This is a genomic window from Tardiphaga robiniae (assembly GCF_001618955.1).
Classification (GTDB): domain Bacteria; phylum Pseudomonadota; class Alphaproteobacteria; order Rhizobiales; family Xanthobacteraceae; genus Tardiphaga; species Tardiphaga robiniae_A.
In genome coordinates, this window is record NZ_LVYV01000001.1 from 1,116,665 (window position 1) to 1,171,499 (window position 54,835).

Sequence of the window (54,835 nt, forward strand, 5' to 3'; positions counted from 1 at the left end):
GCGATATAGATCGCCAGCAGGTCGAGGCCGAAAAAGCCGAGCACCGGCCAGGCGCCCATCAGCAGGAAGGCCATCCCCGCGCCGAACGAGACCGCGCTGATGAAACCCATGAGCACGAGGAAGCCCTTGCGACCCAGCGCGCGATGCGGACGCAGCAGCGCGCTGAACAGCATCGGTTCCTGCAGGACGTCAAAGTCGTTGCCTGATGTCATGGTCCCTCAGTATATCCCTTTGATGCCGAAAATCACCCGCAAGCTCCCCGCCAGCACGAAATCCAGTCCTGCAAAGAAGGTTGTAGCGAAAGCGGTCAAGGCGCCTGCGAAGAAGATAGCCAAGTCGAAGCCCATTAAGTTGAAGCCTTGGACCAAAGCCCAGGTCCATGAAGCCTTCTCACGCTTCCGCAAGGCCAATCCGGAGCCCAAGGGCGAGCTCGAACATCTCAACTCCTACACATTGCTGGTTGCAGTGGTGTTGTCCGCGCAGGCGACTGACGCCGGCGTCAACAAGGCAACGCGTGCGCTGTTTCCCATCGCCGATACGCCGCAAAAGATGATCGATCTCGGCGAAGAGACGGTGCGGGAATATATCAAGACCATCGGCCTCTATCGCACCAAGGCGAAGAACGTTATCGCGCTGTCGGAAAAGCTGATCCGCGAATTCGGCGGCGTCGTGCCGCGCACCCGCGCCGAAATCGAGTCACTGCCGGGCGCCGGGCGCAAGACCGCCAATGTCGTGCTCAACATGGCGTTTGGCGAGCACACGATGGCTGTGGACACCCATGTCTTCCGCGTCGGCAATCGCACCAACATGGCGCCGGGCAAGAACGTGCTGGACGTCGAACTCGAATTGGAGCGCGTGATCCCGCATGAGTTCATGCTGCATGCCCATCATTGGTTGATCCTGCACGGCCGCTATACGTGCCTGGCGCGCAAGCCGCGCTGCGAGGTATGTCTGATCAACGATCTATGCCAGTGGCCGGAGAAGACGGTGGTCTAAGCGACCGGCATCTTCGTCACGCGACCCGGCTCGATCAGCTCCGGTCGTGGTCCGCTCAATCGCTTGTGCATATGGACCATGAAGGCCATGCCAAACAGCGGCGTGGCCAGGTTGACGATCGGGATAGAGACGAAGGCCGCGATGAACAGCCCGGCGGTGAACACCGTCGCCGCATGCTGCTTGCGCATCGCCTTGGCGTCCGCCGGCGAGCGGAACCGCATGGCGGCCAGCTCGAAATATTCGCGGCCGAGCAACCATGCTGTGGCGATGAAGAAGACAACGAAACCAATGCCGGCGAAGAATACGAAGGGTAGCGCGATCAGATAGACCGCAATGGTCAGCAGCGCGGTCTTGCCGCCTTCGGTGATGGCGAGCCCGAATGGCAATGCGACGCCGATCCGCTCCGCGGGATAGTGCTCGCGCTCGACGATATCGGCAACATCATCGACGAACACGCTGGCGACCAGTGACGTAATCGCTGGCATTAGAAAGATTGCGCCGACGACGACGCCGAGACCAGCGGCAATCGACAAGATCCAGGACAGCACATTGATCATCATGTGGTAGTCCGACCCGATAGCACGTTCGGCCCAGACGCCGCCCGAAGTGGCGGCCCAATTCAATAGCCGCTGCATGCCGACCGCCAGGACGGTGATTAAAACCAGGGCAAGTCCGATCGACTTCCACAGGATGCTGCGCATCTGCGGTGAAAGAATTTGCGATAGCGCCTTGGCGACAGCGACGAGCATCCGATTTTCTCCTTGCAATCACGAAGACGTAACCCTTGCGAAGTTGTCAGACAAGTGCAGCGCAGCATCGACTTCTTCACTGGACGGATAAATAGAAAGGGGTAGTCTCAAGAAAAACAATCATCAGGGAGGACGACGTCTTGATCACCAAGGGTACCCGTGCGCTTGTTTTCGCCACTGCCGCTTCCGGCTTGTTTCTGACCGCAGCGCCCGCCTTCGCGCAGCAAAGCATCACCGTCTGGTTCAGCAAGGGGTTTTATAAATCCGAAGATGAATCGCTGCTGGCGGCGATCAAGAAGTTCGAAGACAAAACCAAGATCAAGGTCGAACTCTCGCAATATGCCATTCAGGACATGATCCCGAAGACCGTGGCCGCGCTGGATTCCGGCACGCCGCCAGATGTCGCCTATGCCGACACTTACGATGTGCAGGCATCCGGCAAATGGGCCTTCGAAGGCAAGCTGGAAGATATCACCGACATCCTAAAGCCGATGATGGATAAATTCGCGCCGAATACGGTCGAGACGGCCTATCTGATGAACGGCCAGACCAAGAAGAAAGCCTATTACGGCTTTCCGCTGAAGCAGCAGTCGATGCATGTGGAGATCTGGAGCGATCTGCTCGAGCAGGCCGGCTTCAAGGTCAGCGATATTCCCAAGGACTGGAAGGGTTATTGGTCGTTCTGGTGCGACAAGGTCCAGCCGGCCTATCGCAAGGCGTCAGGCAGCCGTGCCTATGGTGTCGGTCAGCCAATGGGCGTGGAGTCCACGGATTCGCTGCAGTCATTCTACACCTTCATGGATGCCTATAACGTCAAGCTGGTGGACGATGACGGCAAGCTTCTGGTCGATGACCCCAAGGTCAAGGAGGGCCTGATCGGCGCACTCAGGGACTATACCGACACCTATATCAAGGGCTGTACGCCGCCGTCCTCGACGACGTGGAAGGACCCCGACAACAATGTCGCCTTCCACAACAAGAGCATCATCATGACCCACAACTTCACGATTTCGATCGCGGCGAAGTGGTTTGAGGATTCGCAAAACCAGACGTTGACGCCGGAGCAGCGCGCGGCCGGAAAGAAGGCCTATGAGGACACGATTGTCACGGCATCGTTCCCGCTGAAGCCGGACGGCACGCCGATCAAGTATCGCTCCGACGTGAAGACGGGCATGATCTTCTCGCAGTCGAAGAACAAGGCGGGCGCCAAGGAGTTCGTCAAGTTCCTGATGGAAGAAGAAAACCTCGGTCCGTATGTCGAGGGCGCGCTGGGGCGCTGGTTCCCGGTGACCAAGGCCGGACAGGCAAGTCCGTTCTGGCAGGCCGACAAGCATCGCAAGGCAGTCTACACCCAGTTCACGGGTGGCACCTCGTCGTTCGATTTCGTGAAGAACTACAAGTTCACGATCCTCAATAACGAGAACGTCTGGGCCAAGGCGATGAACCGCGTGGTCAGCGAGAAGGTGCCGGTCGAGAAGGCCGTCGATGAGTTGATCGCCCGCATCAAGGAAATCGCGGGTTAATCCGAGACAAAGCCGGCCGCCCTTCGCGGCCGGCTTTTGCAATGGTGTACAGCATGGCCACGATCACCTATCCCGCTCCCGCCGATACGTTGCCACGCCGGCCGTGGTCGGCCCGCCTGACGACGCCGCAGGTCTGGGGCATCGTCATGCTGGCGCCCTATCTGCTCGTCTTCGCCGCTTTCGTGGTCTATCCGATCGGTTATGGCTTGTGGCTGGCGCGGCACCCGGCGAGTTACGTCGCGCTCTATAACGATCCGGTGTTTGCGCGAGCGGTCGTCAACACGCTGATCTTTCTGATCGTCGGCATCAATCTCAAGATGCTGGTGGCGCTGTTCCTGTCCGGATTCTTCGTGCAGTCGCGCACCTGGATTCGTTGGCTGTCGGTGCTGTTCATCCTGCCCTGGGCGGTGCCGTCGATCCCGACCATCCTCTCGGTCCGCTTCATGTTCAATCCCGAATGGGGTGTGATCAATAACCTGATCTTCAAGTTCACCGGCGAGGACGGGCCCAACTGGCTGAATGACCCTGCCATGGGCCTGACGCTGGCGATTCTGGTGCACATCTGGAAGTCGCTGCCGTTCTGGACGCTGATCCTGATGACAGGGCGTCTGGCGATCTCGACCGACATGTTCGAGGCCGCCGATGTCGACGGCGCCAGCTGGTGGCAGAAATTCCGCTTCATCACCTGGCCGTCGATGCAGACGCTGTATCTCACCTGCACGCTGCTTTCGATGATCTGGACGCTTGGCGACTTCAACAGCGTCTATCTGTTGACGGGAGGCGGGCCAGCGGATCTCACTCATGTTCTGTCCACATTGGGGATTCGCTATCTCCGTCTCGATCAGCTCGACATGTCGATGGCATCCATCGTTTGTGCGATGCCGCTTGTGCTGCCGCTGGTCTATTTCATGATGAAACGGCTCTCTCGATGAAGAGGTTCACCCCATGAGAGTGCCAACGCTACGAGAGGTCGGCACCGAAGCGCGGTTGCTGCTGATCGGCATTCCCGTGCTGATCTGGACGCTGATTCCGATCTATCACATGTTCTTGTTCGCGATCTCGCCGAAGCAGGATGCGTTCGCCGGCAAGTTGTGGCCCGACCATCCGACGCTGAACAATTTCAGAATCGTGTTCAATCAGCAGCACTATTTCCTGCGCGATTTCTGGGCGCAGTTCCTGAACTCGGTCGTCATTGCCGTGGCGGTTGGCGCGCTGACGCTGGTGATTGCGACATCGGCCGCCTTTGCGATCAGTCGCCTGCGCGTCCGCGGCGGCCGAACGGTGATGAACATGGCGCTGTTCACCTATTTCATTCCCGCCGCATTCCTCGCTGTGCCGATGTATCGCACCATGGGTAATTACGGCCTGCTCAACAATCACTGGTCGCTGATCCTCGCGATGGTGACCATTGCTTCGCCCTATGCGATCTGGGTGCTCAAGCAGGCGTCGGACAAGCTACCGCTCGAGCTTGACGAAGCCGCCATCATGGACGGCGCGACGCCGCTGCAACTGTTTCGCATGGTCTATGTGCCGCTGATGTTGCCGTCGCTGGTCGCGATCGGCACTTATGCGCTGCTGCTCGCCTGGAACGAATATCTCTACGCCTTCCTGCTGCTGTCCAAGGATACCGAGATCACGCTACCCGTCGCGCTCGGCAATTTCCTGGCCGCTGATGACTCGCCTTGGGAATTGCTGATGACCACGGGCTTCATCTACGCACTTCCGCCGGCTGCGGTGTATTACGCATTCCGGCGCTACATGGTCGGCGGACTCACAGCGGGCGCGGTCAAGTCCTGAAGTGGCGGATCAGGCGATCAGCCTGATCCGAGGCCCGCTCACGTCTTCGTTAGCCACTTCCGCTTCCGTGTCAGTCGTTTCAGGAATGAGCGGCGACGTGCCGAAGGCGTCCGGAAATGGATCGAAAGTGCCCGCCACCTCCAGGAGCGGCTTCTGCTTGTCGGCCCAATGCAGCGCCGTGTAGTCGAATCCGAGTTCGATGTTAGGCTTCACCACTTCGAAATAGGGCGAGATATCGAAATCCCTGGGCATATACAGCGATGAATCGCGGATATGTAGGATCTCGCGGCGGGCCAGGCGGCTGCCGGCGCGCGTAATTTTCGGCAAAATAGGATAGCGCACGGCATCGAAAGCCTGCGCGATCAGCGCCGAACAGATGATCTTGGTCGGATCGCCGGAGCCGAAAGCGATCATGCGCCGCCGCCAGCGCTGCGGCACCGGCAGCGGGATCAGGAAGCGCATCAGGTCGAGAATGTTCTTGGTGTCGTAACCAAAGCCAATCCGGTTGATGGCGTAACGACACACAGTGACGCGGTCCTCGTAGGACAGACCGACCGGGCGGCACAGCCGGGTGTGGAACGGATAATATTTCGACAGCGGTGCCGAGGTGACACCTTCGCCGATATTGGCCTCGATCAGCACATGGGGCTCGCCATTCGGCTCTGCAGCGCCGTCGATCGGCCCGACATAGAGCGCGGCATGCGACCAGGTCGATTGCGTGAGATATTTGATGATGCCGGAGACGCGATTGTTGCCTTCGACCAGCAACACATCACCTTCCTGGATGATACCGCGCAGGCGTTCGGGGTCGCTCGGCGTGAAGGGCTCGTAGCCGGGCAGCTCCTTCTGCAGATATTTGGCGATCAGTTTCCCGACCGTATCGAGCATGAGGCCCATGATCGTGACTCCCCCAGCGCGGTTCATGTCGACCGCTTTCCCTGGCTCCATCATGGTCGAGAGCCATTGCAATTTGGTTCATGCCCACGCGGCGCTGGTGACGATTGATTCACCACGACGGTTGCCGCACACCCTCGAATACGACAAGGTTCGCTGGACGTTCTCATGCATCATAAAATTTCGGAAACCATGTCATGACAATTTCACGCCGGGATTTCCTGTCGGCGTCCGCAGCATTGACGCTTGCGCCGCTGTTCGGCGCAAGGGTATTGGCCGCGCCGCTGCCACGGGATGCTGACATTGTCGTGATCGGCGCGGGCGCCGCGGGCATTGCTGCGGCGCGTCGCATCCAGGCGGCCAATCGCAAGGTGATCGTGGTCGAGGCCTCCAGCCGGATTGGCGGACGCTGCATGACGGACGCGACAAGTTTTGACGTTCCGTTCGATCGTGGCGCGCGCTGGCTGCACACGCCTGAAACCAACGCAGTGGTGAAGCTTGCCCGGCCGGTGGGAATTGATGTCGCGCCATCGCCGCCGAGCCAGAAGCTGCGCATCGGCCGTCGCAATGCCCGTGCCGGCGAGACCGAGGAATTGCTCGCTGCGGTGGTGCGCGCCAATCGCGCGATCGACGAGGCAGCGCGCCGTGCGGACATCTCCTGCGCCGCGGTGCTGCCGAAGGACCTCGGGGACTGGGCGGGCACGATCGATTTCGTGCTCGGGGCCTATGCGACTGGCAAGGACCTCAAGGATCTCTCGACGCTGGATCTCTCGCGCGCGCAGGATCGTGCCATCGATGTTGCCACGCGACAGGGGCTCGGCGTGTTGATGGGCAAACTTGGCGAGGCCGTCCCGGTGGCGCTGTCGACGCCTGCGACGCGCGTGACCTGGAGCGGACGTGATATTGGCGTTGAGACAGCGTCGGGGCGCATTGCGGCGCGGGCGTTGATCATCACTGCGTCGAGCAATGTGCTGTCGTCGGGGGCGATCAAGTTCACGCCGGAACTGCCAAAGCGGCAGCTCGACGCGGCGGCAAAACTCAGCCTCGGTAGCTATGACCGTATCGCGCTACAGTTTACTGGCAATCCGCTCGGGCTGGGTCGCGATGAGCTGATGGTCGAGCAAAGCACGAGCACACGTACCGGTGCGCTGTTTGCGAATATTGGCGGGTCATCGCTGTGTACCGTCGATGTCGCCGGCGCATTCGGCCGCGACCTTGCAACTCAGGGCGAGGCCGCGATGGTGGCTTTCGCTGTTGAATGGCTGACGAAGCTGTTCGGCTCCGATATCAAGGCCGCGATCAAGCGCTCCGCAACGACGCGCTGGGACGCATCACCATTCGTGCTGGGGGCGATGTCGGGTGCGGCTCCGGGAGGACAGGCGTCACGCCGCATTCTATCCGAGCCGATGGGCAATCTTTTTCTCGCCGGCGAAGCCACGCATGAAACATTGTGGGGCACCGTGGATGGTGCGTGGGAAAGCGGCGAGCGCGCTGCGGAGGCGGCGCTCAAGAGGATCGGCGCAATGAAAGAGCCGGAACCGGAGAAGCCCGTGCGCACGAAGCGTCGGCAGCGGTCGAGCGGAGCTGAGTAGGAACGCTAGCGGAATAGTCCGTCGAACAGCGGCAGACTAATCAGCGCCGAGACGGCGATCAGTGCGTAGCAGATCTTGCGGAAGAGCTCGTCGCTCGCCTTGCCGAACAGTTTCGAGCCAATCCACAGGCCGAGGCCAAACAGCGGACCAGTGATCACTGCAAGGCCGAGAATGGCCGTGCTCCACAGTCCACCGACCGTGTAGCTGATGATGATCAGCACGTCGGCGACGGCGAAATACAGAATGATGTTTGCGCGCGTGACAGCAGCCACGGCTGCGTCTCGCAGCCAATACATCACTATGGGCGGGCCGCCGAGTTGCGCCAAGCCACCGAAAAAGCCGGCGACGCCGCCGACGCCGACCGTCACCGGTACGGTCGGCTTACCGGGATAGCGCCAGCCGGAGATCAGTAGCGTCAGCATCGTGACGATCAGTGCGACGATGCCCCAGCGAACAGTCAGCGGATCGGCCCAAGCCAAGGCCATCGTGCCAAGCGGCACGCCAACAAGTGCGCCCAGCGAAATGATGCTGACGTCGCGCCTGTCGGCTCGTCTTGCGGCGTTCGGGATCAGCGTCAGCGTGGTCGAGAAGTCGATCAGCAGCAGCAGGGGCGACGCGACCTGCGCGCCGGCGACGCTTGAGGCGAGCGGCATGAAGATCAGCGCCGAACCGAAGCCCGAAAACCCGCGGGCCAGTCCGGCGATGAAGGCGGTAACGGTGATAAAAACGAGCGACGTGGTCGAATACTGGACCAGGCCGAGTGATTCCATCATGCGCGCAACGTGCCGCCCGTCTTCTTCGCTACTTCCGCCACGATCTTCGTTGCCACCGCATCGATTTCCTGATCGGTCAGGGTCTTCTCGCGCGGCTGGATCGTGACCGCAATTGCCACCGACTTCTTGTCGTCGTCGATGCCCTTGCCTTCATAGACGTCGAACACCGTCACATCGGTGACCAGCTTCTTGTCCACGCCGGCTGCGGCACGCACGATGTCGCCGGACATGACCTTGCGATCGACGATGAAGGCGAAATCGCGCGAGACCGGCTGGAATGCCGAAAGCTCCAGCGTCGGCTTGGCACGCGTCGCCTTCTGCTTGGCGTCGGGAATGCGATCGAGGATCACTTCGAAGGCCATCAACGGGCCGTCGGCACCGAGTGCTTCGAGCGTGCGTGGGTGCAGCTCGCCGAAATAACCGAGGACGTTCTGCGGACCGATCTGGATCGTACCCGAACGGCCGGGATGCAGCCAGTTCGCGCCACCAGCCACGATCTGCAGCGCCTGCATCGGCGCGCCGGCAGCTGCGAGAACTGCAAATGCATCGGCCTTGGCGTCGAGCGCGTTCGCAGCGCTGGCGCCTGACCAGTGACGGCCGTTGCCCGCCGACGAAGCGAGACCACGCCGCACGCCGGATGCAGCCATGAACTGATCCTGTGGGCGGTCGCCACGGAATATCTGGCCGACTTCGAACAGTGCGAGATCGGACGAGCCACGATGCGCATTGGCTTGAGTGGCCGCGATCAGTCCGGGCAACAGGCTTGGGCGCATGTCGGAGAGATCGGCGGCGATCGGATTGGCCAGCGCCAGCTCAGGCGCGCCGCCGCCGAACACTTCGGCATGCGGTTTCGAGATGAACGACCATGTCACGGCCTCGACGAGGCCGCGCGCCGCCAGTCCACGCTTGGCGCGGCGGGTGCGCTGCTGGATTTGCGTCAGCACCGGCTTGCGCGGGGCGTCGCCACGCGGGAATGGTGTCATCGGCACCTTGTCGACGCCGAAAATGCGCATGACCTCTTCGACGATGTCGGCCTTGCCGGTCACGTCGCTGCGCCATGACGGCACTGCGACCTTCACCACGGGGCCGCTGCCGGCCACCATGAAGCCGAGATGTGTCAGGATGCGTCGCATCTCCGGAAATGGGACGTCGATGGCGGCGAGGCGCTTCACTTCAGCGATCGGGAAGTCGATGATGCGGTCGTCACCGTAAGGTTTGCCGACCACGATGCTCTCCGACGGCGTGCCGCCGCACAGCTCCATCACCAGCTTGGTCGCCAGTTCGAGGCCGGGCACCATGAACACCGGATCGACGCCGCGCTCGAAACGATAGCGTGCGTCGGAATTGATCCCAAGCCTGCGGCCGGTCTGTGCGATGTTGATCTCGTTCCACAGCGCGGATTCGATCAGCACGTCGGTGGTCTCTTCCGAGCAGCCGGATGCTTCGCCGCCCATGATGCCGGCCAGCGATTCCACGCCGTTGTCATCAGCAATGACGCAAGCCTTGCTGTCGAGCGTATAGGTCTTGCCGTCGAGCGCGAGCAGCGTCTCGCCGTCGCGGGCGCGGCGCACAACGATATCGCCCTTCACCTTGGATGCATCGAACACATGCAGCGGACGCGCGCGGTCGAATGTCAGGAAGTTGGTGATGTCGACCAGCGCATTGATCGGACGCAGACCTATCGAGGTCAGCTTCTTCTGCAGCCACTCCGGCGACGGGCCGTTCTTGACGCCGCGCACGAGACGCAGCGCGAAGCCGGGGCACAGCTTGGCGTCTTCGACGGTGACTTTCATCGGGCAGGGGAATTCGCCCTTGATCGGCTTGATGCCGGGATTCTTGAACACGCCCATGTCGGCCGCGGCGAGATCGCGCGCAATGCCCGACACGCCGGTGCAGTCCTGACGGTTCGGCGTCAGGTTGATCTCGATGACGGGGTCGCCGAGCTTGGCCCAATCAGGATAGATCGCGCCGACCGGCGCATCGGACGGCAGTTCGATGATGCCATCGATATTGTCGGGGAGTCCGAGTTCACCAGCCGAGCACATCATGCCCTGGCTTTCGACGCCGCGGATATTGCCGAGGCCGATGGTGAAATCCTTGCCTGGAATATAAGTTCCGGGCCTTGCGAGGACGGTCTTCAGTCCCGCGCGCGCATTCGGCGCCCCGCAGACGATCTGCAGCGGCTTGTCATCGCCGGCATTGACGGTGCAGACGCGCAACCGATCTGCATTGGGATGTTGCACAGCTGTGACGATCTCGGCGATCGTGAACGGCTTCAGCAGCTTCGCCTTATCGTCGATATGTTCGACCTCGAGCCCGATCATGGTGAGCTTGTCGGTCAGCGTCTTGAGCGACTCGTCAGTGTCGAGATGATCCTTCAGCCAGGAGAGGGAGAATTTCACGTGCTCAGTCCTCCGGCCAGCGTCGGTACTTCAAGCGGCTTGAAGCCGTAGTGATTCAGCCAGCGCACATCGCTTTCGAACAGCTGGCGCAGGTCGGCCATGCCGTATTTCAGCATTGCGATACGGTCGATGCCCATGCCCCAGGCAAAGCCCTGATAGACGTCCGGATCGATGCCGCAGGCGCGCAGCACATTTGGATGCACCATGCCGCAGCCCAGAATCTCCAGCCAGTCTTCGCCTTCGCCGAAGCGGATCTCGTTCTTGTCGCGGCGGCACTGGATATCGACTTCCAGCGACGGCTCCGTGAACGGGAAGAACGACGGGCGGAAACGCATATTGACGTTGTCGACCTCGAAGAAAGCCTTGCAGAATTCGTGCAGGATCCATTTGAGGTGGCCGAGATGCGAACCCTTGTCGATGACCAGGCCTTCGACCTGATGGAACATCGGCGTGTGGGTCTGATCGCTATCGCTGCGATAGGTGCGGCCTGGGCAGATCACACGGATCGGCGGCTGCTGGCTCAGCATGGTGCGCACCTGAACCGGTGACGTATGCGTGCGCAGCAACAGGCGCGAGCCGTCTTCCTTCGGATTGAAGTAGAATGTGTCGTGCATCTCGCGGGCCGGATGGCCCTCGGGGAAGTTCAGCTTGGTGAAATTGTAGTCGTCGGTCTCGATATCCGGACCTTCGGCGACGGCGAAGCCCATATCGGCGAAGATCGTCGTCAACTCGTCCCAGGTCTGGCTGAGCGGATGAATGCGGCCGAGTTCGGCCGGGCCGTCGCGCAGCGGCAGCGTCACGTCGATGGTCTCGGAAGCGAGGCGTGCATCGAGTGCGGCGGACTTCAGCACGTCGCGGCGCGCGGTCAGTGCCTGCGTCACCGCATCCTTGGCCAGGTTGATGGCCGCGCCTTCGGTCTTGCGCTCTTCCGGCGACATCTTGCCGAGCGTGGCGAGCAGCGCGGAGATCGAACCTTTCTTGCCGAGCGCGCCGACGCGCACCGCTTCGAGCGCGGTTTCGTCGGAGGCATTGGCAATATCAGCCAGGATATTCTGTTGGAGCGTCGTCAGATCGGACATCAGCAACCTCGATGAGAGAGGCGGGCGCCTCTTGCTGTCTTCGCGTCCGACGGAAGGCCGGGCACCAGTTTCTACAGTACGGGTATCACAGGGATTAAGACGTCAATGGCCGGGACAGGAGCGCGTGAACGCTTCTGCCCGGCCATGACAATGTCGATGAATACGCGGAGTGGAGAGCTTACGCTGCGAGAGCAGCTTTGGCCTTCTCAGCAATCGCGTTGAACGCCGCCGGCTCGTTGATCGCGAGATCCGAGAGCACCTTGCGGTCGACAGTCACGCCGGACTTGGCGAGACCGTTGATAAACACGCTGTAGGTCATGCCGAGCGGACGGACGGCAGCGTTGAGACGCTGGATCCAGAGTGCGCGGAACGTACGCTTCTTGCGCTTGCGATCGCGGAACGCATATTGGCCGGCCTTGTCGACGGCGGCCTTTGCGGCGCGGATGGTGTTTTTGCGGCGACCGCGGAAACCCTTGGCGGCCTTGTAGACTTTCTTATGCTTGGCGTGAGCCGTCACACCGCGTTTTACGCGAGCCATGACTGATCTCCTTCATCTGAAATAACAAAAGGGGTGATATCCGCCGCAATGAAGCGGCGTAAGGGCGATCAGGCGTTTGGCAGAAAGTACTGCTTGATGTTGTCGCCGTCGGTCTTGAACAGCACGCGGGTGCCGCGGAGCTGACGAATCTGCTTCTTCGTCCGCTTGATCATACCGTGGCGCTTACCGGCATGGGCGGCCATGACCTTACCCGTTCCGGTGACTTTAAAGCGCTTTTTAGCGCCCGACTTGGTCTTCAGCTTGGGCATTTGGCTCTCCTATGGCCACGCAGAAAGCGCCCCGAAAGGCGTTGCGTCGGCTAAAATGCTCGTTAGAGCGTTGAAAATGCTCAACTAACTGCCGTTTGCGGGAAGTCAGCACAGTCGTCGACACGGCAGCCCTTAATCAGCCGGGCGACGAAGGTTGCGCTTATGGCAGAGGAATGCTCCGATGGCAACGATTAACGCGGCTCAACACTCTGTTTAGCGCATGGCTTCAGACTGGTCCGACGCGCCCCGGATGCCTATGTGATCCGGACCAGAGAAACAGAGGGACGACGACAATGGCCCGGAATGCACGTGCCGCCGCAAGGGCGGTTGCCATCCAGCAAGATGCTGCTGCTCAGACCGCTATCCGCTGGATGTTCGCAGCCGCTGGCCTCGCCGCGGCTCTCGCGCTGGCCGGTGCACTCGCCCTCATTTCGGGCTGAGCCGTCCAGCTCCGAACGATTTCTGAATACTCTCCCAAAGAAAAAGGCCCGCCAGAAATCTGACGGGCCGAAATTCCTGATTGCCAACCTCGTTAAGGTCAGTCGGCGCTGTGATCAGCGTGGTGCGAGCACCATCACCACCTGACGACCTTCGAAGCGCGCGTCCTGCTCCACCTTGGCGTATTCGGCGACGTCTGCTTTGACCTTGTCGAGCAGCTTGGTACCGATTTCCTGGTGCGCCATTTCGCGGCCACGATAGCGCAAGGTGATTTTGACCTTGTCGCCTTCTTCGAAGAAGCGCTGCATTGCGCGCATTTTGACGTCGTAGTCATGATCATCGATCATCGGGCGGAGCTTGATCTCCTTGATTTCGACGATCTTCTGCTTCTTGCGGGCCTCGGCGGCCTTCTTCTGCGCCGAATACTTGAACTTCCCGTAGTCCATGATCTTGCAGACGGGGGGGCTCACATTCGGCGAAATCTCGACCAGATCCATACCGGCTTCCATCGCCATCTTGATCGCAGCAATGGTTTCCACGGTGCCGTGGTTGAGGCCGGTCTGATCAATCAGCTGGATCTGCAGATTGCGAATTTCATCGTTGGTGCGCGGCCCGTCTTTTGTTGCGGCGGGCGGGGCTCTGTTGGGACGGCGAATGGGTAACTCTCCAATGTTGTTTAGGAAGGCCGCAGTGTGAAGGAATAAGGTGTTTCGAGCAAGCAAACTCACGCAACGCAGCGGCAAATCACTCAAATACGAGGCAATTTCGTCACGCGAAAGGTCATAGGCGTCGTACACCGCTGACCTTGCTCAAATAGAGTTCCCCGGCCCGTTCTGCAAGCCGTGGTTGACAGGAGCGTAACGCGGTATCGAGGCGGACGTTCCCGGGATGATATGGACGTTGAGGGATCGACGTTGACGATCCCGACCTGCTCAATCAAACAGCAAGCGGCATTTCAGGGTCGAGCAAGGATGGTTTGATGAGCACAACGGTATCGACCGACCCCACTTTCATCCCGGTAGGTACAGGCAGTAGCCGCCGCCAGATCGCCATCCGGGTCCGCGATGGCGCCGCTCCGGGCCTGTTCTGGATGAGCGGCTTCAAATCCGACATGCAGGGTAGCAAGGCGGTGGCGCTCGATGCCTGGGCCGCTGACCATGGCCGTGCCTGCGTGCGTTTCGATTATTCCGGCCATGGCGAATCCGGCGGCGATTTCGTCGATGGCACCATCGGCCAATGGCTGGAGGATAGCCTCGCGGCGTTCGATGCGGCCTGCCAGGGTCCGCAGGTGGTGATCGGCTCGTCGATGGGCGGCTGGATGGCGTTGCTGCTGGCGCGCGCGCTGGCCCGACGCGGCAAAGTGGGGCGCGCGACGCTGAAGGGCCTGGTGCTGATCGCGCCGGCGCCGGATTTCACCGAAGAGCTGATGTGGAAAGGCTTCTCGCCGGAAATCCGCGCGGAGATCGAGACCACCGGCCAATGGCTGCGCCCGTCGGAATATGGCGAACCCTATCCGATCACACGGCAGTTGATCGAAGAGGGGCGCAATCATTTGCTGCTTGGCAGCGCGATCGATGTCGGTTGCCCCGTGCGGATTTTGCAAGGCAGGCAGGACCCCGACGTGCCCTGGCAGCACGCTTTCCGCCTTGCCGAACGGCTGCCGAGCGAGGATGTGGTGCTGACCATGATCCAGGACGGCGACCATCGGCTGTCGCGCCCGCAGGACATTGCGCGACTATTGTCGGCTGTGGCGGAGTTTTGATTGCATCACCCGCGCCGTTGAATAGGCTCGCCTGAAAAGAGCGATCAATCAGCGGGAGGAACTGGGGATGGATGCCACGGCGATGCTGCGCGCATTTTGCGATGCCGTTGAACAGCGTGACGGCCAGAGCTTCGCTGCGCTGTTCACCGAGGACGGCGTCTACCACGACGTCTTCTATGGCGCCTTCGAAGGCCGCGCCAAAATCGCCGACATGGTCGACGACTGGTTCTACCGGACCGCGGAAGACTTTCGCTGGGACATGCATGCGCCGGTGAGCGACGGTGCCACGCTCTATGCGCGCTACACGTTCAGTTATCGCTCGAAACTCCCGGAAGCCAATGGCGGCCGCGCGATGTTCGAGGGCGTTGCGATCATGACGCTGCGCGACGGCAAGATCGTGAGCTATCACGAAGTGGCCAATACGGCACCGGCCTTCGTCGATCTGCACTTCGCGCCTGAACGCATCGCCAAGATCGTCGGCAAGCAGAGCGCTGCACTCAAAGCGCGGCCGGAGATGGTGCGACATCTGACGAACTGAGCGCAAGCTGCCATTCGTCGTTCACGCTCTCATCCTTTTCAGCGTCGCCGAGTTGCGTGGCCAGCGCAGCAAATTCGTCTGCGGGCATTAGTTGCGACAGCGCCCATATCGCTGCCCCGCGCACCACAGGACTTTTATCGCCCAGCAGCTGCTGCGCATCGCTTACCAGTGATAGGTCGTTCGAATTGCCGATGGCGATCAGCACATTGCGAATGAAGCGGTTGCGGCCAATGCGCTTCACGGGTGACTTCGTAAAGAACGCGCGGAAAGCCGCATCGTCGAGCTTCGCAAGTTCGGCCAGCGACGGCGCGCGCAACTCGTCGCGTGCGGCGAGTTTGATCTCGCGGCCTTCCTGGGCGAATTTGTTCCACGGGCAGGCAGCGAGGCAATCATCGCAGCCATAGATGCGATTGCCCATGGGTTTGCGAAATTCGTGCGGGATCGGGCCTTTGTTCTCGATCGTGAGATAGGAAATGCAGCGCCGCGCATCGAGTTTGTAGGGCGCGGGAAAGGCCGCGGTCGGGCAACTGTCGAGGCAGGCCTGGCACGAGCCGCAGTGATCGATGGTGCGCGCATCGCGCGGCAGTTCGAGCGTGGTGAAGATCGCGCCGAGAAACAGCCACGAGCCGAATTCGCGCGAGACGAGATTGGTATGCTTGCCCTGCCAGCCCAATCCTGCAGCGCCGGCGAGCGGCTTTTCCATCACGGCAGCCGTATCGACAAACACTTTCACATCGCCGCCGGCTTGCGCGATCAGCCAGCGCGCCAGCAGCTTCAGGCGCTTCTTGATGAGGTCATGATAGTCGTCGCCGCGGGCATAGACCGAGATCGCGGCATGCGAGCGCTGCTTCAGAATCTCAAGCGGGTTCTCGTCGGGTCCGTAATTGACGCCGAGCATGATGACGGAGCGAACGTCCTGCCACATCACTTTGGGATCTGCGCGGCGGTTGGGATTGTCGGCAAGCCACTCCATGTCACCATGGGCGCCGGCATTGAGAAATTCCTGCAGCCGTTCGCGTACGCCGGCGATGGAATCGGGGTCCGTGATCCCGATTGAATCAAAGCCGAGCGCCCGCGCCTCGCGCGCCAGCCTGTCCCTGAGATCGATGGGAAGCGCGACGCGTTCGTCGTCAGCGGATGTGCTCAGAAATCGAGATCCACATAGGTCCGCGATGCCGGCACGCCCGCCAGCCACTCGCTCAGCAGCGGTCGGAACGACGGACGGGATTTCACCCGCGCGTACCACGCTTTCGCTGCGTCGTCCTCGCTCCATGGAACATCGCCCAGATAGTCGATCGCCGACAGATGAGCTGCCGCGACCAGATCCGCATAAGTCAGTCGGTCACCGGCCAGAAAATTGCGTGTCCGCGCCAGCCAGCCGATATAGGCCAGATGATAGCGCACATTTGCGGTGGCTGCGCGAATCACATCCATCGCCGGGGCGCCGCCGCCGACCTCTTCGCTCATGAAGCGCTTGTAGATGCGCTCGGTGACCAGTGGACCGGAGGCTTCCTCGAAGAATTTCTCGTTGAACCAAGCCATCAGCCGGCGCACTTCGATGCGTTCCGCCATCGCGACAGGCAGCAGGCGGCGATCGCCCATCTCCGGTCCATGGGTCTCGTCGATATATTCCGCAATGATCCCGGCGCCAGGAATGGGCGGGAAACCATCGGTGAGCAGTACAGGCGTAGTTCCCGCAGGATTGAGCGCCAGAAATGCCTCGCGCCGATCCCACGGCCGCTCGTCCACCAGTGTGAGGTCGAGTCCGTATTCGCCGAGTACGAGACGAATGAAGCGGGAATGCGGACAGAACGAGTGATGGTAAAGCGTGTACATGCGGGCCTTGATAGTTATGCGGTCGTTAAGAAAGCGTCTCGGTTGCGTCGGTGGTAAAAGTGTCACGCGGCGCGCGCCAAACTAGCGAAGCTTGGCTCTGAGGCAACCCGCGAATGTGATGGTATTTGCGATTGCAGCAATGAAGGGAATAGGCGAGAAGAACCCGGCTTTTTCAGGCCCACACTGACGAAGGACAGATAAGCAGATGATGTCTGATGCGATAAGGGCGGTGATTCTCGGCATTGTCGAGGGCGTCACCGAATTCCTGCCGGTTTCCTCGACGGGGCATCTGCTGCTCGCGGAACGATTCTTCGATCTGGGTGAGGACAATTTCTGGAAGAGCTTCGCCGTGCTGATCCAGCTCGGCGCCATTCTGGCGATCCTTGCACTTTACTTCGGCAAGTTGTGGCATATCGCGCTGAACCTGTTCAAAGGCGACGCTGCGGCGCGCCGTTTCGTGATTGGCGTGCTGGTCGCGTTCCTGCCTGCCGCGATCATTGGGGCTGTCGCCGGCGGCTACGTCAAAAGCTATTTGTTCAATCCGTGGGTCGTGTGCTTTTCGTTGATTGTCGGCGGAGCGATCCTGCTCTGGGTCGATCAGCTCGATCTTGAACCCGTACATCACGATGCCACGACGTTCCCGTTGCCGATGTATCTTAAGATCGGCTTGGCGCAATGCGTGGCGATGATTCCCGGCGTGTCGCGCTCCGGCGCCACCATCGTCGGTGCCATGCTGCTCGGCGCCGAGAAGCGTGCAGCGGCGGAGTTCTCGTTCTTCCTGGCGATACCGACCATGGTCGGCGCTTTCGTCTACGATCTCTACAAGAGCCGCGCCGATCTCTCGGTCGATCACGGCATGATCATCGCCATCGGTTTTGTGGTGTCGTTCATCACCGCGATCATCGTGGTGAAGAGCTTTCTCGGCTACGTGACCCGCCATGGCTTCGCGTTGTTCGCATGGTGGCGCGTGATCGTCGGTACGCTCGGGCTGATCGCGCTGGCGCTGGGCTACTGAGGCGAGGCAGTTCGTGGAATGGGCAAAGGCGCTCTTGCGCCGTGCCCACAAATTTTCAGCACACCTGAAGGGTGGGTGGGCTTCGCTTGGCCCACCTTATGATGTCGCGCTTTAATTCATGCCGTTATGCGCGAACTGGCCGGTGGCGCGGAAGCGCCAGAGATATTGTGGCGCAATCGCTTCCAGCGAATCAGCGGCAATACCCAGGCCGTCCAGCGTCAGACCGGCGACCTTGGCGGCTTCCGACACCACATTGTCGACACCAAGCATGGCGACCTGATCCGGCGTCAGCTTGAAGTCGCCCGGGGCGAATTGCAGGAAATAGGACTGCAGCTTGGCGATGGCCGTCGGCACCGGCAGCGTCATGCGCTTGCGCTCGATGGTCGCGAGGATGATGTCGATGATTTCACTCATCGTCAGCACTTCCGGGCCGCCGAGTTCATAAGTGGCGCCCGGCCTGGTCTTGCCGTCGACGGCATCAGCCGCAGCCTGGGCGACATCACCCACATAGACCGGCTGCATCTTGGTCGTGGCGCCGAACACCGGCATCACCGGGGCCATCCGGGCGAGATTGGCAAATCGATTGGTGAACTGATCCTCGGGGCCGAACACGATCGACGGGCGCAGGATGGTCGCGGAAGGCACAGCCGCCAGCACGGCCTGCTCGCCGGCCGCCTTGGCACGGGCATAGGCCGATTCGGAATCAGCATTGGCGCCGATGGCCGAAAACTGCACCATCCGCGCGCCGATCTCGGCGGCAGCCTGCGCCACCGCGCCGGCGCCCCGCGCCTGCACGGCATCAAAGGTCTGCGCGCCGCTTTCGGTCAGGATACCCACCAGATTTACGACGATGCTGGCGTCGCGCATTGCGGCCTTGACCGAGGCCGGGTGGCGCAGATTGGCCTGAACGATGTTGATCTGTCCGACACGGCCAAGCGGCTGCAGATGGCCGGCCAGCTCGGGACGGCGCACGGCGACCCTGATCCGGTATTCGCGTTTGGCCAGCGCGCGGACCACATGGCGTCCCACGAAGCCTGATCCGCCGAAAACCGTAACGAGGGTGTCGATGGGGGCAGCCATGAATCAGTTCCTTGAGTCAGTCATGCAAGGGCAAAACGGGGGAATTTAGACCAATTCGCGATACGCCAACGCGTGGGGCCTGTACAGCGGATTTGGAATTGAACGAAGCAATTTGACAAGCGCGTAACGGCCCCCTACTAACCGCGCCACGTGCCTCGCACGTGCCCAGGTGGCGGAATTGGTAGACGCGCTGGCTTCAGGTGCCAGTGGCTTAACGGCCGTGAAGGTTCGAGTCCTTTCCTGGGCACCACGGTGCTCCTAAGTCTCTGATATTCAGAGCAATTCAATGAATTTGACAGTTTGGGGCTGCGCGGTCGATGCATGCGGGCGCAGAGGTGTTCCTGCCTTGCCGCCGCGAAGCGCGCCAACCGCGAACAGACATTGCGCTCTGCTTCTAGCGGGCCATCGCCTGATCATAAGCCACGACAGATGCCTGCGCAGTCGCCTTCACCTCGATAGCGCTCATTCCAGGCCGGTACAGGCTGCTGCCAAGGCCGAAGACCTGTATGCCGGCGGTGATATAGTCCGCGAAATTCCGGTCGGAAACACCACCAACAGCCCCGATCACGGCATCCCTGGGCAGAACCGCGCGAATGGCGGCGATGCCGGACGGCCCGAGGATCGACGCTGGAAAGAATTTCAGGGCGGACGCACCGGCGCGGAGCGCGAGGAAAGCTTCGGTCGGCGAAAACACGCCGGGCATCGTGACCATGCCGCGGCTCGCCGCCACCGCCAGCACATCGACATCGACATTCGGGCTCACCATCAGACGCCCGCCGACATCGGCGACGCGGGCGCAGTCATTCGCGGTGAGGATGGTGCCGGCGCCGATCAGGGTGTCGTTGCCAAATCGTTTGCAAATCCGCGCGATGGAATCGAACGGATCGGGCGAGTTCAGCGGTACTTCAATCATCTCGAAGCCGGTGTCGATCAACGTCTCGACGATGCCCTCCACTTTGTCGGGCTGCACGCCGCGCAGGATGGCGACGAGCGGACGCTTCACGGTGGGCCAACGGATTGGCTGGTTCATGTGAACTGAGCTCCCCACAGATGGATTGCGGCCTTGGTCAGGCCGTGTTGCGACGCGCGTTCGGCATCAACGATGGTGACATCGAAGCCGGCAGCCGCAAGTGCCGACGCATAGAGATCCTTGAGCGCGCCGGCGCCGATCAGGCGCACCGGATGCCGCGTGCCATAGCGCGATCCGGCATCGGCGATTTCGGTGCCGATCAGGAGGCCCGACAGGCGTGCCGTGCCATCCGCCTGCTGCTGGAAGCCGAGCAGTTGCGCCGCGCGCAAGCTGAAGAGTGAAGCAGTCAAGCCTGCCGGCGCATCGAGCGCGCGTTGCAGGCCATCGCGGAACGCGTCATTCGCGGCGGGCGACGGCGCGTCGTGATCCACAGCGTGTTTCAGGATGCTGTGTTGAGTGATGACCGAAAAGAGCTCGCCGGTCATATAGGTCGTGAATGACACCACGCTGCCGGACTCGATCCAGACCCATTTGCTGTGCGTGCCGGGAATGCAGACCAGACCGGTGAAGCCGGGCTCGGTCACGCCGAGCAGTTGCGTCTCTTCGCCGCGCATGACGTCGGGCGCCGCGGCGTCGGCTTGGGCGATGCCTGGCAGGATACGCACGTCGCCTTGCGTGTCGACACGCTGCGCACCGTCGTGCAAGGCGTCGAGCCGTGTCGGTGTGTGCAGATAGGGCGCCTCGATCCAGCCCTGCCGTGCGCCGGCCATGCCACAGATCAGCACGGGCAGGTTCTGCATTCCGCCAAGTCTGGCAAGGTGATCAGCAAGAACCGGAGCGAAGCCGGCAGTCGCGCAATGCAGCATGCCTTCAGGCCCGCGGGTTTCCGCAAGCGCATTGCCGTCGGCAGTCATTAACCAGCCGCGAAAGCTGCTGGTGCCCCAATCGACTGCAACGAAAGCCGGTTTGCCTGCTGTCACGTTTTGCTCCGGCTTCTCATGGCACGAATTCGTACCGAGCATAGCCGAAAGCGTCGCTGTTGGAAGGCTGTTCGCGGCGGTCGAGCTACAGCATTTCGCACCGACCCTCTTCGCTTAACAGTAATTCTCACACAGCATCGGCTCGAAATCGGTGGGTTGGATTGCGCGCACCGGCGCTTGCGTCAGATGCGGCGTGCCTCCGCGGCTAACAACGGCGCGAAATGCATTCAGGATCGCCGTCGCCATGTCTGGGTGATGCGTCTCGACGGCGCTGTCCAGCCAGTCTGGAAGGTCACGCTGGTTCGAGAGAGCGCAATGCCATTCACCTTCGTCATAAGCGAGACGGCGCAGCTGCCAACGCGGCAGTTCGATGGCGATCAGGGCAAGCGCTGCATCGGTCCAGGCGCCGGCGGCGACCAGACCATCGAGGCGCTGGGCTTCCGCGGTGCGACGCATGGCGGGCAGGCGCTTGCAGGTGGTGAGGCAGATCGCGGTGAAGGTCGTAGCATCGAGCGGAGCCGTTTCGGATGGCGCTTCGGAAGGGGGCGTTCGCTGAATCGAGATGAACGACATGACGGGTCTCCATGAACAGCGCGATCTCGGGAAGACCGCACCGTGCAATATCCGTAGTCCGTCATTTGAATACGAGGCAGCTTCGGGCACGAAGATATAAAGGCTGCATAAGCGCCCGAGGACTGGCGGTGCACGCGCATGCGCTTCCCCGCGTCTTTATGAGATTCCTATAAGTTCGCTGCTGGCCTCATCTCGAAAACCTACGTCCTGAATGGCACCTGATCGTGCATCGGGCGCGAGAGCCGTTTGCTCTCCGCCGCCTGCAGCCAGTGCATCAGGAGCTTCCCATGCTGGACGTCGTCATGCTGGCCCTCGGGCTCGGCTTTTTCATTCTCACGCTGGGCTACGCCTATGCCTGCGAGCGGTTGTGAGGAGCGCATCATGATTTTCGATTACACGCTCGCCGGCTTCGTGTCCGCGGCATTGCTGATTTACCTCACTTACGCGCTGCTGCGGCCCGAGCGGTTCTGAGCGTGCGCACTCCAAAAGGTCCACTGACATGACAACAATTGGCTGGATTCAAATCGCTTTGTACTGCGGGGTGGTTCTCGCGCTGGTGAAGCCGCTCGGCGGCTACATGACATCCGTTTTCAATGGAGAGCGTACTTTTCTCTCTCCCATTCTGCGGCCGGTCGAGGCCGGTCTGTACTGGATCGGTGGTGTCGACGAGAAACGCGAGCAGCACTGGCTGACCTATACGGTCGCCATGCTGCTCTTTCACGTGGTCGGCTTCCTCAGTCTCTACGCAATCATGCGGCTGCAGGCTGTGCTGCCGTTCAATCCTGCGGGGCAATCCGCGGTCGCCGAAGATCTCTCCTTCAACACCGCGATCTCCTTCGTCACCAACACCAACTGGCAGAACTACGGCGGCGAAAGCACGATGTCGTATCTGACCCAGATGCTGGGTCTGACGGTGCATAACTTCCTGTCGGCTGCCGCCGGCATTGCATTGGCGGTTGCGCTGATCCGCGGCTTTGCAAGGTCGTCGATGCGCACCATCGGCAATTTCTGGGTCGATATCACCCGTTGCACGCTCTATGTGCTGCTGCCGATCTGTATCGTCTACACGCTATTCCTGATCTGGCAGGGCATGCCGCAGACGCTCGGCGCCTATGTCGATGCGACGACGCTGGAAGGCGCCAAACAAACGATCGCGGTTGGTCCCGTCGCGTCGCAGGTCGCCATCAAGATGCTCGGCACCAATGGCGGCGGCTTCTTCAACGCCAATGCTGCGCATCCGTTCGAGAATCCAACCGCGCTGTCGAATTTCATCCAGATGATCTCGATCTTCGCGCTGGGTGCGGCGATGACCAATGTGTTCGGCCGTATGGTCGGCAACCCCAGACAGGGCTGGGCGATCCTGGCCGTAATGGGCGTGCTGTTCATTACCGGCGTCGCCATCACCTATGGCGCCGAAGCATCCGGCACCACAGGCCTGAATGCACTTGGTCTCACCGGCGGTAATATGGAAGGCAAGGAGCTGCGCTTCGGCATCGTCGCGTCCAGTCTGTTCGCGGTCATCACGACGGCGGCGTCCTGCGGCGCGGTCAATGCGATGCATGACTCGTTTACAGCGATTGGCGGCATGATCCCGCTGATCAACATGCAGCTCGGCGAGATCATCGTCGGCGGCGTCGGTGCCGGTCTCTATGGCATGCTGCTGTTCGTCGTGCTGGCGATCTTCGTCGCCGGTCTGATGGTTGGCCGCACGCCGGAATATGTCGGCAAGAAGATCGAGGCGCGCGAAGTAAAGATGGCGATGCTCGCCATTCTCGTGTTGCCGCTGATGTATCTCGGCTGGACCGCGGTGGCGGTGGTGCTGCCTTCGGCGGTGGCGTCGATGGCCAATGCCGGGCCGCATGGCTTCACCGAGGTGCTCTACGCCTTCACCTCGGCCACCGGCAATAACGGCTCGGCGTTCGGCGGGCTCACCGGCAACACCTTCTTCTACAACCTCACACTGGCGAGCTCGATGTTCGTCGGCCGCTTCTTCATGATCGTGCCGGCTATGGCGCTGGCCGGATCATTGGCCGCGAAGAAGTCGATCCCGGCATCGGCCGGCACCTTGCCGACCACCGGCGGATTGTTCGTCGGCCTCGTCATAGGCGTGATCCTGATTATCGGCGGTCTCACCTTCTTCCCGGCGCTCGCGCTCGGGCCGATCGTCGAGCACCTCGCGATGACCGCCAGCACCCTGTTCTGATTGGATTCGGAGTTATGTCCATGGAAACGTTGAAACTGCAGAAGCGGGTACCGGTCTCGGCCATGCTCGATTCGAAAATCGTCATCCCAGCCATCGGCTCGGCTTTCAAAAAGCTCGATCCGCGGCTGATGATTAAGAATCCCGTGATGTTCGTCGTCGAGGTCGTCGCCGCACTCACCACGGTGATCTTCATCAAGAACGTCATCATGGGCGGGAGCGATCTGGGATTTGCGTTCCAGATCATCCTCTGGCTCTGGTTCACGGTGCTGTTCGCCAACTTTGCCGAAGCCGTCGCCGAAGGCCGCGGCAAGGCGCAGGCGGAATCGCTGAAGAAGACCCGAACCGAAAGCCAGGCCAAGCTGCTCACTGGCAGCGACAGCGGCGACAAGAGCTACCGCATGGTCTCGGGCACTAGCCTGAAGGTCGGCGATGTCGTTCTGGTGGAAGCCGGCGACAACATCCCGTCCGACGGTGAAGTGATCGAAGGCGTGGCTTCAGTTAATGAGGCGGCGATCACCGGCGAGTCCGCACCTGTCATTCGTGAATCCGGCGGCGATCGCTCGGCGGTCACCGGCGGCACGCAGGTGCTGTCCGATTGGATTCGCGTCCGCATCACTGCGGCGCAGGGCTCGACCTTCATCGATCGCATGATCAAGCTGGTGGAAGGCGCCGAGCGGCAGAAGACGCCGAACGAGATCGCGCTGAACATTCTGCTGGTTGGCCTCACCATCATCTTCGTGTTCGCGACGGTGACGATCCCGAGCTATGCAGCCTATGCCGGCGGTTCGATCTCGGTGGTGGTGCTGGTGGCTTTGTTCGTCACGCTGATTCCGACCACGATCGGTGCGCTGCTGTCGGCCATCGGCATTGCCGGCATGGACCGTCTGGTGCGCTTCAATGTGCTGGCGATGTCCGGCCGCGCGGTGGAGGCCGCCGGCGACGTCGATACGTTGTTGCTGGACAAGACCGGCACCATCACGCTCGGCAACCGTCAGGCGACAGCCTTCCGTCCGGTGCGCGGCGTGACCGAACAGGAACTGGCCGATGCGGCGCAGCTTGCATCGCTCGCGGACGAAACCCCGGAAGGCCGCTCCATCGTCGTCCTGGCCAAGGAGAAATACGGTATCCGCGGCCGCGACATGGCCGAACTGTCAGCGACTTTCGTGCCGTTCACCGCACAGACCCGGATGAGCGGTGTCGATGCCGGTGGCTCGTCGGTCCGCAAGGGCGCGGTGGATTCGATACTCGCTTACGTCAACGGTGGCGCGTCGTTCGCCGTGGCGTCCGGCAACACTGTGCGTGCGATGCAGCCAGCCGCGATGTCGGACACGGCACGTGAAATCCAGGCGATCTCCGACGAGATTGCAAAGGGCGGCGGCACCCCGTTGGCGGTCGCGCGCGATGGCAAGCTGCTCGGCGTCATCCATCTGAAGGACATCGTGAAGGGCGGCATCCGTGAGCGCTTCGCCGAGCTACGCCGCATGGGCATCCGCACCATCATGATCACCGGCGACAATCCGATGACCGCTGCAGCCATCGCAGCCGAAGCCGGCGTCGATGATTTCCTGGCGCAGGCGACACCCGAGGACAAGCTGCAGCTCATCCGCGACGAGCAGGCCAAGGGCAAGCTGGTCGCGATGTGCGGTGACGGCACCAACGACGCGCCGGCACTGGCGCAGGCCGATGTGGGCGTTGCCATGAACACCGGCACGCAGGCGGCGCGCGAAGCGGGCAACATGGTCGACCTGGACTCCAATCCGACCAAGCTCATCGAGGTCGTCGAAATCGGCAAGCAGCTCCTGATGACGCGGGGTGCGCTGACCACGTTCTCGATCGCCAATGACGTGGCGAAATACTTCGCCATTATCCCGGCGATCTTCCTCGCTTTCTATCCGCAACTTGAGGCGCTCAATGTCATGAAGCTGGCGAGCCCGCAGAGCGCCATCCTGTCAGCCATCATCTTCAACGCGATCATCATCATCGCGCTGATCCCGCTGGCCCTGAAGGGCGTCGCCTATCGTCCGATCGGCGCCGGCGCACTGCTCGGCCGCAATCTTCTGATCTACGGCCTTGGCGGCATCATCGTTCCGTTCATCGGTATCAAGGCGATCGACCTTATCGTCACCGCCCTGCACCTGGTTTGAGGAGTTACGTTATGTTGAGAGAAATTCGCCCGGCTATCGTTCTGCTGCTCGGCCTCACTGCCATCACCGGTCTCGGCTATCCGCTCGCGATGACGGGCATTGCCGGGGCGATCATGCCGAGCCAGGCGCAAGGCAGCCTCATCGAACGGGACGGCAAGGTCGTCGGTTCGTCCCTGATTGGTCAGGAATTCAAGGGCGAGGAATACTTCCACGGCCGCCCGTCGGCGACTTTGGGTCCGGACCCGCAGGATTCCACCAAGACAGTGCCGCAGCCTTACAACGCCATCAACTCGATGGGCTCCAATCTTGGCCCGACCAGCAAGGCGCTGATCGACCGCGTGAAGGAGGACGTCGAGAAACTGAAGGCGGAGAACCCGTCGATGCCAGTGCCGATCGATCTCGTCACCACCTCGGGCAGCGGTCTCGACCCGAACATTTCGCCCGAGGGGGCGCTGTTTCAGGTGCCCCGCGTCGCCAAGGCGCGCAAGCTGCCGGAGGATCGCGTCCGCCAGCTGGTGACAGAGAAGATCGAGGGCCGCTTCGGTGGTCTGCTCGGCGAACCGCGTGTTAACGTTCTTGCCTTGAATCTCGCGCTGGACGCCGCCTCACCGAAGTAGGCCGTCTAGGCCCAAGCCCTGGCGGAGACTATATTGCCTTATGGCAAATCAGCGCCGCGATCCTGATCAACGACCTTCGCCTGAGGCGTTGCTGGAAACAGCAAGGCGCGAGGAGGGTGTGGCCGGGCGGCTGAAGATCTTCGTCGGCGCCGCCCCCGGCGTCGGCAAGACTTATGAGATGCTGCAGAGCGCCCATGCCAGGCGCAAGGCGGGCGTCGATGTGGTGGTGGGCGTGGTCGAGACCCATGGCCGGGCTGAAACCGAGGCGCTCGTGGCGGGTCTCGAGGTGATCCCGCGGCGGCGTTTCGACTACAAGGATCAGCATCTCGAGGAGATGGATCTCGACGCGCTGATCGCGCGGCGGCCCCGGATAGCGCTTGTCGATGAACTTGCTCATACCAATGCGCCCGGCAGCCGCCATCCCAAGCGTTATCTCGACGTCGCGGAATTATTGGCCGCAGGGATCGACGTCTACACGGCAGTCAATATTCAGCACATCGAAAGCCTGAATGATGTGGTCGCCCAGATCACTCATGTGCGGGTGCGCGAGACCGTGCCGGATTCGGTATTCGATCGTGCAGACGCCATCGAGCTGATCGACCTCACCCCGGACGATCTGATCCAGCGCCTGAAGGAAGGCAAGGTCTATGTTCCCAAACAGGCCGAGCGTGCACTGGAGCATTACTTCTCGCCCGGCAATCTCACGGCATTGCGTGAGCTGGCGTTGCGCCGCACGGCGGATCGCGTCGATGAGCAATTGCTCACTCACATGCAGGCCAATGCCATCGCCGGTCCATGGGCTGTCGGCGAGCGTATTCTGGTCTGTATCAGTGAAGACCCGCGCTCGGCCGGGCTGGTCCGCTACACCAAGCGTCTCGCGGATCGGCTGCATGCACCGTGGACGGCGGTCAGTATCGAAACGCGGCGCAGCCTTCAACTCACCGAGGAACAGCGCGACAGGCTGGCCGATACGCTGCGGCTTGCCGAGGCGCTTGGCGCCGAAGCGCTGACGATTCCAGGCGCAGGCCGGCGCATCGCCGACGATCTGCTCGGCTATGCGCATGCCAATAACGTCACCCAGATCGTGATTGGCAAGGCGTCGCGGTCGTGGTGGTTCGAGCTGGTGCGCGGTTCGGTGGTGCACGATCTCGTCAGGCGCGCCGGCAATATCAGTGTGCATGTGATCGCCGGCGATGCGTTGTCGACGGAGCCGGCTGCGAAACGTGCGCAGATGACCGATCGCGTCGAGCCGTTCGATGCAAAGCCCTATATTGCGGCGCTGGCCGTCGTGGCGGTGGCTCTTGGGGCCGCAACGCTGCTGCGTCCGATCTTCGGTATCGAGAATGTCGATCTGATGTTTCTCACCGCCGTGGTCGGCGTTGCTGTGCGCTTTGGTCTGTGGCCTTCGCTGCTGGCGAGCGTCGTGGCATCGCTGAGCTATAACTTCTTCTTCCTGCCGCCGGTCTATACGCTCACCATCACCGATCCGACCAATGTGGCGGCCTTCTTCTTCTTCATGCTGATCGCCATTCTGGTTTCCAATGTCGCGGCGCGGGTGCGCACTCAGGCCGTCTCGGCCTTCGGCCGCGTGCGGACAACCGAGTCGCTCTATGCGTTCAGCCGCAAACTCGCCGGCACCGCTGCGCTCGACGACGTGCTGTGGGCGAGCGCGTATCAGATCGCATTGATGCTGAAGGTGCGGGTTGTGCTGCTGCTGCCGGAGCAGGGCGTAATCGCCGTCAAAGCGGGCTATCCTCCCGAGGACGAATTGGACAAGGCGGATCTGGCCGCAGCCAACTGGGCCTGGAGCAATGATCGCCCGGCTGGCCGTGGCTCCGAGACATTGCCTGGCGCGAAGCGGCTGTTTCTCCCGATGCGCACCGGCCGTGGGCCGATCGGCGTGATCGGGATCGATGACGATCGCACGGGTCCGCTGCTGACGCCGGACCAGCGCCGGTTGCTGGATGCGCTTGTGGATCAGAGCGCACTCGCCATCGAGCGCGTGCAACTTGTGGAAGATATGGACCGTGCTCAGCGTAACGTCGAATCCGACCGGTTGCGTCAGGCGCTGCTGACCTCAATCTCGCATGACCTGAAGACGCCGCTGGCCTCCGTGCTTGGCGCGGCCTCCACACTGCGTGATCTGTCGCCGAAGCTCACCGAGGCTGAAAAAGCCGATCTGCTCGGTACGGTGATCGACGAATCCGAACGGCTGAACCGCTTCATCGCCAATCTGCTTGATATGACCAAGCTGGAATCCGGTGCAGTCGTTCCCAACACAACACTGCACGATCTCGCGGAGATCGTCGGCAGCGCGCTGCGCCGGGCCGGCAAGATTCTCGTCAGGCATCGCATTGCGCTCGATCTGGCGCCGAACCTGCCCATGCTGGAGCTCGATGCGGTGTTGTTCGAGCAGGCACTGTTCAATCTGCTCGACAATGCCGCGAAATATGCCCCGGATGACACGACCATCACGATCAGGGCCATACGCGATGCGGACTCAGTCTCGCTGCAGGTGACGGACGAGGGGACGGGCATTCCACCCGCCGATCTCGAGCAGGTGTTCGACAAGTTCTACCGCGCCAGCAAGGGCGATCACGTCAGGGCGGGTACCGGCCTCGGTCTTGCGATCTCGCGGGGCTTCATTGAGGCTATGCATGGCACGATCTCGGCCACAAATCGCGCCGACCGCAGTGGCGCCGTGCTAACTATCCGCCTTCCCATCCCGCCGGCCTCCGAAGCTCTGGACACCGCCGCATGAATACCGCTGCCATCAAGGTTCTGGTCATCGATGATGAGCCGCCGATCCGCAAATTGCTGCGCATGGGCCTCAGTACCCAGGGCTATGACGTCCTTGAGGCCAGCAATGGCAAGATCGCGCTGGAGAAACTGGCGGAGAAGCCCGCTTTGATCATTCTCGATCTGGGCCTGCCGGACATTCAGGGCCACGATCTGCTGCAGATGATTCGCGCCCGCGACGACGGTGTGCCGATCGTGGTGCTGTCCAGCCGCGGCGATGAAGCCGGCAAGGTGCAGGCGCTCGATCTCGGTGCAGACGACTATCTCACCAAGCCGTTTGGCATGGATGAGTTGCTGGCGCGGATGCGGGCCGCTCTCCGGCATCAGCTGCAGGTTCATGGCGAGCGGCCGGTATTCCGCTCCGGGGAATTGTCGGTCGATCTGGTGCGCCGGATCGTGAAGGTCGGCGACCGCGACGTGAAACTATCACCGAAGGAATATGAGCTGCTGCGTGTCCTGGTGCAGCATGCCGGCAAGGTGCTGACTCACCGGTTTCTGCTGAAGGAATTGTGGGACGAGCTCACCGACGCGCAATATCTACGCGTTTATGTCCGCCAGCTGCGTCAAAAGATCGAGCTTGATCCGGAGCGCCCGCAATTCGTTCTGACCGAAACGGGTATCGGCTATCGGCTGCGTGCCGGCGAATAGCCAGCGACAAACCCGCCAAACAGCAGGTTATTTGGTCTGCCGGGCGACCGATGCCGGTGCGTTGTAATCCAGCAGCCGGATCGCCTCGTCGGCGGCTTCCACCATCTCCGACATCAGCTTGCGCGTTCGCTCGAAATCCGCAGCGGACATGCTGCGAAACAGCATGTCATTCACCGGACGCTGGACGGGTGCCAGTTCATTGAGCAACGCACGCGCTTTCGGCGTGATGGTCAGGATGACGCGGCGACGGTCTTCCTCGTCGGTCTCTTTCTCGACAAGGCCGTTTGATACCAGCTTGTTGATCTCGATGGTAATGAACGCGCCGCTGAAGTGCAGATGCTCGGCGACCTGATTGACGCCGATCTTCTCATCTGTGCCGCTCAAATGAGCAATGGCGATCAGCACGGTGTATTGCGTGCCGGACAGGCCGATCACTGCGCCGAGTTGCCCGCGCACAGCCTGAAGCCGCGCCGAAAACGCCAATGTGTCATGGACAAATTGGCGGAAAGCCCGATCCGATCCGTCGACCATCAATTGTGGCCGCGAAATCGTCGGTTCTACCTTCATTTTACGTGATTTGCTCTTAATCGCCATCAGGTCCCCGCACACCTATGAGTCGTATAGCGGCGGCGTTACGCACAAACAAGTTGGAACCAGTGCGTTTTGATAGCAGGCCAGCCATGCTTGACAGCGCGCTCTTTCGTTCGATAATATAGCTTTGTTATAAAGCTAATGCGCGTCGTTCAGATTTCGCGATCAGGAGATGACCATGGGCGCCACTGCGGACGTGGATCCCCGCGCCTTCCGACGGGCGCTCGGACAGTTTGCCACCGGCGTCGCCGTGATCACGGCCGAAGCGGCCGATGGCCAGGCAATCGGCTTGACCATGAGTTCGTTCAACTCGGTCTCGGTGGACCCACCGCTGATCCTGTTCTCGATCGACCGCAAGGCCTTCAGCCTCAAGGCGATGACCGAGGCCAAGGGTTATGCCGTGAACATCCTCGGCCGCGACCAGGAGCATCTGTCGAACAAGTTCGCCAGGGCGCTCGGCGACAAGTGGGCGGCGGTCGAACATACGCTGGGCCATGAGGCGGCGCCCCTGATCGCGGGCGCGCTCGCACACTTCGAATGCGCGCCATACGCGCAATATGATGGCGGGGACCATCTGATCTTCGTCGGCCGAGTGGTGAAGTTCAGTGCCTATCCGGCCAACGAGCCGTTGGTCTTCTTCCGCGGGGCCTATCGCAGCCTCGCAAGTACCGAGCGCAGCCCGGAATGGCCGCTGCCGATGCACTACTGAAATAACGCACCTGAAATGCTACCCATGACTGAAAGTGACCGAGGCAACCCATGATCAAGACCGGCGAACAGCACATCGCGAGTCTGCGCGACGGCCGTGAAATCTATCTCGATGGTGAGCTGGTGGATGACGTGACCACCCATCCGGCGTTCCGGGGTGTGGTGGCCTCAATCGGGCGGATGTTCGATTTCCAGAGCGCGCCGGAAAATCGCGAGCTGATGACTTTCGAGACCGAGACCGGCATCCGCGCCAACCGGATCTGGGAATTGCCCGGCAGCTATGATGCGCTGATTAATCGCCGCCGCGGCCTGGAGGCCTGGACCGAGCTGCATGCCGGCTTCATGGGTCGCGCGCCGGATCACGTCGCCTCCTGCATCGCCGGTATGTATATGGGCGTCGAGGTATTCGAGGCCTACGACAAGGCACGCGCCAAGGCATTGGCGGATTACTATCGCTACGCCCGCGACAACGACCTCTACCTCACTTACGTGATCATCAACCCGCAGGCCGACCGCTCCAAGAGCGCCGCCGAGCAAGCCGATCCGTTCCTGTCGGCAGGCGTGGTGTCGCGCGATGCCGAGGGTCTGACGATCCGTGGCGCCAAGATGCTGGCCACCGGCGGCATCATGGCCAATGAGGTGTTCGTCACCTGCATCCAGCCGCTGCAGCCCGGCGACGAGAAATATGCGGTGTCCTTCGCGATTCCGATGAACACTAAGGGTCTGAAGGTCCTGTCGCGCAAGTCCTATGAAGCCGCGTCGCCATCGGTGTTCGACAATCCGCTGTCGAGCCGCTTCGATGAAAACGATGCTGTGCTGTATTTCGATGACGTGAAGGTGCCGTGGGATCGCGTGTTCATCGTCGATGACATCGCGATGTGCCAGAAACAGTTCCACGCGACCCCGGCGCATGTGTACCAGAACTACCAGGCCATGATCCGGCTGTCGGTGAAGCTGCGCTTCCTGATCGGCATCGCGTATCGCACTGCTGAGACCAACGGCATTGCTGGCTTCCCGCAGGTGAAGGAAATGCTCGGCCAGCTCGCTGCCGAAGTATCGATGGTCGAGGCCTTCGTGGTGGCGATGGAGACCAAGGGTACGCAGCGCGGCGCCTATTATGTGCCTGACCGGGCGATGCTGTATTCGGCGCAGGTTTTGACCCAGCAGCTCTATTCCAAGATCATCAATACGCTGCGTGAGCTCGCCGGCGGCGGCATGATCATGCTGCCATCCTCGGTGAAGGACTTCGCCAATCCGGAACTGGCGCGCCTGATCGGCAAGACCCAGCAGTCGCCGGCGGCCAGCGCGACCGAAAAGGTCAAGTTTTACAAGCTGGCCTGGGATGCGGTTGGCTCCGAATTCGCCTCGCGTCACTCGCAATACGAGATGTTTTTCGCCGGCGCGACCTTCGTCACCAAGGGCCATGCCTTCCGCACTTATGACTGGATGAGGTCGGCGGCGTTGCTCGACAAGATGCTGTCCAGCTATGACCTTGCCGATGAAGTCTCCACCTCAACGGCGCCGGCTACCTCGCCTCGCGCTGTCGCTTGATCTGTCCCCTCAGGAACACTGACCATGGCCATCAATAAACTTCACGATGAATTCCGTACCGTCGATATGTCTTCGGGATGGGAGACGCCCGCGGGCTATCCGGCCGGCATCCAGCAGAAGATCCTGTCGGGCGCGCTCGACGAGGTGAACAAGCGTGGCAGCCGCACCCGCCTGTTGCGCTTCGAGCCGGGCGTTTACACCACCGAGCCGTTCGTGCACGAATATTGGGAAGAAGTGTTTCTATTCACCGGCGACCTGATCGTCGGCAATGACAAGCAGGGCAACGGTGGCGAATCCTTCCAGCCGAACACCTATGCTTGCCGCCCGCCCGGCGCCTATCACGGTCCGTTCAAGTCGGTCGGCGGCTGTGTACTGATGGAGATCCACTATTTCGACCCAGCCTGATAGAGCACTGCCAAGTCCTGATCAGGATAGCCGTCAGCTCTGGCTGGCGGCTTTCTCGCGCGCATCCCTGGCTTTTCTTGCCCGTATTGACGTTCTCTTCGGAGCATTCGCCTTAGGAGGCTTCGCTTTGGCCTTGGCTCGTACTCTCAGGCGGCCAGTTTCGGTCTTCTCGATCTCGAATATTTCAGTCTTGCGCACGAGATCGCTCAATTTTCTGAAACCATAGGTCCGGACATCGAAATCAGAAACGAAGTTCGGCAGTTGCTCGCCCATGCGGTCCAGGCTGACCCAGCCTTCCTCGTTGCTGAGTTGCGCAACGACCTTTTCCAGAATGGGAACGGCCGCAGCAGGGTTTTTGAGGGCAACGGCTTTTGGGGGCTGTTCTGTAGTAGCCGCGGCGCGGTCGGGGATCAGATTTTCCGTATAAATGAACCGGCGACAGGCCTGCCGAAAGCTTTCCGGCGTTCTCTGATTGCCGAAGCCGTAGACGTCCGCTCCCTGCTCCCGCAGTCGTGAGGCGAGGCGGGTAAAATCGCTGTCGGAAGAAACAAGGCAAAAACCGTCGAAGCGTCCACTATGCAGCAGGTCCATCGCGTCGATGACGAGCGCGATGTCGGATGCGTTCTTGCCTTTTGTATATGCGAATTGCTGATACGGATCGACGGCGTATTTCTGCAGGATATCGGCCCAGGACTTGAGCTGTTGGCTCGAAAAATCGCCGTAGATCCGGCGAACGCTGGCTTCTCCGAATTTGGAAACTTCCTCGAACAGTCCGGCGGCAATCTGAGGCGATGTATTGTCGGCGTCAATCAAGACCGCGAAACGCGGCAGGCGTTGCTGTTGAACCTTCATCTGCTACTTCCATCTTCGCGGGATGAACGTGCTTGCGAATGTGTCAGCTTTCCGCAAATGACGAAACGACTTTCAAGGATTCTGCGATCCCGTCACGCCTCGCGCAGCAGTAACCGGATGGCTTTCTCCGCGCGGTGCATCGGCTCCAGGCTGCGATAGGTCCGTGCCAGCAGCAGCGCCCCCTCGAGCTGGCTCAATGCCGCTGTTGCAATGACCTCGGCATCATCAGCCGGTCGTCCGAATCGCTCCAGTCCCTTTTTGATCTCGGCTTCCCACTTCTGGAATGCGTTTCTGGTCGCGGCGCCCAGCACGTCGGACTGCGCAGCGGTCTCCAGCGCCGTGGTGGCGATCGGGCACCCCTCCTTGAAATCCGAAGTCTCGAGATCCGCGGCCATGCCGCGCGCAATCCGGATCAGGAAGGTTTCGGCATCCTCCGACGTCTCGGCCGCGCCGGCGATTGCCTTGCGCACCGCCTCGCCGGCCAGCGTCAGCGCGGTCTCGCCGATCTCTTCCTTGCCGCCCGGAAAATGAAAATACAGCGAGCCGCGGGGCGAGCCGCCGGCGGCCAGAATGTCGTGCAATGCGGTGCCGTGGTAGCCCTGCTGGCGAAACAGCTTTGCTGCGGCAGCAAGCGTTTTCCCTTTTGAATCAGTAGCTTTTGCCATACCCGCAAATATCATTTGCAAATCAGTATGTCGACCGTCATAATATGTAGGTTGACATACATATTATGGAAAAGACGTTTCATGACCATTTTCTCGCGCCTCGTTCTCGCAGCGGCCGTTCTTACGGGTGCATCAGGCGCCACCGCCCAGACAATGACCGAAGCCCAGGCCCGTGCCGCGATCGCGCCTTGGTACAGCCTGTTCAATGTTACCAGCCGCGGGGATGTGAAAACCATCCAGGAACAGGTGCTGACGCCGGACTACGAATCCTGCGCGGGCTACCTTCCGGGCGAATGCTGGGGACGCGACACCTCGATCAAGGTGGTCGGCAATTTTACCAACACGATCCCCGACATGAAATTCGATATCAAGGAAGTGCTGGTTGCTGGCGATCGTGTCGTGGTGCGCGGCGAAGTGACGGGCACGCCGGCCGGCGACCTGTTCGGCGTGCCGCATTCCGGCAAGAGCTTCCGGATGATGGCCATCGATATCCAGACCATCAAGGACGGCAAGATCTCCCGGACCTTTCACATGGAGAACTGGCTCAGCGCGCTGGGACAGCTGCGCGCTAGGTGAAGCGCCCTGCCATTCGCAGGAACAACTATCCGGAAAGGCCAAATCGGTATAATCGACGAAATGTCGGCAGTGCCCCGTTGCGCCGGCAATCGGGTGCATATGTCCAGCTGAGTTTCATGCGCGTCACGTCGACGCCGAATATACCGAGGCCTTTGAGATGACCATCCGCCTGCATCGCGGCGATTTGCCGGATTTGAGCCGCTACACCGATTCCGTTGCGATCGACACCGAGACCATGGGTCTCAATCCGCATCGCGACCGGCTATGCGTGGTGCAGCTCTCGCCCGGCGATGGAAGTGCCGATGTCGTGCAGATCCCGATGGGCCACACGGACGCGCCGAACCTGAAGAAGCTGCTCGGCGATCCCAAAGTCACCAAGATTTTCCACTTCGCCCGGTTCGATCTCGCCGCTCTTTACAACGCACTCGGCGTGATGCCTGAGCCGGTCTATTGCACCAAGATCGCCTCCCGCCTGTGCCGCACCTATACCGACAGACACGGTCTCAAGGATCTGGTCCGCGAAGTCCTCGGCGTCGATCTGTCGAAGCAGCAGCAGTCGAGCGACTGGGGCAGTCAGACCCTCAGCGAGGCCCAGCTATCCTACGCGGCGTCGGACGTGCTGCATCTGCATGGGCTGCGCGAGCGGCTGAACGTCATGCTGGCGCGGGAGGGGCGCACCGAGCTGGCGCAGGCTTGTTTCGACTTCCTTCCGACCCGGGCCAAACTCGACCTCTCGGGCTGGGAAAATGAGGACATTTTCGCTCATTCGTGACTAGCCTGCGGCGAAGTGACTTTCTGAAACAGTTCAGGGTCCCTCCCGCCGCGTTTCGGTCATACTCCTCGTTCTGGTGGGGCGGGCTGCAAACCGGTGCATTTCAGCGTAGACTGGCGCCGGTTTGGCAGACCTTTCGGTGTGGCCCTTTTCGGCATGGCCCGTTGGAGCGACGGTGAGTTCAGTTCAGATTCCCAGCTATCAGGCGGGCATGGATGCGCGGTTCAGGGCCGCAGCACGCCATAGCCGTCTGGTGCGTCTGCTGCGGATTGCTGTCCCTGCCGTCGTGATCCTGTCGATGGCGGCAATTGTCGGCGTGTCGATCTTCAATCCGTTCCGGATCCTCGCCAAATTGCCGCTCGATATGGGCAATCTGGTCGTTTCGGGCACCAAGATCACCATGGAGACGCCGCATCTGGCCGGTTTCTCGCCGGACGGACGGCCCTATGAGCTATGGGCCAAGGCCGCGACGCAGGATCTGACAGATCCCGACAATGTCGAGCTGACGACCTTGCGCGCCAAGGTAATGATGGAAGACAAGTCGACGATGACGATGGATGCCCGCACCGGGAAGTTCAATTCGAAATCGCAGATGCTCTATCTGTATCAGGACATTTTCCTGCAGACGACGACCGGCTACGAGGCCAAGCTGACACAGGCGAACATTGATATTGCCAATGGCACGGTCACGTCGGACGAGCCGGTCGATGTCAAACTTCTCAACGGCACTCTGCTCGGGCAACGGATGCGCATCACGGAACACGGTGAGCTGGTTCGGTTCGAGGGCGGTGTGTCGATGAACCTGAAGATGGACCCGCCTTCGCCGGATGCTTCGGCTCAGCCTGAGACCGTGGCAGAGCCTGAAGTCGCGCCGGAGCCCGTGAAACCGCGGGCCGCCAACGGCAAGCGCGCCAACGCGAAATGAATGTGATGATTTTTCCCGTAAGCAATGTCCGATTTCGCGGGGTGACCGGCGCTGCGATCGCCGTGCTCGTGCTGGCTTTCACAGCCGATGCACATGGGCAGAGCGCGGTGCAGGGTGTGCCGAACGCGATGCAGGGTTTCTCGCAGAATCGCGATCAGCCCATTCAGATCGAGGCCGCATCGCTGGAAATGCGCGACAAGAAAAAGGAAGCGACCTTCGCAGGCGACGTGAAGGTCGTGCAGGGCGACACCACGATGAAGTCGAAGACTCTGGTGGTCTTCTATGACGGCGGCGGCTCGGCGAACGAGCCGGCTGCCAAGGCTGCGCCCAAGGCGCCGATCAAGGCGGCGCAGCCGGGCCCAGGCGGCTCGTCGGCGATCAAGCGGCTTGAAGCGCGCGGCGGCGTCATCGTCACCCAGAAAGACCAGGTCGTCACCGGCGAGACGGCGGTGTTCGACACCCGGACCAATCTCGTCACGATGCAGGGCAATGTTGTGCTCACCCAGGGCAAGAATGTGCTGCGCGGCGATCGTCTGACCGTGGATATGACCACGGGCACGTCACGCGTCGAATCCAATAGCGGCAGGGTCCAGGGCATGTTCGAGTCGTCCGGCCAGAAGGGTGGCGGTGGCCCGACCTCGATCATACCCGGGCCTGCAGGCGGAAAACCCAAGTAACTCGAAGGGTTTGCCGATATGGACGAGCCGGATCCGGTTGAATCTGGCTGCGTAACCCGTTATCGCCATTGTTTTAATCGACATGGAAGGCTTGGCGTTCGGCTGGGCAAGGGACATCTAGTCCGCCATGCTGTTCCCAGTGATCGAACATGCCGCGACCTGGCGCGGATGACGTTTAGAGGCTGATCGAAGCGCGAATGGTTGATTTCCTCGGCATGTTCCGTCGGCGCGCTCCGAAACGCGGTCCGCAAGGCTTTGCGCGCTCGCCGGTCGACATCACCGCGCTTGGCGACAGCATGGGCGACATGCTGGGTAATCCGGGCCGCGAGGCCCCGCCGCTGGCGCGCACCGCCCCGGCCGATACGCCCCAGGTTCCCCAAGCCCGGGCGGAGGCGCCGCGTGCCCCGCAGCAGGCGCCGGCCCGTCGTCCGGACAAGGCGCCGCCGCGGCTGAGAACCAACGGCGCTGCGGCACCAAAAGCTGCCCCGCGTGCGGGCTATCTGGCCGTCCATAATGTGAAAAAGAGCTTCGGCTCACGCCAAGTCACCCGCGGCGTCAGCATCTATGTTCGCCGCGGCGAGGCCGTCGGCCTGCTCGGACCGAACGGTGCCGGCAAGACCACGGTGTTCTATATGATCACCGGCCTGATCAAGCCGGATAGCGGCGCCATCGAACTCGACGGTCACGACGTCACCCAGCTGCCGATGTATCAGCGCGCCCGCCTCGGCATCGGCTATCTGCCGCAGGAAGCCTCGATTTTCCGCGGCCTCACCGTCGAGCAGAACATCCGTGCGGTGCTGGAAGTCGTCGAGCCCAGCCGCAAGAAGCGTGAGCGCGAGCTCGACGGGCTGCTCGAAGAGTTCAACATCCAGAGACTGCGCAAGTCGCCCTCGATCGCGCTGTCCGGCGGTGAGCGCCGCCGCGTCGAAATTGCGCGCGCGCTGGCGACGCGGCCGAATTACATGCTGCTTGACGAGCCCTTTGCCGGCATTGACCCGATTGCGGTAGGTGACATTCAGGACCTGGTCCGCCACCTGACCAATCGCGGCATCGGCGTGCTGATTACCGACCATAACGTGCGCGAAACGCTGGGGCTGACAGACCGCGCCTACATCGTCTATGCTGGTGAAATCCTGACGGAAGGATCTCCCGAGGAGATCGTGGCTGACCCAGACGTGCGTCGCCTTTACCTTGGCGAGGAATTCCGCCTCTAGACCAAATTTACAATTCGTCAAGCCGTGTACATCAGGCCGGGAAAGAGATAAGCAAGAAACGGACCAACTTTTGGATCGGTTTTTGCCTCCATGGCGCTGACGCAGAGACTAGAGTTCCGGCAATCCCAGTCGCTGGTGATGACGCCGCAGCTGATGCAGGCCATCAAGCTGCTGCAGCTGTCGAATCTCGATCTCGCAACCTTTGTCGAAGATGAACTGGAGCGCAATCCGCTGCTGGAGCGCGCCAGCGACGGTCCTGAGCCACCGGTGGCCGGCGAGGCTGGCCCCGAGCGCAGCGAGTTTTCGGGCCAGGACGAAGCGGGCTATGCCTCCGGCCACGACGATGGCGGCGACCATACCGATTTTCCCGATCGTTCAGGCGGCGACAGCTTCGATGCGCCGGCGCCTGACGAGTGGATGAACCGCGAGCTCGGCACCCGCGCCGAGATCGAACAGACCCTGGATACCGGGCTGGACAACGTCTTCTCCGAAGAGCCGGCCGAGGCCGCCGCGCGCAACGCGCAGGACGCTGCTCCGACCGCCTATACCGAATGGGGCGGCGGCGCTTCTAACGACGACAGCTACAATCTCGAGGCCTTCGTTGCCGCGGAAGTGACGCTCGGCAGCCATCTCGCCGAACAGCTCGCGGTGGCGTTCTCGTCGCCTGTGCAGCGCATGATCGGTCAGTATCTGATCGATCTCGTCGATGAGGCCGGCTACCTGCCGCAAGATCTCGGCGACGTGCATGAGCGGCTGGGCGCATCTGCTGACGATGTCCAAAGTGTTCTCGGTGCGTTGCAGAAATTCGATCCGCCGGGTGTCTGCGCGCGCAGTCTCAGCGAATGTCTCGCAATCCAGTTGCGTGAACAGAACCGTTACGACCCCGCGATGCAGGCATTGGTCGAGCATCTCGATCTCCTGGCCAAGCGCGACATCGGCAATCTCAGAAAAATCTGCGGCGTCGACGACGAAGATCTGACCGACATGATCGGCGAGATTCGCAGACTCGATCCGAAGCCCGGTCTGAAGTTTGGCTCGGCGCGAACACAGACCGTAGTGCCTGACGTCTATGTGCGGCCGGGTCCCGATGGCGGCTGGCATGTCGAGCTGAACAGTGACACGCTCCCGCGCGTTCTCGTGAACCAGGTTTATTATTCCGAGCTGTCGAAAACGATCCGCAAGGATGGCGACAAGTCGTACTTCACTGATTGTCTACAGAACGCGACCTGGCTGGTGCGTGCGCTTGATCAGCGCGCGCGTACTATCCTGAAGGTAGCGACCGAGATCGTCCGGCAACAGGATGGCTTCTTCACGCAGGGTGTTGCGCATCTGCGGCCGCTGAATCTCAAGGCGGTTGCTGATGCCATTCAAATGCATGAATCGACGGTGTCGCGCGTTACCGCCAATAAATACATGGCGACAAATCGCGGCAGCTTTGAATTGAAATACTTCTTTACGGCGTCGATCGCGTCAGCCGACGGTGGCGAAGCGCATTCGGCGGAAGCGGTGCGACATCACATCAAGCAATTGATTGATGGAGAAAGTCCTTCTCTTATTCTTTCGGACGACACGATCGTGGAACGCTTGCGCGAAGCCGGAATTGATATCGCGCGCCGTACTGTTGCCAAATACCGTGAAGCCATGCGTATCCCGTCTTCGGTCCAGCGCCGCCGCGACAAGCAGAGTATGCTCGGCAATGCACTCACGGCACCCGCCACTCCGTCCGATAGGACACCCGACCGATCCCGCGACACTGCACCAGCTTGATTGCACTCCCGTGGAAACGGGATACTGTCGGTTCAAGGCAGAAGAATCGAGGCATCAGCATGACCCTTCGTATCTCGGGAAAAAGCATTAATGTCGGAGACGCTTTGCGAGGCCGCGTGAGCGAGCGGACCGATGAGGTCCTTCGCAAATATTTCGATGGCAACTATTCCGGTCACATCACGCTAAGCAAAGACGGCTTCGGCTTCCGCACTGATTGTGCGTTGCATCTTGATTCCGGAATTACGCTCGAAGCGGACTCCAATGCAGCGGATGCTTATGCTAGCGCCGATCAGGCGCTCCTCCAGATCGAGAAGCGCTTGCGTCGCTACAAGAGCCGGCTGAAGGATCGTTCCGCGCGCAAGACGCATGCTGAAAATCAGGCGATGGCCGAACTCATGGCCCCGACTTTGGATGCGCCGAGCTACATCCTTGAGGCGCCCGATCATGAGGGCGATGCCGACAGCGGCTACGATCCGGTCATCATTGCCGAATCGACCAGGTCGCTGAAGCGGTTCTCGGTGAGCGAAGCTGTCATGGAACTTGATTTCACCGGCGCGGCCGTCGTGGTATTCCTGCATGGCAGTACCGGTCGGGTGAATATCGTGTACCGCCGGGGCGACGGTAACGTGGGTTGGGTCGATCCGCCGGTGGTTAAACCGTCCTGACGGCATTGACGCCCAAACGGCCCCTCCCTATGGTCCGCCGCCTTTGACAGGTTATGCCAGTCAATGGATTTCGCATGGGGGGTTCCGGTGCTAGAGTACGTCCGGGCGTTCGCGCCCGGCGCGTTTTCCATCACAGGGAACGATGTCCCTTTCCAGTCTTTCTTGACGCTGCCGGTTTTGGTTCTAACTACCCGCTGACGGTCAAACATCCTCGGAACGGTCAATGACGATTACCGATCTGGTCGCGCCCGAGGCGATAATCCCGGCGTTGAAGGTCAACAGCAAGAAGCAGGCGCTGCAGGAGCTAGCGGCGCGCGCTTCCGCGCTCACCGGTCAGAACGACCGCGCCGTTTTCGAGGTGCTGTTGCAGCGTGAGAAGCTTGGCACGACGGCCGTGGGCTATGGCGTCGCCATTCCGCATGGCAAGTTGCCAAAGCTCGACAAGCTGTTCGGCCTGTTTGCGCGCCTGGAGCGTCCGATCGATTTCGAGGCCATGGACGGCCAGCCGGTCGATCTGGTGTTTCTGCTGCTGGCGCCGGAAGGTGCGGGCGCCGATCATCTGAAGGCGCTGGCGCGGATAGCACGTCTGCTGCGCGATCAGGACGTCGCCAAGAAACTGCGTGCCTCCCGTGACGCGCAGGCGATCTATTCGGTGCTCGCTTTGCCGCCAGCGACAGCCGCCTAACCATCTCACCCCGCAGCTTACGCTGGAAGCGCCCGGTTGGACCGGGCGATTCTCCTATTCCGAACCAGATCCCTGCTTGCGCGGATAGAAGGCTGGTTGGCCTTGCCAGCTTACGCCGCGAATTCCTTGGCCGAGATTGGAGCGAGCGACTCGTTGCGCACCGCCTGCCGCGCGGTGATCGATGCGAGCTCGTTCATGGCTGCAGAGGCAGCTTCGGCTTGCGTTTCGGCACGGATCGATTCTGCTTCTTCCGCTGCAGCGACTGCCCGCGATGATGCTGCCATCCGCAGTGCTGTCTGGATCTCGTTGGAATCCGCGCCGCTCTTGAGCAGCAGCAACGTCAGCAGCGCCTTGACGTCGGAATTCATTGCGTCTGCGCTCTGCTTCATGCGTCGCACGGCCGCTGACGTTTCAGGAACGTTGACGGCGGTTACGGGACGAAGCTTGGCGACGTTGCTGCCTGAAGCTTCTATGCCCTGCATGCGCATCGGATTGGCATATTCTTCGGCCATCATTACCCGCGATGCGGCAGCAAGCTGCAGAGCATTGTGAATCTCCGGCGAACTGGTGCCGGTCTTCAGCAACAGCAAAGTGAGGAGAGCTTTGACGTCCGAGTTCATCGCGGCAGTGTTTTGCATTGTGTTCCTCGCTTGTGAGAAGAGTGACTGAGCTAGTTGAAACGTCGTCCGAACAGCTTTTCGAAGAAGGTTGGTTGTGGCGGCTCAGGGTGAGTGATTTCGGCGACGAGTTTGGGTGGCTTGGGGCGCCGGACGTCACGCTTCACCCGCAGCTTTGACAGCAGCATGGTCGGCCCAGGCATGGCCGCGGGCTCAGCGAAGGTCGTGAGCGTGCCGTCCTCGAGGCTGCCGCGGATCAGGATCGGTGAGAGAAATATGGGATCTGCGAGTGCGGCAGCCGCCGCAAGGCGCGCGTTATTTAGAGTGCCGAGGCTCTGAATGGCCTCGATGCTCCATTGCCCGAGCGGCAAGCGGTCTGACTTGGTCACGAAAGGCGGGTTGCTGTCGGGCGCGATGATGGGAGGGACGGTGCCGTCGGCACGCATCAGGAACACGGTGGCAGCTGCGCAGCCCGGTGCAAAAACGAGGAGCGCAAAACAGGCTGCGATCACCGGCCGACTATCCAAATTCCATGACCGGCTTGGCGCAGCCACCTCTACCTCTGGGGCGGTGACCGTCGCACCGAAGCTCCGCAGCAAGTCTTCGACTTGAACGATCTGGGCTTGTGTCGATCCGTTCATAGCGACCTCGAATCTCAACATGACCAGATTTTCTCAAGTCATGGTGAATGCGTGGTCACCATTTTCTTCTGTGAAACGGCAGCAAAGATCAGGCGCAATGATGTCATCGCGTCGGATATCCGGATTGCTATTGATGGGGGGATCAGTTTTTCAGATGCGCAGCTGATGAGAGGTCGTGTGCGAATCGATTGCGTCCGATGGTGTGCGCACGATATTGACGACGGGTTAAATAGATACCGCGTCATGCAAGCCGAGCGCCTGCGCGCGATGATCGTCGTTTGGACGCTGGGATAATCGACATTGGGATACGCGGCTGTCACCGCGTATCCTGACGTCTGCATGCTGGCCAGTTCGCGTTAGTGAACGCTGACGGCCTGCAATTCCTGGCTCCATGCATTCGCGATCGCCGCTTCGCGGCTGTCGGTGAGCATGATCGGTGTGCCGTCGGCGGCGTGCAGCGCGAACAGCTGCAGTCCCGGCGCAATCTCCGGCGCCTGCGGGAACAGTCCCGGCACATCTTCCGAGCGAACCGGCTTCACATAGGCGATCATACCTTCGCCCAGATGCGCCAATGCTTCGGCGGTGACGGCGGCATTTTCATTGATCGTAACAACTTCAGTCATCGTCTCGACTCCTTCTATGAGATCAAGCGGTCGAGTCCGCTACTCGTTCCATACTCAGGATGCATGACCTGATCGAAAAACCGGAAACCAGTTTGTCGGGTCATGCATTATTCGTGTTCATTGATAGCGATTGTCTTAATGACCCTTTCAGGCTCAGGCCTGGCCAGATCAATCGACAACAGCCCGTTCTTCAGATCCGCACCCAGCACCAGCATCCCCTCTGCCAGCACGAAAGTACGCTGGAAGTGGCGCGCGGCGATGCCGCGATGGATGTATTGCCGAGTCTTGTCGTCCTGCTGGCGGCCCCGGATCACGAGCTGGTTTTCCTCGGTGGTCACATCGAGCTGATCGCGGGTAAAACCTGCGACCGCCAGCGTGATCCGCAGGCGTTCGGGTTGACCGTTGTTACGATCGCACCGCTCGATGTTGTAAGGAGGATAACCGTCGGCGCCTTTGACGACGCGATCGAGCGCACGCTCAATCTCGTCGAATCCCAAAAGGAACGGACTAGATAACGAAGGAACACGAGACATACCTACAAAGCCCTCTCGAAGCGACTTTGAGGGGCCCTTACGGCACCCCTGGCCAGTCGGCACTCTGCCAACCGGTCAATCAACAATATGGGCATGCCAAAGCCCGGTTCAAGCACCTCTAAATTGCAGGGAAACCGTTACTAAGGCCTTGAACCTGATCAGATATCGATCCGGTTGCGGCCGTCAGCGCTGAACAGGTGCAGTTTGTCGCGGGGGGCCGTGGCGCGGATCGACGCACCGATGGCCGGGGCATCCTGGCCGGGGATACGCACGATGACCTCGCCTTCGGGCAGCTCGCCCGGAGTGGCGCTGACCGCCTTTTCGGCGCGCGCGCGGGTGCCATAGACGAAGGTTTCCGCGCCCACCCGCTCGATGGCCTCGACCGTCAGGTTCAGCGTGATGCCGCCGTCAGCTGTGGCCTCGCTGGAGATCGCAAGGTCTTCCGGCCGGACGCCCAGGATACCGGTCTCGGCAGCGCTGCGGCTGTCGCCGGCGAACTGCGCACGGATCTCATCGCCGCTCAGCCTGATCAGATTCATCGGTGGCGCGCCGATGAAGGACGCGACGAAAGTGGTCGCCGGCTTGCGGTAAATATCGAGCGGACTGCCGATCTGCTCGACCTGGCCGCCATTCATCACCACCAGAATATCCGCCAGAGTCATCGCCTCGAGCTGGTCGTGAGTGACGTAAATCGAGGTCGTCTTCAGACGACGTTGCAGCTTGCGGATTTCGACCCGCATGGCGACGCGCAGCTTGGCGTCGAGATTCGACAGTGGTTCGTCGAACAGGAACACTTTCGGCTGGCGGACGATGGCACGGCCCATGGCGACGCGCTGGCGCTGGCCGCCGGACAATTGTCTGGGCTTGCGATCGAGCATGCCGGCGAGTTCGAGCGTCTGCGCGGCCTCGCGGACGCGCGTATCGATCTCGGGCTTCGGCATGCCCCTGTTGCGCAGGCCGTAAGCCATGTTGTTGTAGACGCTCATATGCGGATAGAGCGCGTAGTTCTGGAACACCATGGCGATGTCGCGATCTGCCGGCTCGATCTCATTGACGACACGGCCGCCAATATCGACCTCGCCGGAGGTAACGGTCTCAAGTCCGGCAACCATGCGCAGCAAGGTCGACTTGCCGCAGCCGCTTGGTCCCACCAGCACGCAGAACTGGCCGTCGCCGATCTCGAAATCGATGCCCTTGATGGCCTCGAAGCCGCCGGGATAGGTCTTGCGGACGTTGCGCAGCGAAACATTGGCCATCTGAATTTACTTCTCCGTCTCGACCAGGCCGCGCACGAACAGCCGCTGCATGAACACCACCACGGCGACAGGCGGCAGCATGGCAAGAATCGCCGTCGCCATCGCGAGCTGCCATTCGGCGAGTTCATCCGTCGTCGTCAGCATTTTCTTGATGCCGGTGACGATGGTCTGCATCGACTCCTGCGTCGTGATCAGCAGAGGCCACAGATACTGGTTCCAGCCATAGATGAACTGGATCACGAACAGCGCTGCCATCGTCGTGACCGACAGTGGCAGCAGCGTATCCTTGAAAAAGCGAAAGGGACCGGCGCCGTCGATGCGCGAGGCTTCAAGCAATTCATCGGGGATGGTCATGAAGAACTGGCGAAACAGCAGCGTGCCGGTGGCCGATGCGATCAGCGGCAGGATCAGCCCGGCATAGGTGTCGAGCATCTTCAGATCGGCGATCACCTTGTAGGTCGGATAGATACGGACCTCGACCGGCAGCATCAGCGTCACGAAGATGATCCAGAACGCCGTCTGGCGGAACGGAAAACGGAAATACACCACGGCATAGGCGGAGAGGATCGAGATCACGATCTTGCCGAGCGCGATGCCCATTGCCATGACGAACGAGTTCATCAGCATATGGCCGACCGGCTCGCGGCTGGCGCGCGATCCGCCGACGAAGATCGCGCGGTAGTAGTTCTCCAGCGTATGACTGCCCGGCAGCATCGGCATGTTGCCGTTGACCACCGTTGCTGCGTCATGTGTCGAGGCGATCAGTGCGACATAGACCGGGAACACGACGATGAACACGCCGAGGATAAGGATCGCATAAGCGAGGATATCGTTCCAGCGGCGGTGCTCGACCATCAGTACTGCACCTTGCGCTCGACATAACGAAACTGGATCGCCGTGAGCGCGATCACGATCACCATCAGGATCACCGATTGCGCCGCCGATCCGCCGAGGTCGCCGCCGAGCCTGCCGTCGGCATAGACCTTGTAGACCATGGTGGTCGTCGCCCCGGCCGGCCCGCCACCGGTGACCGCGTCGATGATGCCGAAGGTGTCGAAAAACACATAGACGACGTTGACGACCAGCAGGAAGAACGTGGTCGGCGACAGCAACGGGAACGTGATCGTCCAGAATCGCCGATACGGCCCGGCGCCATCAATCGCCCCGGCTTCGAGTACGCTGCGCGGGATCGCCTGCAGGCCGGCCAGGAAGAACAGGAAATTATAGGCGATCTGCTTCCACACCGCGGCCATGACGACGAGCGCCATGGCGTGGTTGCCGTTCAACATTGGGTTCCAGTTGAAGCCCATCAGGCGCAGCGGCCGTGCCATCGTGCCGAGCGAGGGATGGAAGATGAACAGCCACAGCACGCCGGCGACCGCGGGAGCCACTGCATAGGGCCAGATCATCATGACCTTGAAGGTCGGTGCCGCTTTCAGATTCTTGTCGGCCTGGGTGGCGAACAACAATGCGATCGACAGTGAGAGCGCCGCGACCAGCGACGAGAACACCAGCGTGGTCACCATCGACTTGTAGTATTCCGGCTGGGCCAGCAGCGCCTGATAGTTCTCCAGCCCGATGAATTCCGAGTTCAGGCCGAACGCGTCCTCGCGCAGGAACGATTGCCAGACAGCCTGGCTGGCCGGCCAGTAGAAAAACACCAGGGTGATGACCAGCTGCGGCACAAGCAACAGGTAGGGCAGGAACTTGCCTTTGAAGACGGCGGTTTTTTCCATTGGCTGTTATCGCGCCGTGCCGCGGAGGCTCGGCACTCCCTCCCCCCTTGCGGGGGAGGGCCGGGGAGGGGGGTAACCCCAAGCTCCGGCGTTTGCGGCCACCCCCCTCCCTGACCCTCCCCCGCAAGGGGGGAGGGGACACGTCTGCAGCGCTTCGCTTTCGTATAGACCCACGATGATCAATTACCTCACCGTCTTCTCAAATGTCCGCAACATGGCGTTGCCACGGCTCACGGCAGTATCGAGCGCCTGCTGCGCGGTCTGCTGGCCGCCCAGCGCAGACTCGATTTCCTCGGACCAGATGTCTCGCAGCTGCACCATGTTGCCGAACCGCAGGCCGCGCGAATTTTCGGTCGGCTCCTTGTTGGTCAGCTCCTTCAGCGGGGTCTGCAGGATCGGGTTCTTGTCATAGAAACCGTCGGTCTTGGTCTTTTCATAGGCAGCCTTGGTGATCGGTAGATAGCCGGACTCCTGATGCAGCTTTGCCTGACGATCTGTGTCGGACAGGAAGCTGAAGAACTTGGCGATGCCCTTGTAGTCGTCGGGCTTCTTACCGCCCATCACCCACAGCGAGGCGCCGCCGATGATCGAATTCTGCGGCGCGCCGGTGACGTCGGGATAGTAGGGCATCGGCACCGAGGTGAAGGCGAATTTGGCGGTGCCCTTCGCCGTCGCGTAATAGCCGGACGAGGTCATGAAGAGCGGGCATTCGCCGGAGCCGAAGCGACTCTCGCTGGCATTGGCGCGGCCGGAATAGTCGTAGGTCTTGTCCTTCTGCAATTCGATCAGGGTCTGCAGATGTTTGACATGCAGCGGAGAATTGAACTTCAGTTCGGTGTCGAAGCCGTCGAGTCCGTTCGCCTTGGTACCGATCGGCACATTGTGCCATGCCGAGAACTGCTCGATATTGGCCCAGGTCGCCCAAGCATTGGAGAAGCCACAAGTCGCATAGCCGGCCGCCTTGAGCTTCTTGGCGCCCTCGAACACTTCGGGCCAGGTCCTGGGAATTTCGGCAATGTTGGCCTTCTTCAGCGCATCCAGATTGACCCACATCACCATCGACGATGAGTTGAAGGGAAACGACAGCATTTCGCCCTTCGATGTCGAGTAGTAGCCGGTGATCGCGGGCAGGTAGTTGTTGGGATCGAACGGCTCGCCCGCGTCCTTCATCAGCTGGTAGACAGGTTTGACGGCGCCCTTGGCGCTCATCATGGTTGCGGTGCCGACCTCGAAGACCTGCAGGATGTGCGGTGCGGTGCCGGCTCGGAACGCGGCGATGCCGGCATTCATGGTGTCGGGATAGCTGCCCTTGAAGGTCGGGATCACCTTGTAGTCCGACTGGCTGGCATTGAAATCAGCCGCGAGCTTGTTGACGATGTCGTTGTTGCCGCCGGTCATCGCGTGCCACCACTGGATCTCGGTCACTGCATGCGCGGGCGAAGCGAGCGCCAGCGTGGATGCGAACAAAGTGGCGAGTGCGAATTGGGGGCGGATCATCCAGTTTCTCCCGTTAGCCGTCATCGTCTCGTTGCAACAAAGCTGCGCCGGATGACGTGCATGCGACATTTTGACAGCGCGGATGCTAGGCGGGAAATAGCGGCGTTGGGAAGCCGCAAAAAGTCGAAGACGAACGGGGCTGCAGATCGCGCAGCCCCGTGTTGTTTTATCGCTTGCGCTCGGAGCCGCTCACGGTTCCTTTGGCGACCAGCTCCTTGATCTCGTCACCGGAGTAGCCGAACTCGGTGAGGATCTCGTTGAAGTGCTCGTTGAACTTCGGCGGCACGTGGCGCAGGCTCGCTTTGGTGCGGTCGAAGCGGACCGGCGAGGCAACGCCCTTGTACCAGTCCTTCTCGATGATATCGCCGCGATGCTTCGTGTGCGCATTGGCGAGTGCCTTGTCGATCGACTGCACCGGGCCTGCCGGCAGGCCGGCGCCGAGCAGGCGCTCGCACAGCGGTGCGCTGTCGTGTTCCCCAAGGATCGCTTCCAGCTCGGCACGCAGCGCATCGCGATTCTGCACGCGGTCACGGTTGCGTGCGAAGCGCACGTCCGTGCCGAGCTCCGGCTTGCCAAGTTCGCGGCACAGCTTGCGGAAGGTGCCGTCATTGCCGACGCCCATGAAGATGTTGCCGTCGCGGGCAGCGAACACGGCATAGGGCACCAGGTTCGGGTGCTCGTTGCCGGTTAGCGCCGGCGGCTTGCCGCCGTTGTAGAAATAATTCGCGGTATGCGGATGCATGATCGCAAGACCGGTTTCGTACAGTGTCGCCTCGACGAATTGACCGAGCCCCGATTTGGCGCGCTCGGCGAGCGCCATCAGGATGCCGACGCAGGCATAGAGACCGGTCGCCATGTCGACAAGCGCGACGCCGATGCGGGTCGGGCCGCTTTCCTGTGAGCCGGTCGATGCCATCAGGCCGACCATCGACTGGATGATCGCGTCATAGCCGGGGTGGCCGCCATGCGGGCCATCGCCGCCGAAGCCGGAGATGCGGCAATGGATCAGCTGCGGGAATTTCTCGCGCAGGAAATCGTTGCCGATGCCCCATTTGTCGAGCGTGCCGGGCTTGAAGTTCTCGATCATCACGTCGGCATTTTCGAGCATCCGCATCAGCACCGTGCGGCCGTCCTCGGAGGCGAGGTCGAGACCGATCGAGCGCTTGTTGCGGTTGGTGCCGATGAAATAGGCCGCGTCGTCGTCGTGGAAGGGGGGGCCCCAGTCGCGAGTCTCGTCGCCGGCCGGCGGCTCGACCTTGACGACGTCAGCGCCGTGGTCGGCCAGGATCTGGGTGCAATAGGGTCCGCCAAGAACGCGCGACAGATCGATCACGCGCAGGCCGGCAATCGCGCCGGGAGCTATGGGCAAGCTCATTCAATCAGCCTTCTCTCAAGTGTCGTTGGGATATTTTTATGCCAGAGAGCATGTAAGGGCTGTCAGAGCTAGCGGGCTTCCGGCCGGTCAGCAATGGCCTTGTCCGGGCAGCGGCTATGGCCAGAGCGAGGGTATGGCGCAACCGCCAGACGAACGCGAACGGGCTCGGCCGATGGCCGAGCCCGTTCGTATCGAGAGTTAATTCGTTTGCGTCGCTGTGACTCAGACGATCACGATGCGGACGTCGATATTGCCGCGTGTGGCGTTGGAATACGGGCAGACCTGATGCGCTTTCTCGACCAGCGCTTCGGCGTCGGCGCGAGCGAGACCCGGCAGCGAGACGGCGAGTTCGACATCGAGGCCGAAACCACCGGCCGAACGCGGGCCGATGCCTACCGTGGAGGTGACCGAAACGTCGGCGGGGACCTTGGGGCCGCCCTGCGAGCCCACGAACTTCATCGCTCCGATGAAGCAAGCGGCATAGCCTGCCGCGAACAGCTGCTCGGGATTGTTGCCTGCGCCGCCCGCGCCGCCGAGTTCCTTCGGTGTGGCGAGCTTGACGTCGAGCGCGCCATCGAGCGTTGCGGCGTGGCCATCGCGGCCGCCGGTTGCCTTGGCGCTGGTCTTGTAGAGCACGTTGACAGACATGGTGTGTCTCCTCGTTGTTGGTGTCTTGCCCGATTATAATTGCGCACAATTAGATTGCGTACAATACATAAAACGCGCCGCACAACCTAATTGTGCTCAACTGATCGTGAAGGGGTTGGGGTTGGGCGTCACCTGTGGCCAAATAAGCTCCGGAGATAATCATGGCCAAGAAACCCGCACCCGTTCCGCTGCTGCAGCTCGATAACCAGCTCTGCTTTGCCGTCTATTCGACCGGCCATGCGTTCAATCGCGTCTACAAACCGTTGCTGGACCGGTTGAAGCTGACCTATCCGCAATATCTGGCGATGCTGGTGCTGTGGGAGCAGGACAATGTCCCGGTGAAGGACATCGGCGAGCGGCTGTTTCTCGATTCGGGCACGCTGACGCCGCTGTTGAAGCGTCTGGAAGCCGCTGGCCTGATCAAGCGCACCCGCAGCGTCGAGGATGAGCGGCAGATGCTGATCGCATTGACGGCGCAAGGTCAGGCGCTGCGTGAAAGAGCCAAGGCCGTGCCGCAGGGAATCCTTGCGGCGTCAGCCTGCACGGTCGGCGAAATGGCCGCGATGAAAAATGACCTCGTGGCGCTACGTGATCGGCTGAACGCAGCGCTGGGGGATTAGCGCGGTCATTCTCTACGAGGATTAGTTGGTGCGGCTCGCTGAGCCGAAGCTCGCGAAGGGTGGTGGAGCCAGGCGGGATCGAACCGCCGACCTCTTGCATGCCATGCAAGCGCTCTCCCAGCTGAGCTATGGCCCCAATACCTGCGACGCACTGGGTGGGGCGTCGCGCGGCAAACCAAGATCACATATCAGGAGTGATCTCAAGTCTCTTCTGAGCTTAACTTTCTTCGTCGCCCGAGACGTCGCCGATGATGTCGGTCACGTCCTCATCGCCTTCTTCTTCGTCGGCAATGAAGGTCGAATCATCGTCTTCATCGTCATCGATGGTGTCATCGACTTCGATATCGTCCTCGGATTCCAGTACGGCAGCCTTCTTGCCGGTATTCTCCTCGGCGTCGGCTTCCTCCAGCGAGACCAATTCTTCGCTCTCGGCGGCTTCCGGAGTTTCCGCGGCGGCAGATGCTGCAGCTGCGCGTGCGGCTGCATCCGCGCGGGTCCGCGGCGGCGCAATCGGCGCAATCGGCACAACCTCGCCTGTATAAGGCGAAATCACCGGGCTCTTGTTGAGGTCGTAGAACTTCTTGCCCGTCGTGGGGCAAATGCGTTTGGTTCCGAGATCGGATTTGGCCACGTGAAGGGTCCTGGGGATTTTTTGAAAAACGGTGCTTCACTTGGCTAGTTGACGCGCCCCTGTCAATAGCGGTTTGCGTGAGAATGACCGCTGCGTGACGCAGCGTGGCTCATATGCTACGAGCCGCCTGCGCGAAGGAACACAATCTTGACCCAATCAGACACAGCCGCCGCCCAGCCGACACCGCTGACAGCGCGAAAATCCGGCGCCCTGCGCGGCTCTGCCCGCGTGCCCGGCGACAAGTCGATCTCGCACCGGGCCCTTATTCTGGGTGCCCTGGCGGTCGGCGAGACCCGGATCACGGGGCTGCTGGAGGGCGAGGACGTCCTGAATACCGCCAAATCGATGCAAGCACTGGGCGCCAAGGTCGAACGAACAGGCGATTTCGCGTGGAAGGTCAATGGCGTCGGCGTTGCCGGATTTGCCGCACCCAAGGCGCCGCTGGATTTCGGCAATTCCGGTACCGGGTGCCGGCTGGTGATGGGCGCCGTTGCCGGCTGCCCGATCGAGGCGACGTTCGATGGCGATGCCTCGCTGCGCAGCCGGCCGATGCGCCGGATCGTCGACCCCCTGGAATTGATGGGCGCCAGGGTGACCGCAAGCGAGGAGGGCGGACGTCTGCCGCTGACCATCGCCGGCGCGCGTGATCCGCTGCCGATCGTGTATCGCACCCCGGTGGCCTCAGCCCAGATCAAGTCGGCCGTTCTACTGGCAGGTCTGTCGGCGCCGGGCACGACCACGGTGATCGAGACCGAGGCCAGCCGCGACCACACCGAGCTGATGCTCAAACATTTCGGCGCCGAGATCGTCTCTGAAAAAGAAGGCGCGCATGGTCGTAAGATCACGCTCACCGGCCAGCCTGAATTGAAGGGCGCTGATGTCGTGGTGCCGGCAGATCCATCCTCCGCAGCATTTCCGATGGTTGCGGCTCTGATCGTGCCGGGTTCCGAGATCGTGCTCACCGACGTGATGACCAACCCGCTGCGCATCGGGCTGTTCACGACGTTGCGCGAGATGGGGGCATCCATCGAGGAAAGCGATATCCGCGGCGATGCCGGCGAACCGATGGCACAGTTCCGGATCACTGCGTCGAAGCTGCACGGCGTCGAAGTGCCGCCGGAGCGCGCGCCGTCGATGATCGATGAATATCTGGTGCTGGCTGTGGCTGCGGCGTTTGCCGAGGGCACGACCACCATGCGCGGGCTGCAGGAGCTGCGTGTGAAGGAATCCGACCGTCTGGAAGCCACTGCGGCGATGCTACGGGTCAACGGCGTCAATGTGGAAATCGTTGGCGACGACCTCATCGTGCACGGCAACGGCCGTGTTGCCGGTGGCGGCCTCGTCGCCACCCATATGGATCACCGCATCGCCATGTCGGCACTGGCCATGGGCCTCGCTTCCGATCAGCCGGTGACCATCGACGACACGACATTCATCGCAACCAGCTTCCCCGATTTCATCCCGATGATGCGTCGGCTGGGTGCTGATTTTTCGTGAGCCGGGCTGGCGTGGATATTTCCGGAGACGGGTGCTAAGTCCGCGCAGGTCGCGCGAGCTTGGCTCCCGATCCACCGCCATTCATCGTGACAAGACGAGCACGCGCAACGCATGATCATTGCTATCGACGGTCCCGCCGCATCCGGAAAAGGCACGCTGGGCAAACGGTTGGCGCACCATTACGGCTACCGGCACCTCGATACCGGCGTGATCTATCGCGCGGTCGCCAAGGCGCTGCTCGATCTTGGTGCGGACCTGACCGATGAGGCGCTGGCCGTGGCTGTCGCCAGTGAGCTCGATCCCGAGAAATTCGGCAATCCGGCGCTGAAGACCCAAGAAGTCGGCGATGCGGCCTCTGTGGTCTCGGCCATCCCCCGGGTGCGGGAGGTCCTTTTGAACTTCCAGCGGCGTTTTGCCGAGGATCCGCCGGGAGCGGTGCTCGACGGCCGCGACATTGGAACCGTGATCTGCCCCCATGCGGACGTGAAGATCTTCGTCGTGGCCGATGCCAGGGTCCGCGCCCGCCGGCGCACCCTGGAGGCTCTTGGACGGGGCGAGGTGGCCGATGAGGCCGCCGTGCTGGCGGATATCATCAGGCGCGACGAACGCGACCAGAACCGCCCGATTGCGCCTCTAAAGCCGGCCACGGATGCATACTTGCTGGATAACTCCAATTTGGATATAGAAGGCGGCGTCCGGGCCGCCATCGACATTGTCGAGGCCGTCCGAGCGGGCCGGCAACGGGTCTGATTTTTCTTTCTTTCCGAAAGGCCTCAGACAAAACCGTTGCCGTCATTGGAGGAAAGCCCGCTCCCGATCTCGAGCTGCGATACGCGCTTCAGGCTCCGGACACCATCAAGACCCTACCCACGTTTCGATCGTGAAGGCATGCT

Annotated in this window: 60 protein-coding genes and 2 tRNA genes (1 of these 62 only partly in view); 32 read left to right on the top strand and 30 right to left on the bottom strand. The window is 61.3% G+C overall.

The genetic code is table 11. The features are described from left to right. On the bottom strand, positions 1-212 hold the beginning of the coding sequence (locus A4A58_RS05240) for a DUF2244 domain-containing protein (RefSeq protein ID WP_068730273.1). 307 nt of this gene lie to the left of the window's left edge; only the first 212 of its 519 coding nucleotides appear in the window; its start codon is at positions 210-212; its stop codon lies beyond the left edge, outside the window. A 22-nt stretch (positions 213-234) separates the two neighbouring features. On the opposite strand from A4A58_RS05240, the gene nth reads away from it, so the two are divergent. Then, a complete protein-coding gene (nth, locus tag A4A58_RS05245; RefSeq protein WP_068730274.1) occupies positions 235-996 on the top strand; it encodes an endonuclease III in 762 nt (253 codons plus the stop codon). Here the strand turns inward: nth and A4A58_RS05250 are convergent. Further along, a complete protein-coding gene (locus tag A4A58_RS05250; RefSeq protein WP_068730275.1) occupies positions 993-1,745 on the bottom strand; it encodes a sulfate transporter family protein in 753 nt (250 codons plus the stop codon). The two genes, nth and A4A58_RS05250, sit on opposite strands and share 4 nt — an antisense overlap. Before the next feature lie 140 nt (positions 1,746-1,885). Here A4A58_RS05250 and A4A58_RS05255 point away from each other — a divergent pair, with 140 nt between their 5' ends. From A4A58_RS05255 to A4A58_RS05265, 3 genes are read left to right on the top strand one after another with little or no spacing between them, the layout of a single operon-like run. Then, positions 1,886-3,268: an ABC transporter substrate-binding protein gene (locus A4A58_RS05255; RefSeq protein ID WP_068730276.1), complete on the top strand. Its 1,383-nt coding sequence runs from the start codon at positions 1,886-1,888 to the stop codon at positions 3,266-3,268. Positions 3,269-3,321: 53 nt separating this feature from the next. Further along, positions 3,322-4,200 (top strand): carbohydrate ABC transporter permease, encoded by an 879-nt coding sequence (locus tag A4A58_RS05260; protein WP_068730479.1) that lies wholly within the window; start codon positions 3,322-3,324, stop codon positions 4,198-4,200. 13 nt (positions 4,201-4,213) lie between these two features. Then, the gene (locus tag A4A58_RS05265) at positions 4,214-5,065 is read left to right on the top strand and encodes a carbohydrate ABC transporter permease (RefSeq protein WP_068730277.1); all 852 of its coding nucleotides are present in this window, start codon (positions 4,214-4,216) and stop codon (positions 5,063-5,065) included. Positions 5,066-5,074: 9 nt separating this feature from the next. Here the strand turns inward: A4A58_RS05265 and A4A58_RS05270 are convergent, their stop codons facing one another. Beyond that, positions 5,075-5,962: a YiiX/YebB-like N1pC/P60 family cysteine hydrolase gene (locus tag A4A58_RS05270; protein ID WP_068730278.1), complete on the bottom strand. Its 888-nt coding sequence runs from the start codon at positions 5,960-5,962 to the stop codon at positions 5,075-5,077. Between the two features lie 194 nt (positions 5,963-6,156). On the opposite strand from A4A58_RS05270, the gene A4A58_RS05275 reads away from it, so the two are divergent. Continuing rightward, positions 6,157-7,551: a flavin monoamine oxidase family protein gene (locus A4A58_RS05275; protein ID WP_068730279.1), complete on the top strand. Its 1,395-nt coding sequence runs from the start codon at positions 6,157-6,159 to the stop codon at positions 7,549-7,551. Between the two features lie 5 nt (positions 7,552-7,556). Here A4A58_RS05275 and A4A58_RS05280 read toward each other — a convergent pair whose 3' ends face one another. The 5 genes from A4A58_RS05280 to rpmI all read right to left on the bottom strand — a co-directional run bounded on the left by A4A58_RS05280 (position 7,557) and on the right by rpmI (position 12,612). Next, on the bottom strand, positions 7,557-8,324 hold the full coding sequence (locus A4A58_RS05280) for a sulfite exporter TauE/SafE family protein (RefSeq protein ID WP_244499667.1): 768 nt from the start codon (positions 8,322-8,324) through the stop codon (positions 7,557-7,559). Next, a complete protein-coding gene (pheT, locus tag A4A58_RS05285) occupies positions 8,321-10,726 on the bottom strand; it encodes a phenylalanine--tRNA ligase subunit beta (RefSeq protein ID WP_068730281.1) in 2,406 nt (801 codons plus the stop codon). Before pheT ends, A4A58_RS05280 begins: the two co-directional genes overlap by 4 nt. Then, on the bottom strand, positions 10,723-11,805 hold the full coding sequence (pheS, locus tag A4A58_RS05290; protein ID WP_068730480.1) for a phenylalanine--tRNA ligase subunit alpha: 1,083 nt from the start codon (positions 11,803-11,805) through the stop codon (positions 10,723-10,725). The genes pheT and pheS overlap by 4 nt, the downstream gene beginning before the upstream one ends. Before the next feature lie 178 nt (positions 11,806-11,983). Then, on the bottom strand, positions 11,984-12,343 hold the full coding sequence (gene rplT / locus A4A58_RS05295) for a 50S ribosomal protein L20 (protein WP_068730282.1): 360 nt from the start codon (positions 12,341-12,343) through the stop codon (positions 11,984-11,986). A 68-nt stretch (positions 12,344-12,411) separates the two neighbouring features. After that, positions 12,412-12,612 carry a 50S ribosomal protein L35 gene (rpmI, locus tag A4A58_RS05300; protein WP_068730283.1) on the bottom strand — a complete coding sequence of 67 codons (201 nt, stop codon included), beginning with the start codon at positions 12,610-12,612 and terminating at the stop codon, positions 12,412-12,414. 293 nt (positions 12,613-12,905) lie between these two features. Between rpmI and A4A58_RS30735 the strand changes: the two genes are divergently transcribed. Further along, positions 12,906-13,052, top strand: a complete 147-nt coding sequence (locus tag A4A58_RS30735; RefSeq protein WP_158005649.1) for a hypothetical protein — start codon at positions 12,906-12,908, stop codon at positions 13,050-13,052. A gap of 114 nt (positions 13,053-13,166) precedes the next feature. Here the strand turns inward: A4A58_RS30735 and infC are convergent, their stop codons facing one another. Next, complete coding sequence (gene infC / locus A4A58_RS05305; protein WP_086936983.1) at positions 13,167-13,706, bottom strand: translation initiation factor IF-3; 540 nt, start codon at positions 13,704-13,706, stop codon at positions 13,167-13,169. Positions 13,707-14,029: 323 nt separating this feature from the next. On the opposite strand from infC, the gene A4A58_RS05310 reads away from it, so the two are divergent. Both A4A58_RS05310 and A4A58_RS05315 read left to right on the top strand, forming a co-directional pair. After that, positions 14,030-14,812 (top strand): alpha/beta hydrolase, encoded by a 783-nt coding sequence (locus tag A4A58_RS05310; RefSeq protein ID WP_068730284.1) that lies wholly within the window; start codon positions 14,030-14,032, stop codon positions 14,810-14,812. A 67-nt stretch (positions 14,813-14,879) separates the two neighbouring features. After that, the gene (locus tag A4A58_RS05315; protein WP_068730285.1) at positions 14,880-15,350 is read left to right on the top strand and encodes a nuclear transport factor 2 family protein; all 471 of its coding nucleotides are present in this window, start codon (positions 14,880-14,882) and stop codon (positions 15,348-15,350) included. On the opposite strand, the gene queG is transcribed toward A4A58_RS05315, so the two are convergent. Beyond that, positions 15,310-16,545: a tRNA epoxyqueuosine(34) reductase QueG gene (gene queG / locus A4A58_RS05320; RefSeq protein WP_068730286.1), complete on the bottom strand. Its 1,236-nt coding sequence runs from the start codon at positions 16,543-16,545 to the stop codon at positions 15,310-15,312. The two genes, A4A58_RS05315 and queG, sit on opposite strands and share 41 nt — an antisense overlap. Beyond that, entirely contained in the window at positions 16,494-17,186 is a 693-nt protein-coding gene (locus A4A58_RS05325; protein WP_068730287.1) for a glutathione S-transferase family protein, read from the bottom strand. Before A4A58_RS05325 ends, queG begins: the two co-directional genes overlap by 52 nt. 205 nt (positions 17,187-17,391) lie before the next feature. On the opposite strand from A4A58_RS05325, the gene A4A58_RS05330 reads away from it, so the two are divergent. Further along, positions 17,392-18,201: an undecaprenyl-diphosphate phosphatase gene (locus A4A58_RS05330; protein ID WP_192855881.1), complete on the top strand. Its 810-nt coding sequence runs from the start codon at positions 17,392-17,394 to the stop codon at positions 18,199-18,201. Positions 18,202-18,312: 111 nt separating this feature from the next. Here A4A58_RS05330 and A4A58_RS05335 read toward each other — a convergent pair whose 3' ends face one another. Then, entirely contained in the window at positions 18,313-19,281 is a 969-nt protein-coding gene (locus A4A58_RS05335; RefSeq protein WP_068730288.1) for a complex I NDUFA9 subunit family protein, read from the bottom strand. 163 nt (positions 19,282-19,444) lie between these two features. Between A4A58_RS05335 and A4A58_RS05340 the strand changes: the two genes are divergently transcribed. Continuing rightward, a tRNA-Leu gene (locus A4A58_RS05340) sits at positions 19,445-19,531 on the top strand. A gap of 144 nt (positions 19,532-19,675) precedes the next feature. Here A4A58_RS05340 and A4A58_RS05345 read toward each other — a convergent pair. From A4A58_RS05345 to A4A58_RS31415, 3 genes are all read right to left on the bottom strand, one after another. Beyond that, entirely contained in the window at positions 19,676-20,311 is a 636-nt protein-coding gene (locus tag A4A58_RS05345; protein WP_068730289.1) for a 2-dehydro-3-deoxy-6-phosphogalactonate aldolase, read from the bottom strand. Continuing rightward, on the bottom strand, positions 20,308-21,231 hold the full coding sequence (locus A4A58_RS05350) for a 2-dehydro-3-deoxygalactonokinase (protein ID WP_433993605.1): 924 nt from the start codon (positions 21,229-21,231) through the stop codon (positions 20,308-20,310). Before A4A58_RS05350 ends, A4A58_RS05345 begins: the two co-directional genes overlap by 4 nt. A gap of 114 nt (positions 21,232-21,345) precedes the next feature. Further along, positions 21,346-21,804, bottom strand: coding sequence for a hypothetical protein (locus tag A4A58_RS31415; protein WP_433993606.1), 459 nt, complete (start codon positions 21,802-21,804; stop codon positions 21,346-21,348). 224 nt (positions 21,805-22,028) lie between these two features. Between A4A58_RS31415 and A4A58_RS30740 the strand changes: the two genes are divergently transcribed. From A4A58_RS30740 to A4A58_RS05385, 7 genes are read left to right on the top strand one after another with little or no spacing between them, the layout of a single operon-like run. Next, the gene (locus A4A58_RS30740) at positions 22,029-22,175 is read left to right on the top strand and encodes a hypothetical protein (RefSeq protein ID WP_158005650.1); all 147 of its coding nucleotides are present in this window, start codon (positions 22,029-22,031) and stop codon (positions 22,173-22,175) included. 10 nt (positions 22,176-22,185) lie between these two features. Further along, positions 22,186-22,275, top strand: coding sequence for a K(+)-transporting ATPase subunit F (locus A4A58_RS05360; protein ID WP_081421711.1), 90 nt, complete (start codon positions 22,186-22,188; stop codon positions 22,273-22,275). Positions 22,276-22,303: 28 nt separating this feature from the next. Further along, on the top strand, positions 22,304-24,007 hold the full coding sequence (kdpA, locus tag A4A58_RS05365; RefSeq protein WP_068730292.1) for a potassium-transporting ATPase subunit KdpA: 1,704 nt from the start codon (positions 22,304-22,306) through the stop codon (positions 24,005-24,007). 20 nt (positions 24,008-24,027) lie between these two features. Further along, complete coding sequence (gene kdpB / locus A4A58_RS05370; RefSeq protein WP_068730484.1) at positions 24,028-26,151, top strand: potassium-transporting ATPase subunit KdpB; 2,124 nt, start codon at positions 24,028-24,030, stop codon at positions 26,149-26,151. An 11-nt stretch (positions 26,152-26,162) separates the two neighbouring features. Next, complete coding sequence (locus A4A58_RS05375) at positions 26,163-26,768, top strand: K(+)-transporting ATPase subunit C (protein WP_068730293.1); 606 nt, start codon at positions 26,163-26,165, stop codon at positions 26,766-26,768. Positions 26,769-26,808: 40 nt separating this feature from the next. Further along, positions 26,809-29,529 (top strand): sensor histidine kinase, encoded by a 2,721-nt coding sequence (locus A4A58_RS05380; RefSeq protein WP_068730294.1) that lies wholly within the window; start codon positions 26,809-26,811, stop codon positions 29,527-29,529. Further along, entirely contained in the window at positions 29,526-30,215 is a 690-nt protein-coding gene (locus tag A4A58_RS05385) for a response regulator (protein ID WP_068730295.1), read from the top strand. The genes A4A58_RS05380 and A4A58_RS05385 overlap by 4 nt, the downstream gene beginning before the upstream one ends. Before the next feature lie 27 nt (positions 30,216-30,242). Here the strand turns inward: A4A58_RS05385 and A4A58_RS05390 are convergent, their stop codons facing one another. After that, entirely contained in the window at positions 30,243-30,782 is a 540-nt protein-coding gene (locus A4A58_RS05390) for a MarR family winged helix-turn-helix transcriptional regulator (RefSeq protein ID WP_158005651.1), read from the bottom strand. Positions 30,783-30,984: 202 nt separating this feature from the next. On the opposite strand from A4A58_RS05390, the gene A4A58_RS05395 reads away from it, so the two are divergent. The 3 genes from A4A58_RS05395 to A4A58_RS05405 are packed head-to-tail and all read left to right on the top strand — an operon-like array spanning position 30,985 to position 33,470. Then, on the top strand, positions 30,985-31,515 hold the full coding sequence (locus A4A58_RS05395; protein WP_244499668.1) for a flavin reductase family protein: 531 nt from the start codon (positions 30,985-30,987) through the stop codon (positions 31,513-31,515). A gap of 50 nt (positions 31,516-31,565) precedes the next feature. Then, the gene (locus A4A58_RS05400; protein WP_068730297.1) at positions 31,566-33,065 is read left to right on the top strand and encodes a 4-hydroxyphenylacetate 3-hydroxylase family protein; all 1,500 of its coding nucleotides are present in this window, start codon (positions 31,566-31,568) and stop codon (positions 33,063-33,065) included. A gap of 24 nt (positions 33,066-33,089) precedes the next feature. Continuing rightward, positions 33,090-33,470, top strand: coding sequence for a cupin (locus tag A4A58_RS05405; protein WP_068730298.1), 381 nt, complete (start codon positions 33,090-33,092; stop codon positions 33,468-33,470). 33 nt (positions 33,471-33,503) lie between these two features. Here the strand turns inward: A4A58_RS05405 and A4A58_RS05410 are convergent, their stop codons facing one another. Both A4A58_RS05410 and A4A58_RS05415 read right to left on the bottom strand, forming a co-directional pair. Then, the gene (locus A4A58_RS05410) at positions 33,504-34,322 is read right to left on the bottom strand and encodes an NYN domain-containing protein (RefSeq protein WP_068730299.1); all 819 of its coding nucleotides are present in this window, start codon (positions 34,320-34,322) and stop codon (positions 33,504-33,506) included. A gap of 92 nt (positions 34,323-34,414) precedes the next feature. Continuing rightward, positions 34,415-34,987: a TetR/AcrR family transcriptional regulator gene (locus A4A58_RS05415; RefSeq protein ID WP_068730300.1), complete on the bottom strand. Its 573-nt coding sequence runs from the start codon at positions 34,985-34,987 to the stop codon at positions 34,415-34,417. A gap of 81 nt (positions 34,988-35,068) precedes the next feature. Here A4A58_RS05415 and A4A58_RS05420 point away from each other — a divergent pair, with 81 nt between their 5' ends. From A4A58_RS05420 to ptsN, 8 genes are all read left to right on the top strand, one after another. Beyond that, complete coding sequence (locus A4A58_RS05420; RefSeq protein WP_068730301.1) at positions 35,069-35,563, top strand: ester cyclase; 495 nt, start codon at positions 35,069-35,071, stop codon at positions 35,561-35,563. Positions 35,564-35,720: 157 nt separating this feature from the next. Beyond that, positions 35,721-36,335, top strand: a complete 615-nt coding sequence (locus A4A58_RS05425; RefSeq protein ID WP_068730302.1) for a ribonuclease D — start codon at positions 35,721-35,723, stop codon at positions 36,333-36,335. A gap of 175 nt (positions 36,336-36,510) precedes the next feature. Continuing rightward, positions 36,511-37,260: an LPS export ABC transporter periplasmic protein LptC gene (gene lptC / locus A4A58_RS05430; RefSeq protein ID WP_068730303.1), complete on the top strand. Its 750-nt coding sequence runs from the start codon at positions 36,511-36,513 to the stop codon at positions 37,258-37,260. Positions 37,261-37,265: 5 nt separating this feature from the next. Beyond that, entirely contained in the window at positions 37,266-37,937 is a 672-nt protein-coding gene (locus A4A58_RS05435) for an LptA/OstA family protein (protein WP_081421744.1), read from the top strand. Between the two features lie 197 nt (positions 37,938-38,134). Next, positions 38,135-39,151 carry an LPS export ABC transporter ATP-binding protein gene (gene lptB, locus A4A58_RS05440; RefSeq protein WP_068730305.1) on the top strand — a complete coding sequence of 339 codons (1,017 nt, stop codon included), beginning with the start codon at positions 38,135-38,137 and terminating at the stop codon, positions 39,149-39,151. 90 nt (positions 39,152-39,241) lie between these two features. Then, positions 39,242-40,918 (top strand): RNA polymerase factor sigma-54, encoded by a 1,677-nt coding sequence (gene rpoN, locus A4A58_RS05445; protein WP_068730306.1) that lies wholly within the window; start codon positions 39,242-39,244, stop codon positions 40,916-40,918. 59 nt (positions 40,919-40,977) lie between these two features. Beyond that, entirely contained in the window at positions 40,978-41,583 is a 606-nt protein-coding gene (gene hpf / locus A4A58_RS05450) for a ribosome hibernation-promoting factor, HPF/YfiA family (protein ID WP_068730307.1), read from the top strand. A 223-nt stretch (positions 41,584-41,806) separates the two neighbouring features. After that, positions 41,807-42,268, top strand: coding sequence for a PTS IIA-like nitrogen regulatory protein PtsN (gene ptsN / locus A4A58_RS05455; RefSeq protein WP_068730308.1), 462 nt, complete (start codon positions 41,807-41,809; stop codon positions 42,266-42,268). A gap of 110 nt (positions 42,269-42,378) precedes the next feature. On the opposite strand, the gene A4A58_RS05460 is transcribed toward ptsN, so the two are convergent. Both A4A58_RS05460 and A4A58_RS05465 read right to left on the bottom strand, forming a co-directional pair. Further along, the gene (locus A4A58_RS05460) at positions 42,379-42,906 is read right to left on the bottom strand and encodes a hypothetical protein (protein ID WP_068730309.1); all 528 of its coding nucleotides are present in this window, start codon (positions 42,904-42,906) and stop codon (positions 42,379-42,381) included. 32 nt (positions 42,907-42,938) lie between these two features. Then, a complete protein-coding gene (locus A4A58_RS05465) occupies positions 42,939-43,526 on the bottom strand; it encodes a hypothetical protein (protein WP_068730310.1) in 588 nt (195 codons plus the stop codon). A 51-nt stretch (positions 43,527-43,577) separates the two neighbouring features. Here A4A58_RS05465 and A4A58_RS05470 point away from each other — a divergent pair, with 51 nt between their 5' ends. Next, positions 43,578-43,820: a hypothetical protein gene (locus A4A58_RS05470; RefSeq protein ID WP_068730311.1), complete on the top strand. Its 243-nt coding sequence runs from the start codon at positions 43,578-43,580 to the stop codon at positions 43,818-43,820. Positions 43,821-43,882: 62 nt separating this feature from the next. Here the strand turns inward: A4A58_RS05470 and A4A58_RS05475 are convergent, their stop codons facing one another. The 8 genes from A4A58_RS05475 to A4A58_RS05510 form a co-directional block, all read right to left on the bottom strand. Then, a complete protein-coding gene (locus tag A4A58_RS05475; protein WP_068730312.1) occupies positions 43,883-44,149 on the bottom strand; it encodes a DUF1150 family protein in 267 nt (88 codons plus the stop codon). A gap of 107 nt (positions 44,150-44,256) precedes the next feature. After that, positions 44,257-44,682 carry an Hsp20 family protein gene (locus tag A4A58_RS05480; RefSeq protein ID WP_068730313.1) on the bottom strand — a complete coding sequence of 142 codons (426 nt, stop codon included), beginning with the start codon at positions 44,680-44,682 and terminating at the stop codon, positions 44,257-44,259. 158 nt (positions 44,683-44,840) lie between these two features. Then, the gene (locus A4A58_RS05485) at positions 44,841-45,938 is read right to left on the bottom strand and encodes a sn-glycerol-3-phosphate import ATP-binding protein UgpC (protein WP_068730314.1); all 1,098 of its coding nucleotides are present in this window, start codon (positions 45,936-45,938) and stop codon (positions 44,841-44,843) included. 6 nt (positions 45,939-45,944) lie between these two features. Further along, positions 45,945-46,793, bottom strand: coding sequence for a sn-glycerol-3-phosphate ABC transporter permease UgpE (ugpE, locus tag A4A58_RS05490; RefSeq protein WP_068730315.1), 849 nt, complete (start codon positions 46,791-46,793; stop codon positions 45,945-45,947). Beyond that, positions 46,793-47,674: a sn-glycerol-3-phosphate ABC transporter permease UgpA gene (gene ugpA / locus A4A58_RS05495; protein WP_068730316.1), complete on the bottom strand. Its 882-nt coding sequence runs from the start codon at positions 47,672-47,674 to the stop codon at positions 46,793-46,795. Before ugpA ends, ugpE begins: the two co-directional genes overlap by 1 nt. 183 nt (positions 47,675-47,857) lie before the next feature. Beyond that, positions 47,858-49,171, bottom strand: a complete 1,314-nt coding sequence (gene ugpB, locus A4A58_RS05500) for a sn-glycerol-3-phosphate ABC transporter substrate-binding protein UgpB (protein WP_068730317.1) — start codon at positions 49,169-49,171, stop codon at positions 47,858-47,860. A gap of 166 nt (positions 49,172-49,337) precedes the next feature. Continuing rightward, on the bottom strand, positions 49,338-50,546 hold the full coding sequence (locus tag A4A58_RS05505; protein WP_068730318.1) for a CaiB/BaiF CoA transferase family protein: 1,209 nt from the start codon (positions 50,544-50,546) through the stop codon (positions 49,338-49,340). 222 nt (positions 50,547-50,768) lie between these two features. Further along, on the bottom strand, positions 50,769-51,194 hold the full coding sequence (locus tag A4A58_RS05510) for an organic hydroperoxide resistance protein (RefSeq protein WP_068730319.1): 426 nt from the start codon (positions 51,192-51,194) through the stop codon (positions 50,769-50,771). Positions 51,195-51,355: 161 nt separating this feature from the next. Here A4A58_RS05510 and A4A58_RS05515 point away from each other — a divergent pair, with 161 nt between their 5' ends. Then, complete coding sequence (locus A4A58_RS05515; protein WP_068730320.1) at positions 51,356-51,814, top strand: MarR family winged helix-turn-helix transcriptional regulator; 459 nt, start codon at positions 51,356-51,358, stop codon at positions 51,812-51,814. Positions 51,815-51,874: 60 nt separating this feature from the next. Here A4A58_RS05515 and A4A58_RS05520 read toward each other — a convergent pair. Beyond that, positions 51,875-51,950: transfer RNA gene (locus A4A58_RS05520), tRNA-Ala, on the bottom strand. A gap of 81 nt (positions 51,951-52,031) precedes the next feature. Then, positions 52,032-52,445, bottom strand: a complete 414-nt coding sequence (locus tag A4A58_RS05525; RefSeq protein ID WP_068730321.1) for a TIGR02300 family protein — start codon at positions 52,443-52,445, stop codon at positions 52,032-52,034. 147 nt (positions 52,446-52,592) lie between these two features. On the opposite strand from A4A58_RS05525, the gene aroA reads away from it, so the two are divergent. Both aroA and cmk read left to right on the top strand, forming a co-directional pair. Next, a complete protein-coding gene (gene aroA, locus A4A58_RS05530) occupies positions 52,593-53,942 on the top strand; it encodes a 3-phosphoshikimate 1-carboxyvinyltransferase (protein WP_068730322.1) in 1,350 nt (449 codons plus the stop codon). A 111-nt stretch (positions 53,943-54,053) separates the two neighbouring features. After that, positions 54,054-54,692, top strand: a complete 639-nt coding sequence (gene cmk / locus A4A58_RS05535; RefSeq protein ID WP_068730323.1) for a (d)CMP kinase — start codon at positions 54,054-54,056, stop codon at positions 54,690-54,692. Positions 54,693-54,835: the final 143 nt, after the last annotated feature.

What these genes read in the sequence shown, in the direction of transcription:
- A4A58_RS05275 (WP_068730279.1), top strand. Translation starts at nt 6,157, where the DNA reads ATGACAATTTCACGCCGGGATTTCCTGTCGGCGTCCGCAGCATTGACG.
- A4A58_RS05315 (WP_068730285.1), top strand. Translation starts at nt 14,880, where the DNA reads ATGGATGCCACGGCGATGCTGCGCGCATTTTGCGATGCCGTTGAACAG.
- A4A58_RS05405 (WP_068730298.1), top strand. Translation starts at nt 33,090, where the DNA reads ATGGCCATCAATAAACTTCACGATGAATTCCGTACCGTCGATATGTCT.
- rpoN (WP_068730306.1), top strand. Translation starts at nt 39,242, where the DNA reads ATGGCGCTGACGCAGAGACTAGAGTTCCGGCAATCCCAGTCGCTGGTG.
- ugpA (WP_068730316.1), bottom strand. Translation starts at nt 47,674, where the DNA reads ATGGAAAAAACCGCCGTCTTCAAAGGCAAGTTCCTGCCCTACCTGTTG.
- ugpE (WP_068730315.1), bottom strand. Translation starts at nt 46,793, where the DNA reads ATGGTCGAGCACCGCCGCTGGAACGATATCCTCGCTTATGCGATCCTT.
- lptB (WP_068730305.1), top strand. Translation starts at nt 38,135, where the DNA reads ATGGTTGATTTCCTCGGCATGTTCCGTCGGCGCGCTCCGAAACGCGGT.
- A4A58_RS05375 (WP_068730293.1), top strand. Translation starts at nt 26,163, where the DNA reads ATGTTGAGAGAAATTCGCCCGGCTATCGTTCTGCTGCTCGGCCTCACT.
- nth (WP_068730274.1), top strand. Translation starts at nt 235, where the DNA reads ATGCCGAAAATCACCCGCAAGCTCCCCGCCAGCACGAAATCCAGTCCT.
- A4A58_RS05250 (WP_068730275.1), bottom strand. Translation starts at nt 1,745, where the DNA reads ATGCTCGTCGCTGTCGCCAAGGCGCTATCGCAAATTCTTTCACCGCAG.
- rpmI (WP_068730283.1), bottom strand. Translation starts at nt 12,612, where the DNA reads ATGCCCAAGCTGAAGACCAAGTCGGGCGCTAAAAAGCGCTTTAAAGTC.
- A4A58_RS05260 (WP_068730479.1), top strand. Translation starts at nt 3,322, where the DNA reads ATGGCCACGATCACCTATCCCGCTCCCGCCGATACGTTGCCACGCCGG.
- A4A58_RS05310 (WP_068730284.1), top strand. Translation starts at nt 14,030, where the DNA reads ATGAGCACAACGGTATCGACCGACCCCACTTTCATCCCGGTAGGTACA.
- ptsN (WP_068730308.1), top strand. Translation starts at nt 41,807, where the DNA reads ATGACGATTACCGATCTGGTCGCGCCCGAGGCGATAATCCCGGCGTTG.
- hpf (WP_068730307.1), top strand. Translation starts at nt 40,978, where the DNA reads ATGACCCTTCGTATCTCGGGAAAAAGCATTAATGTCGGAGACGCTTTG.
- A4A58_RS05345 (WP_068730289.1), bottom strand. Translation starts at nt 20,311, where the DNA reads ATGAACCAGCCAATCCGTTGGCCCACCGTGAAGCGTCCGCTCGTCGCC.
- A4A58_RS31415 (WP_433993606.1), bottom strand. Translation starts at nt 21,804, where the DNA reads ATGTCGTTCATCTCGATTCAGCGAACGCCCCCTTCCGAAGCGCCATCC.
- A4A58_RS05515 (WP_068730320.1), top strand. Translation starts at nt 51,356, where the DNA reads ATGGCCAAGAAACCCGCACCCGTTCCGCTGCTGCAGCTCGATAACCAG.
- A4A58_RS05385 (WP_068730295.1), top strand. Translation starts at nt 29,526, where the DNA reads ATGAATACCGCTGCCATCAAGGTTCTGGTCATCGATGATGAGCCGCCG.
- A4A58_RS05265 (WP_068730277.1), top strand. Translation starts at nt 4,214, where the DNA reads ATGAGAGTGCCAACGCTACGAGAGGTCGGCACCGAAGCGCGGTTGCTG.
- A4A58_RS05460 (WP_068730309.1), bottom strand. Translation starts at nt 42,906, where the DNA reads ATGCAAAACACTGCCGCGATGAACTCGGACGTCAAAGCTCTCCTCACT.
- A4A58_RS30735 (WP_158005649.1), top strand. Translation starts at nt 12,906, where the DNA reads ATGGCCCGGAATGCACGTGCCGCCGCAAGGGCGGTTGCCATCCAGCAA.
- A4A58_RS05330 (WP_192855881.1), top strand. Translation starts at nt 17,392, where the DNA reads ATGATGTCTGATGCGATAAGGGCGGTGATTCTCGGCATTGTCGAGGGC.
- A4A58_RS05410 (WP_068730299.1), bottom strand. Translation starts at nt 34,322, where the DNA reads ATGAAGGTTCAACAGCAACGCCTGCCGCGTTTCGCGGTCTTGATTGAC.
- A4A58_RS05270 (WP_068730278.1), bottom strand. Translation starts at nt 5,962, where the DNA reads ATGGGCCTCATGCTCGATACGGTCGGGAAACTGATCGCCAAATATCTG.
- A4A58_RS05335 (WP_068730288.1), bottom strand. Translation starts at nt 19,281, where the DNA reads ATGGCTGCCCCCATCGACACCCTCGTTACGGTTTTCGGCGGATCAGGC.
- A4A58_RS05510 (WP_068730319.1), bottom strand. Translation starts at nt 51,194, where the DNA reads ATGTCTGTCAACGTGCTCTACAAGACCAGCGCCAAGGCAACCGGCGGC.
- rplT (WP_068730282.1), bottom strand. Translation starts at nt 12,343, where the DNA reads ATGGCTCGCGTAAAACGCGGTGTGACGGCTCACGCCAAGCATAAGAAA.
- A4A58_RS05360 (WP_081421711.1), top strand. Translation starts at nt 22,186, where the DNA reads ATGATTTTCGATTACACGCTCGCCGGCTTCGTGTCCGCGGCATTGCTG.
- kdpB (WP_068730484.1), top strand. Translation starts at nt 24,028, where the DNA reads ATGGAAACGTTGAAACTGCAGAAGCGGGTACCGGTCTCGGCCATGCTC.
- A4A58_RS05475 (WP_068730312.1), bottom strand. Translation starts at nt 44,149, where the DNA reads ATGACTGAAGTTGTTACGATCAATGAAAATGCCGCCGTCACCGCCGAA.
- A4A58_RS05425 (WP_068730302.1), top strand. Translation starts at nt 35,721, where the DNA reads ATGACCATCCGCCTGCATCGCGGCGATTTGCCGGATTTGAGCCGCTAC.
- A4A58_RS05415 (WP_068730300.1), bottom strand. Translation starts at nt 34,987, where the DNA reads ATGGCAAAAGCTACTGATTCAAAAGGGAAAACGCTTGCTGCCGCAGCA.
- A4A58_RS05280 (WP_244499667.1), bottom strand. Translation starts at nt 8,324, where the DNA reads ATGATGGAATCACTCGGCCTGGTCCAGTATTCGACCACGTCGCTCGTT.
- A4A58_RS05420 (WP_068730301.1), top strand. Translation starts at nt 35,069, where the DNA reads ATGACCATTTTCTCGCGCCTCGTTCTCGCAGCGGCCGTTCTTACGGGT.
- kdpA (WP_068730292.1), top strand. Translation starts at nt 22,304, where the DNA reads ATGACAACAATTGGCTGGATTCAAATCGCTTTGTACTGCGGGGTGGTT.
- cmk (WP_068730323.1), top strand. Translation starts at nt 54,054, where the DNA reads ATGATCATTGCTATCGACGGTCCCGCCGCATCCGGAAAAGGCACGCTG.
- A4A58_RS05325 (WP_068730287.1), bottom strand. Translation starts at nt 17,186, where the DNA reads ATGTACACGCTTTACCATCACTCGTTCTGTCCGCATTCCCGCTTCATT.
- A4A58_RS05480 (WP_068730313.1), bottom strand. Translation starts at nt 44,682, where the DNA reads ATGTCTCGTGTTCCTTCGTTATCTAGTCCGTTCCTTTTGGGATTCGAC.
- A4A58_RS05380 (WP_068730294.1), top strand. Translation starts at nt 26,809, where the DNA reads ATGGCAAATCAGCGCCGCGATCCTGATCAACGACCTTCGCCTGAGGCG.
- A4A58_RS05400 (WP_068730297.1), top strand. Translation starts at nt 31,566, where the DNA reads ATGATCAAGACCGGCGAACAGCACATCGCGAGTCTGCGCGACGGCCGT.
- A4A58_RS05435 (WP_081421744.1), top strand. Translation starts at nt 37,266, where the DNA reads ATGATTTTTCCCGTAAGCAATGTCCGATTTCGCGGGGTGACCGGCGCT.
- ugpB (WP_068730317.1), bottom strand. Translation starts at nt 49,171, where the DNA reads ATGATCCGCCCCCAATTCGCACTCGCCACTTTGTTCGCATCCACGCTG.
- pheS (WP_068730480.1), bottom strand. Translation starts at nt 11,805, where the DNA reads ATGTCCGATCTGACGACGCTCCAACAGAATATCCTGGCTGATATTGCC.
- A4A58_RS05485 (WP_068730314.1), bottom strand. Translation starts at nt 45,938, where the DNA reads ATGGCCAATGTTTCGCTGCGCAACGTCCGCAAGACCTATCCCGGCGGC.
- A4A58_RS05390 (WP_158005651.1), bottom strand. Translation starts at nt 30,782, where the DNA reads ATGAAGGTAGAACCGACGATTTCGCGGCCACAATTGATGGTCGACGGA.
- A4A58_RS05465 (WP_068730310.1), bottom strand. Translation starts at nt 43,526, where the DNA reads ATGAACGGATCGACACAAGCCCAGATCGTTCAAGTCGAAGACTTGCTG.
- A4A58_RS05395 (WP_244499668.1), top strand. Translation starts at nt 30,985, where the DNA reads ATGGGCGCCACTGCGGACGTGGATCCCCGCGCCTTCCGACGGGCGCTC.
- A4A58_RS05505 (WP_068730318.1), bottom strand. Translation starts at nt 50,546, where the DNA reads ATGAGCTTGCCCATAGCTCCCGGCGCGATTGCCGGCCTGCGCGTGATC.